Consider the following 57671-nt stretch of genomic DNA (forward strand, 5'->3'; position numbering starts at 1 on the left):
TTATTATTCATTTTGGCAGTTCTTTTAGTGATTTTTCGACGGCAAATCGTATTTCACTATAGAAACTGCCTTTTTTTCAACTAATTAGAAATTTCGTTCACGGAGCCTAGGAATTGCTGCAGAAATGTTCAAAAATGTTTTGTCAATAAAAACTTAGGGCCAATTGGAAGCATAAAGCGCGGGAAGTGGGCAGTTTAAGTTGAAATGTCAACAGACTCTAGTATCTCGTCAAGATTGAATTTTCGGGTTGGCGTCTGGGTTACGTTCAGATTTATGTGATTTTTTCCGAAAAAAGCACAGGACTAGCAGGGCTAATTCGAGCATTTTTTCGGAAAAAATCACGTAAAGATGAATGCAAGACAGGCGATCATACCCGAAAATTCAATCTTGACGAGATACTAGAGTCTATGAACCAACGATAAGCGGAGTGTAAAATGAAGATCAGTTTTATTGGCTTTGGCAATATGGCTAAAGCCATTGCCCAAAGTTTGATTAATCAGAAAGAGTATCAGCTTTTTGCATCATTCCCGTCAGCAATCCAGGGGATTAATGGCGAAGGGATAACCACCAGTCCTGATAACAGGGAAGTGATTAAGGATGCAGATATTGTCATTTTGGCCATAAAGCCTGCGCAAATGCCTGAAGTCTTAGGGGAAATCGCTTTGTTTTTACCGATGAAGTCGCTGGTTATTTCGATAGCAGCAGGTATCAGCGTCTCCTGGTTGCAAAGCCAGTGCCGAAAAGAACAAGCCATCATTCGCAGTATGCCAAATACCCCCATTGCTGTTGGTAAAGGAGCCACACCGCTGATTGCCAATGATCAAGTGACGATCGAGCAAAAGCAATGGGTTGAGAAATTATTCCAAAATACGGGAATTATTAGCTGGGTTACAGAAGAGAGCCAAATGGATCCTTTTACCGCCTTATCAGGCAGCGGCCCTGCTTATGTTTTTCTTTTCATGGAAGCAATGATAAAAGCCGCACAAAAACTCGGCCTTGATGAAAATATCGCCAAACAATTTACAATGCAGACCATAGCAGGGGCAGTAGAACTGGCTGAACAAAGTGAGTTTGACATCAGCGAATTAAGAAAAAAGGTAACCTCTCCTGCAGGGACCACCGCAGCAGCCCTGACTGTACTGCAGCAACAAGACTTTGAAACACTGGTGTTCAACGCGATGAAAGCAGCATGTGGGCGAGCCCGTGAGCTAAGCTTATAGAGGCCGTTGAGGCCAATCTATAGATGTGTTAAATAACAAACCCTTAAAAGTTTTTTGAATTCTTGAGCTTTTGTGGTTAATTATCCTTATAATGGTCAATCAATCTAAACTAACGTCCATGTGAGAGGAACTATGTCAGGTTTTGTAAGTGTAGGTTATTTCCTTATTGGTTTATTCTTTAATATACTAATATTCGCACTTTGGATAAGACTTGCTTTGCGTTATTTTCATGTCAGCGCTCTGCATCCAGTAGGACAATTAATTTATAACCTGACAAATCCTGTCGTTAAACCAGCGGAGCGTCTGTTCTTTTCTGGAAAAACTGCTGCAAAACGTTATGACTGGGCTGGCTTCAGCGTGCTGGTGGCAGTGGAATTGCTTAAATTTATTATCCTTGGACTTCTTCTTTATGGTGCCCTGCTGCCCTTATCTTATTTAGTATTGTTTACCCTTGCTGATCTGATTGTCCAACCATGTAATCTGCTTTTTTACATTATCCTCATCCGCGTGATAATGAGTTGGGTGAATCCTGGCTGGCAACATCCGGTAGCAGATATCATGCGATTAATAACCGAACCTTTCCTGGAGATGGGACGCCGTCTCGTACCTAACATTTCCGGGTTTGATTTTTCCCCTTTTATTATATTAATAATCCTGAAGATCATTACCTTGTTTATAGGTGGTTCGATGCCCTTACGCCTTCTTTAGACCGGAAAAAATAAATCAGGAGAGCTATACTTGAAGCAAATTGGCCACCTGGAACGTACCATGATTAGTCGATTAGCAACTATCGTAGTAGCTACTCTTGGTTTTTCTTTCAATGCCTTTGCTACTCAATCCATTTATTGTCCGCAAAATCACGGCTATATCAACATTGGCATGACCCCAAATCAGGTACTTGCCTCTTGCGGCGAACCACTCAGCAAACAGCAATCCAACCGTCCTGTTATGCAAAAAGTACCGGTTGTGCAGTTAATCTATAATAACATGGGATCTCAATCCGCTTTTTATGGCGTATGGTCCCTGCCCGTAGGAACCAACAGCGGAGCGCAGTTGGAAGTTGATATCATTAATAACCAAGTCAAAGCGGTGCGGGTAAATGGCTCAGACAGCAATGCATTTAGCATCTGCGGTGGTAGAATGATTCAGGTAGGTGATCCGGTAGGCGCTGTTTATGGGGCCTGCGGCAACCCTTCGCTGGTGAATAATACATTTATTAATCAGCCGCTCCAGAGTAATCAGCGGCCTGAGGTATGGATCTATCAAACCGACCAATACCAAACACCATTTAGCTTGACATTTGTTAACGGGAAATTACAATCCATCGACTAACCAAGAGCATGGAACAGGTTCATGAGTGAAACAATTGATGATTTAACGATTGCCTACAGTGAAAACGGGCAGGAAACCACTAAAGAATTAGGGAAATGTGTCCTATCCAAAGGCGCATGGACTACGATTATGTTTCGCTATCAGGATTGGGATAATGCAAAACAGGATTTTGGTCCTGTAAAATATTCAATCAGACGTTATCAAAAAAGAAATAATCAATACTGGATGAAATCAAAATTCAACATTTCCAGCGAGGATCAGGCACGTAAAATTATAGAAGTGTTATCTGGCTGGCTGGAAGTGAACAAATAAAAAATTAGCTTACCTTCTCTACACCTATTTAACGAGTAGTGAACGGGGGCAAAACAGCGGGAGATAGTGACGATCACTATCTCATGATACTCAGTATGCAAAAACTGTTTCAAAATATCCTCAGTTACTTCCAGCTAACGTCACCCTGAATCTAACACGGAGGGTAAACCAAAATCACTCTCCTGAATACACTTGCCGCTTTTATAAAGCGGACAAATAAAAATAAATGCTTCAGAAATAAAAAATATTGCGTGCGGCTAATATTTGAACATTTTTTGAATCTTGCTCATAACTACTTTATAATCTAGCGTCTCGCTAGATAAAGGGTGCCATTGCATGAAAAATTACTTATCTGCCCTGCTTTTGACACTCATCGTCATGACTTGCCTGGGTTATTTTGTATTTCAACCTAAAAAAGGACAGGTAAGGGCTACAGAGCCTCAAGCCATTACGGTGGAGACTGCTCCGGTAGTTGAAAAAGTGCTGGCGGATCAATTTGAAACAATCGGCAGTCTTGCCAGTACAGATAACATTGACATTAGTTCCGAACTTGCCGGCCAAATAGCAACAATCCACTTTAAGCCTGGCGCAACTGTTAAAAAAGGTACGCTACTTATCCAGCTAGACGCCACCGTCTTAAAAAGTGAATTAGCCAGTGCCAAGGCTGTCTTGACTTTAAGTGAAAGCAGTTACCAACGAACCAAAGAATTAGCCAAAAGAAAACTGGCCTCGGAGCAAGCCCTGGATCAAACATTAGCTGATCTTCGTGAAAAAGAAAATAATGTAAAAGCCAAGGAAGCACAGCTGGAGAAACTAAGTCTTCGTGCACCTTTCTCAGGTACTCTCGGCTCAAGGCAAGTTAGCGTGGGACAATACGTAAAAGTGGGACAACCGCTTGTAAGGTTGGTCGCCAATCAGAAATTACGTGTAGAGTATAACTTACCGGAACGTTACCTGGCGCGATTAAAAGAGGGCCAACAGGTGACCGTCATCTCTGATGCCTTCCCTGATAAAATTTACAAAGGGATGGTGAATTATGTTGATCCCGCCATTAATAAAGAAACCAGAACAATCGCTGTTGAAGCATTGATTGATAATCCTGATAATTTACTATCAGCCGGTTTATTTGTTCGCGTCAACCATGAGTTTGGCGAGAAAAAAAAACGCCTGCTTGTTCCCGAGGAGAGCCTGATTCCTACCATTAACGGGCAAAAAATATTTATTTTGCGCCATGACAAGGCTATTGCAGTCAAAGTGAAGACCGGTAACCATCATGCCGCAATGACTGAGATATGCGGGGGATTAAAAGCCGACGATATCGTCATTGTACGAGGCCAACACAAGTTGCGTGAAGGTAGCCGCGTTATTGATATTCACCGAGGATAGGAAACAACTGTGACTTTTTCAGAACGCTGCATCAAACGCCCTGTCTTTACGATTGTTTTTTCTCTAATCCTCATCATTACCGGCTTGCTGCATTATAATAAGCTAGCCGTTCGACATTTGCCTAATATTGACAGACCGACGGTTAATATTACCACGGACTTTGAAGGTGCCAGTCCGGATCTGGTAGAGAAAGAAATTACCATTCCAATAGAAAATACCCTCTCCGGAATTCCAGGGATTGATTCCATCCGTTCAACAAGCTTACTTGGAAGAAGCAGGGTTAATGTCGATTTTCAACTGGGTGTGGATATCAATGAAGCAATCAGTGATATCCGGAATAAAATGTCTGCCTTACAAGCCAAACTACCAACAGACAGCCACCCGCCCACTGTCAGTAAAAATGATGCCGATGCAAACCCTGTATTGATGCTGGGATTCCATGACCAATCCAAAGACCCCCTTGAAATCACCGATTTTGTAACCCGCAATATCAAACCTGTATTGCAGGAAGTCAAAGGCGTTGGCGAAGTGCTTTATCACGGCGGGCGTGATTATGCAGTTAAGATAGCCTTAAATCCTGTTAAAATGGCCGCCTACGCGGTCACTGTGGCTGATGTTAAAAAGACATTGATTCAACAAAATATCGATGTGCCTAGCGGCCAGATTAAAAGCACCAACCGTTATTATACAATAGTCACTCATGCCTCGTTACAGGATGCCAGGCATTTCACCGATCTGGTCATTGCCCAACGTAATAATCAACTCATTCACCTAAACGAAGTTGCCTCTGTCACTGTAGGCAGTGAAAATGAAGACAATATGCTACGCATTAATGGCAAACCAGCTGTTGGGCTATCAATACTTGCCCAGTCAACAGCGAATCCTGTTGAAGTTGCTTCAGAAGTCAAAAAAACCCTGCATTCCTTGCGGCAAACGCTGCCACCTGGTTTTACAATTCAATCTGTCTTCGATTCCACGCAGTTTATTAAACAATCAGTTCATGAGGTGTATAAAGCATTTCTGGAAGCTATTTTTTTTGTCGCAGTGGTTGTTTTTTTATTCCTGGGAAATTTGCGTGCGGCAATCATCCCCATTATCACTATTCCTATTTGCCTGGTCAGTACTTTTTGGCCAATGTATTTATTAGGGTTTGAGATCAACACGATTACTTTGCTAGCGCTGGTATTGGCTATCGGTCTGGTAGTGGATGATGCGATCGTTGTACTGGAAAATTGTCACCGCCACATGCAGGAAGGCCTTAATGCAATGCAGGCAGCCATTAAAGGAAGTAATGAAATTGTTTTTGTAATATTGGCAATGACCATTACCCTGGCTGCAGTTTATGCACCGATGGGCTTTGTTTCAGGTTTTACAGGTAAATTATTTCTACAATTTGGCGCCACATTGGCACTTAGTGTCATAATCTCAGGTTTAATTGCTTTAACTTTGTCTCCCATGATGTGCTCCAGGTTATTAAAAAAAGAGGAAGGACGATATAGTCTCTGGTTAAGCAAACAATTTGCACGCTTGAGTGTACGCTATTCTCAAAGTCTCCATGGCAGTCTCAACCGTCCCCTTCTGCTAACCGGCACATTAGCTGCTTTATGTATACTTGGATTTTTTTGCTATCAGCAGCTGGGTGCTGAGTTAGCACCGGTTGAAGATCAGTCTTACATCATAGGATCCCTTTCCTCCCCTACCAATTCAAGTACCCATTATACCGATCATTACACCCGACAACTTGAAGCCATTTATGAAACCATCCCTGAAAAGGCAACCTACCTTGCCTCTGTAAAACCGGCCTCTGCCTTCACCCTGCTAAAGCTGGTTCCCTGGAAAGAACGCCATCGGACGCAGAAAGAAATCAGCAATGAATTGAGTGAGAGAATGCAGAAGATAACCGGGGTAAATATTTTTCCCGTCAGCCCAAACCCTCTCGGGAATCGCGTAGGCAATAGCCAGTTCAGCCTGGCTTTATTGGCGAACACTTCTTACCTGAGGCTGAATGAAATCTCTAATGAAATTACTAAAATCCTGACAGACGATCCGGGCTTAAGACATGTAAAAAACAATCTGGCTCTGGATAGTGAACAGATTAATATCGAAATCGACAGACAATTAGCAGCTGATCTTGACGTTAATCTTGCGGATGTCGCCGAATTGCTATCCACCATGCTAGGGGGCAACAATCCAGTTAATTTTAATTACGAAGGTCAGGCTTATAAAGTCATTTTGCAATTGCAGCAAGCCGACCGGCGTGATATTTCAGTGTTGAACAAACTCTATGTGCAAAGTGGTCGCGGGCGAATGATCCCTCTATCTACGCTTGTCAAAATCAATCGTACAATAGGACCAGACAGCTTGCCTCATTTAAACCGTTTACGCAGCGCCAGTATCAGCGCAGAACTTGCCTCTGATGTATCAATTGATAAAGTCATAAACCATGTAGAAGCGCTGTTGCAAAAAAATCTGCCAGAGGATATTCAATACCGATTTACAGGCGCAGCAAAAGATTACCTTGAAGCCTCTGGCAGTAGCCTCTATGCGTTTTTGCTTGCCTTGTTATTTATCTACCTGGTACTGGCCGCACAGTTTGAAAGCTTTATCGATCCCCTTATCGTGCTACTTAGCGTCCCCTTAAGTCTGGTTGGTGCAGTACTGACTCTTTACCTTTTTGGCCAGAATTTATCAATTTATAGCAATATTGGTATTGTTACCCTCATCGGCCTTGTCAGCAAGCATGGGATTATGATTACCGAATTTGCTAACCAACAACTTAATCTTGGCAAAGACAAGCTCACGGCCGTCATAGAAAGCGCCCGTATTCGCCTTAGACCTATCTTGATGACTACCCTGGCGATGATCCTGGGAGCCCTTCCCCTTGCACTGGCTTCAGGCGCCGGCAGTGAAAGCAGAAAGCAACTGGGGCTTGTAATTATTGGAGGAATGTCGGTAGGAACCCTGTTTTCTTTATATATTGTACCCTTTGCCTATTTAATCATTTCCCGACGAAAAGTTGCAAAAATCATCACCTTAGACAATGAACTTGAACCCAAAAATATTGAAGTGAGCAAACTAACCCTTAAAAATGGCTAGTGCCTCGTTTTGCGCATGGGTTAGTGAAAAATGCTCATTTTTATCCACTGCGAATTAGAAACTTCATCAAATGAAACCTTCTTTCTCCAACTGCCGGATCATGTATAACAGTAAAACGGTTTTCCTTTTAACAGAGTAACTGAATAATGTTCAGATTTCTTTTTATATGTTTGAATAAAATAGGCTGCCGCAGCTTCACTACTCGTCCCTGAAGGTCCTAATGTGCCTATTGTTATTATTTTTTTCAGTTCGTTCATGTCTAAATTTCTTATTAATGTTCAACATAATGCTTGGCAATGCACTGCATCACATGCATCGTTTGTGCATAATTCAGACGGGGATCGACTAGACTTTTGTAGTTTTTCTTAAAGTCGCTTACTGAATCGCAATGATATGATGATTCGTAGTCCACGCATTCAGTTACATCCTGGTGGGTTGCTTCAAGGTGGATGGCATTAAGTTTGCTGCCCATTTTTCTGTGGATCAAAAAAGAACTCTTGATTTCATCGACAATATTGCTCAATTTTCTAATCTTTATTCCCGAATTGATAATTTCGGTATTTCCATGCATGGGATCACAACTCCATAAAACGGTGCGTTGCGTTTTTTTCACTGCATCAATTAATTGTGGCAAAAGGCTACCGACATATTGCGCCCCCAATCTGGGAATAAGTGTTATGCGCCCCGGAACATAATCTGGGTCTAATTCATTAATTGCCTTGACAAGATCCTTGATAGAGGCATCCGGGCCTATTTTCACTGCAATTGGGTTTGCAATTTTTTTTAAATAGTTTATATGTTGAATGCTGTTGACTGTGCGTTTACCAAGCCATGGGAAATGGGTTGAAAGGTTGTAATATAATCCAGTTTGCTTATCGAGCCGAGTTAATGCTTGTTCATAATAAAGTAATAATGCTTCATGACTTGTATATATTTTTTGTTTTGGCTCTATTTTCTGATTCCATTGATTAATTTCTTGATAAATAGATGCTGCGCAATTATAACTCAGCAGCATTCTCCAGGGATCAGGAGTTCGATGTTTTTTATGAAATTGATTCACCATATCGCCAAAATAGGAATAAATCCTTTCATTTTGAGAAATCTCATAAGGATTGCTTCTGGGCTTTGCATATTGTCCTGCTATTCGACCAACCTGGATTACACTACCCCCAGTTTTTCTTTGAAAAAAATCTGCTAACAGCTGAATAAATTCTAATTTTGCATGGGTTGTATATTTGTCGCACTCATGAAAACTTTCAGCACAATCACCTGATTGTATTAAAAAATATTCCCCTAATGATACTCTTGCTAACAACTGGCGGAAATCATTAACCTCTTTGAAAGAAACCAAAGGAGCTTGAGACTGTAGAATACTTTGGATATGTATCAGTTCATTAGTGGAGTGATGGAATGGAAAAAATGGATCATCCTGAGTTTTAAGTTGCTGGGCAGATTCAAACATATTTACAACTCCTTGTAACTGGGCTTTTTGAAGTGGTAATAAGCAATTTTTTATTATTATTCATGTCAAACTCTATAATTTGATTCTTCTTTTTAAGCTTTCACTAGTCAGCTTCCGATTTTCATTCATGGTTAACAATAGAATAAAATGTTATTTTAAGTTAAATTAAAATTCAACTTAAAGTTTAAAAAAACAAACTAAAAGTAAATTTTTATTTTTTATTTTATAAATATGGAACTTATTGAACAAAATAAACAATAAAGATATACTGTTTTCCTTCATTGGGTAGGAGATACTCTTGGAAAGAGAACATTTTGTTCGTGGTTTTGCCAGAAGGCTTACCGTTCTTATGCAGCAGGCAAACCTGGGATCATCGAAATCCAAAGCAGGCGTCCAAATTAATAAACTGGCTGAAGTGAGTGGTTGCTCACACCAAATGGCAAGACGCTATGCGCTAGGCGAAGCACTGCCCGATGTTGACGTCACCTATAAAATTGCAAAATGGCTAAAAGTCTCTCCTGGCTGGCTTTTATATGGTGAGGAAGGAGATATTCCCAATAACATTGGCCAAACAAACCTAATCCAGATAGAACCTGATTTTCTTGAATATATCCTCTCCAAATGCGCTCCCCTTTTTGATATTACAAAAAACAAGCAAGAGCTTATCAGCTATATCATGGATATCATTCATGATGCAACGCACATTGAGGCTAACCCAAAGGAAATTTTAAAGGTCATTGATATGTCTATAAACTCCATTACACGCTTTCATGGAATTAATGATGATGCACGAGTTAAAACAGGTTGAATACCTACCTAATCAAAAGCACAAGATTAAGTTGCATCCAGAAGTCATTGAAATTTTATTTGAGAATCGCCGTTATATAAAAAATGTATTCTTAAATCTTCAAGGATTATATGGAATTACGCATATGGGGATGGCTTGTATAGATCCTTCTCACGAGTTAATTGCATTTTCGACAACCCCAAATATTGAATGTAATCTTATCAATCAAAATCTATGGATCAACGATCACTGCTTCATCCCTGACGTTGCCCATAAAAACTTGCTGTTATGGTGGGATTATCAAAACGAAAAAATTGAAAAAATAAAACTAAATAATAATCACTTTACATTAGGAATGACGATTCGCAGGCCAATCAGTAATTTTATCTTGGTGTATTCTTTCGCAACTAAAGAGAAAGGGGAAGGTTTGCAACAATTCTATAGTGAAAATCTGTATAGCTTGATTGACATGGGAGATTATTTCTATAAGTCGCTCAGAGGCTTATATAGTTCCTATGCTCTAAAGCATACCCCGCCTAAATTGAGTGAATTCAATTCCAAAGCGCCAGATCTCCATATTAAACCGTTTTTGCGCTTGGTAAAGACAAAATAAGAGATGAAGTATGGAAAAAAACAAAATTATCCTTCTAGGAAACCCATTTTTACGACAAAGATCTCAACCTATTTTAGAAGAAGAATTTGGTACGCCTGAGCTTAAGCAATTAGAGCAAGAATTGTTTGAAATGATGCAAGCGGAAAATGGCCTGGGTTTAGCTGCTCCTCAAATAGGGATTAGCAAGCGAGCCATCGTGTTTGGCATGGAAAAGCACCCAGTGCATACCTTTTTACCAGCGATTCCATTTACAGTTCTATTTAATCCATCGTATGAGCCAATCTCGGCTGAATGCGTTGAAGATTATGAAGGGTGCTTAAGTGTTGGTGCGCTTCGAGGCAAGGTATCGCGATATAAACACATTCGTTATCGAGGTTACAATGTGAATGGCCAATTGATAGAGCGAGAAGTATCTGATCTGCATGCCCGTGTTCTACAACACGAGTACGATCATTTAGAAGGTGTAATTTTTCTGGATAAAGTTACAGATGTAAACTCACTAGGTTTTCATGATGAGCTGGTTCGCTCAGGTAAACTCAAAGCCAGAAAAGACGCATAAAATTACATGTTTAAAACTTCAAAAAAAATCATCATTAGCGGCGCTGTTGGAAACGCACTTGAGATGTATGATTACGTGATATGGGGATTATTCTCCGTTTTTTTATCAAAAGAGTTTTTACCTCCGCAATCCAATCTGTCCGATATTTTCTTTTTATTCTTAATTACTTACATTCTAAGGCCACTAGGTAGTCTGCTTGGCGGAATGCTGGCGGATCAAACCGGTAGAAAAAAAATTTTAACATTGAGTATTTTGCTAATGGGCATTTGCACGGCCTTGGTTGGTATTCTGCCATCGTATGAGCAAATCGGCGTTGTTTCAGTATTTCTCCTACTATTCATTCGACTAATACAGGTGTTTTCTGTTGGAAGTGAGTACATTAGCTCAGTGTCTTTACTGATTGAGAGCTGCGAAAAAAATAAGAAAGGGTATTTTGGCTCATGGGCTGCGTTTGGCGTTAATGCCGGAATGCTCATTTCTTCCCTTACTGGTGCGCTGGTCTTATATTTAATTGATATTCATTTACTTCCACCATGGGGTTGGCGGATAGCTTTTATTTTCGCTTTTATAACTATGATGTTTGGACTGTGGATACGCCATTCAATTCCAGAAAGTCAAGAGTTTATCTCAAATCATGCGAGAAGCGAAAAGAGAACATTAAGTAATATTTTTATTGATACCATCAGCTTGTTAAAGCAGCAATTCTTAGAGTCATTCATTGTTTTTTCGCTTGTATTATTTGGTGTTTCCACAACCATGCTGATGTTTGTTTATGTCCCCATTCACCTGGTAACAGTTAACACTATTTCAAATACACAAGCATTTTTAATCAACGCCTCCGGCCTGACGATTGTTACCTTGTTAATTCCATTAATGGGAAGCATGTCAGATTTATATGGGCGTATCCGTATCATTTTAATAGGCATCATTACATTATTACTGCTCATCATGCCTTATTTTTCCTGTTTAACATCAGGCACACTCTCCCAAATACTCTTATTTCATTGTTTGATGGCTGTTCCTTGTGCCAGTATTTTTGCAGTTATTCCTGTATTTATTACGGATATTTTCCCACACTCAGTTAGATGCTCAATCGCTAATCTGCTCTACTCAATAGCGGCTTGCCTAGGCGGGGGGATCACGCCATTGATAGCTTTGAAACTAAGCGAACTTCATAATCATTCACCTAGTTATATTTTAATTACTTTTGGGATAATCAGTTTGATTACATTATTCATATATCTAAACGTAAACAAACAAAAAAACACCCAGCTAGTACTTGTAGAAAAAACTTAAACGCGAATTCTATTGAAAATCCTCTAAAGCGCCCTATAAACAGTAAATACTTTGGTTATATGACCGCTACAACTGTTCAAATTCCTTGCGAGAGAGAGGGGAAAATCGAAGGGAGCGTCAAGATCGGCGCATGAACCAATTCTATGGCGCTCCAGGCAGGGTTAATTAAGCATTTACTCTACCGATGTTAATTAGAAATAACAACCTATACCGTCATAGCCAATCAATTCACAGGATTTAAACCCGGTACTATCCAAACGATAGGCTATAGCCCCATAATACGCTATTATTTGGTTTTTTTCGTTATACTTGAGCTCCGGGTGACTAAAGGCTGTTTCATCCTCACAACTATCATTAACCTTCACCCAGCGGGTTTTATTTATTGCTAATGTCCCTGCAGCAGGTCGGTAGCCATTCTTGCATGGATGAAGTGCCAACTGTTTCGCTGTTGGTGCAGTCAGGACAAGATCGTAATTGGCCATAGCCGCTTTCACTGCGTTATTAGCATTTAGAATCCCATGACCGCAAGGTTTCTTGCCAATGCACGATTTATCATCATCCCTGCTTTGCCCAAAACCATGAGTGGTTGCATAAAGGATCTGTTCTACCCGCTCCGGCGTAATACGGTTATCACTGGCTGCAAATACCAAGCCGGCGACCCCTGCAACATGAGGTGTCGCCATGCTGGTTCCCTGGTAAAAATTAAACCCTGAACCTTGATAGCCGCCTCCCGGATTGACTGTCGAAAGAATGCCGCCTTGTCGACCATAACGCAAGTCGCCGCCTGGTGCTGCAAAACTGACACTGGGACCATAATTGGAATAATAAGATCTAAGTCCTTCAGGGCCTGTAGCCGCCACCTTAATCGTGCCATTGCATACCGCAGGGGCATTATAATGCTCCCAGTGGTTATCGTTGCCTGCAGCCACAGCAATTACTGCCCCTTGTTTACGAGCATAAAAAAGGGCTTCTTGCAGCGCTTCGTCACAGTGATCAATCTCTTTGCCAGGCCGCTTATCGACACCAAAACTCATATTCAAAACCTTGGCTGGGTAGGGATTAGCAGGAGTACCTGGAACTTCCCCTCCAACTGACCAATAGATAGCATTAATCACCTGACTTTCGTAAAACATGCCAGAGCTATCAGGAATTTTTAAGGGCAATATTTTCAAATCTTCGCCCATACCGATCATGACATTGCCATACCCGGCGATGGTGCCAGCCACATGGGTTCCATGCCAGGAGCCTGTTTCATCGCGCACATCATTATTATTCGCTGCAAAATTCCAACCCCAGATATTTCCTTTTTGGTCTTTTAGCAAGTTACTCATCAGGCTATCATTTAACGCAACACCCGTATCCAGTACAGCAATCACAACAGGTTTCGATGCTTTACCCGTTGTATAGAACCAGGCGCCATCACGATAGCCTGGTGCTGATTCCAGCATGACGCCGGCTGGTGGTAAAAACTCATCCCATTGGGATTCATGGGAAAGGAGGGTTAATGGCGTCTGGCTCTCATCAAAAGAAGGAGAGGGCAAGGGCTTAAAATGACCAATCCGGTCTTCAACGGCATAGGCTATTTTGGGATTTTTACGAAGACTAGCCAATACGGTAGCTGCACTACTTTGGGGATGCTGCAAATCCTGCTTATCAAAGGTGAGCACATAAGCACCGCCAGCCATTGCTGTTAATGAACTCACAGGCAAGTTAGCTGCTTTACTTAATTCCGTTTTTAACGTTGCTAGGGTAACTGAAGATTGTTTGTATTTTACAATTAACCGCAGAGCAGCTTCATCAGCTACGCTGGCTTGAGACATTGCCAAGGTGATCAGTCCTAGCAATCCTGATTGGTAGCGCATATTCTCTCCTTTGCTTAAGTTAACACCAGGAGCTAGTACAACGTTTCACTGACTCTGTCTTACACTGCCATTCCCGCGCAGGCGGAAATCTATAGCCCAATTTAGCCCCTCACTTCACCTGAGAGATAGATTCCCGCCTGCGCGGGAATGACAAACTGGACAGATTCAGTGAAACGTTGTACTAGGTTCTGTGAAGCAATTTTTTCGCAAAGCGAAAATGTGGGTAATTGAGTACCATGGTTTCTTTGAATAAGGCGAATAGCTGGCTCTATTTAACGAATTCAAAGATATCATGGTGTCAATTAGCCGCATTTGCAGCTGTGAAAATTTTTGTTCACAGAACCTAGCATCGGGGGCGATTAAAACTGGGTGGTAATTAATGGTAGCCCGGATGGAGCGCAGCGAAATCCGGGGACATGAGTTCACTATCAAGTTCCAATCCCGGATTTCGCTGCGCTCCATCCGGGCTACAACTTTAGTTTTAATCGCACCCGCTAGCATCTGCTAGCCCCTAAGACATCCTAGTATGCAAGAGAAAGTAAATCGCTGGAAGACATAAGGTGATTTTATCTGAATTTAATAACGATAATGATCTGGTTTAAAAGGACCTTTGATTGATACACCAATATAATCAGCTTGTTCCTGGGTCAATTTTGTTAATTTTGCCCCTATTCTTTCCAAGTGGAGCCTGGCCACTTTTTCATCCAGACTTTTGGGCAATACATAAACCTGGTTATCATAGTGCTTACTATTCTGAAAAAGTTCGATCTGTGCCAATACCTGGTTCGTGAATGAAGCAGACATGACAAAACTTGGATGACCAGTTGCACAACCTAAATTAACCAAACGTCCTTCAGCAAGAAGAATAAGGCGTTTATCGCTTGGGAATATTACATGATCAACCTGTGGTTTGATATTTTCCCATCGGTATTGACGCAAACTTTGCACATCAATTTCCGAATCAAAATGGCCGATGTTACATAAAATCGCCTGGTTTTTCATCCGTAACATATGATCATGGCTGACAACATGATAATTCCCTGTTGCAGTAACAATGATATCCACTTGTTCAGCCACATCATCAAGGGTCACGACACGATAACCTTCCATCGCAGCTTGCAGAGCACAGATAGGATCGATTTCGCTAATCCAGACTGTAGCGCCCTGTCCACGCAATGCCTGTGCACAACCCTTGCCAACATCGCCATAACCCAGGATCAAGGCGACTTTCCCTGCTATCATGACATCTGTTGCACGCTTAATGCCATCGAGTAAAGACTCACGGCAACCATATAAATTATCAAATTTGGACTTGGTTACCGAATCATTGACATTAATGGCAGGCATTTTCAACTGACCTTTTTTTGCCATTTCGTAAAGTCTGGCCACACCTGTGGTCGTTTCCTCTGAAACCCCTTTAATGTCGGCAAATAATTGAGGATACTTTTCATGAATCAGCTGGGTAAGATCGCCTCCATCATCCAACAGCAAATTAGGTGTCCAATCATCAGGCCCCTGCAAGGTTTGTTCGACACACCACCAATATTCTTCCTCGGTTTCGCCCTTCCAGGCAAATACCGGCACCCCGGCAGCAGCCATTGCCGCGGCAGCATGATCCTGAGTAGAAAATATGTTACAGGAGGACCATCTTACCTCTGCTCCAAGTGCTTGCAGTGTTTCTATCAAAACAGCTGTCTGGATGGTCATATGCAGACAACCTGCAATACGGGCACCCTTTAGCGGTTTTTGATGGCCAAATTCTTCCCGAAGTGCCATTAAACCTGGCATCTCCGTTTCTGCAATCGCAATTTCTTTTCGCCCCCAGTCAGCAAGCGTTATATCGGCTACTTTATAATCCTGTGTTGACTGACCTTGTTTGGCTATATTCATTTGATTCATCCAATTATCCTTTTAAAACGGCTACCTTATCCAGACGCTCCCAAGGGAAATTTTCACGCCCATAATGGCCATAAACCGCAGTTTGTCTATAAATTGGCCTTAATAAATCAAGTTCATCAATAATACCTTGTGGGGTAAGATCAAAATGGGTATTGATAAGTTCAATAATTTCCGCATCAGGCAGACGACCCGTGTTGAAGGTATTGATGCTGATTGATGTTGGCTCTGCTACACCAATCGCATAGGAAACCTGTATCTCACATTTTTCCGCCAGCCCTGCAGCGACAATATTCTTGGCAACATATCTGGCGGCATAGGCAGCTGAGCGATCAACCTTGGATGGATCCTTCCCGGAAAAACAACCACCACCGTGACGCGCCATACCGCCATAGGTATCAACAATAATCTTTCTTCCTGTCAAACCACAATCACCGAGGGGGCCTCCAATCACAAAACGTCCTGTTGGATTGATATAGTAACGTGTATGCGGCAACAACCATCCAGCGGGTAAAACAGGCTTAATAATTTCCTCGCGCACCGCTTCGACCAAGTCTTTATGACTGATGTCGGGCGAATGTTGGGTAGAAAAAACGACAGTATCTACAGCAACTGGCTGACCGCCTTCATATTTTAATGTTAACTGGCATTTAGCATCTGGACGAAGCCAGGTCAGTTGATTGGTTTTTCTTAGCTGAGCCTGTCTCTCCATCAGTCGGTGGGCATAAGCAATAGGCGCAGGCATATACACATCCGTTTCCTGACTGGCATAGCCAAACATTAACCCTTGATCACCTGCCCCGAGAATGTTGGTTTGCTGGTTATCAACCCCTTGAGCAATATCGGGGGATTGTTTTCCTATAGCACTTAATACTGCACATGATGCCCAGTCAAATCCCATCTCAGAACTGTTATAACCAATATCCTTAACCACCTCACGGCTAATGTCTTCAACATCAACCCAGGCACTGGTGGTGATCTCACCACCCACCAAAACCATTCCCGTTTTAACAAACGTTTCACAGGCTACACGCGCTTTGGGATCCTTAGCCAGGATGGCATCCAAAATGGCATCGGAAATCTGATCTGCTATTTTGTCAGGGTGTCCTTCGGAAACAGATTCAGATGTAAAAACATGAAAATCACTCACAATTTGTCCTCTTTATATTATTGCTTTGGCTTCATCATGGAAATAAATTGATCAAAGATTACTTCAATATCATGGGGGCCAGGACTCGCCTCGGGATGTCCTTGAAAGCCAAATGCAGGCTTATGTCTATGCTGAATTCCCTGCAAACTATGATCAAACAATGAACGATGGGTTACTTCCAGACAATCAGGTAATGATGCTTCTTCAATGGCAAAACCATGGTTTTGACTGGTAATAAATACTCGCTTTGAAGCATTTTTTGTTTCAACGACAGGATGATTGGCACCATGATGGCCAAATTTCATTTTGACCGATTTGGCACCACAGGCCAAAGCCAGAATCTGAAACCCCAGGCAGATGCCAAACACAGGAATATCTTGTTCAAGAAATTCGCCAGCAGCAGCAATAGCATAATCACAGGCAAAGGGGTCACCTGGGCCATTGGACAGGAAGATACCATCAGGGTTTAGTGACACTGCCTCTGCTGCAGATGTTTTTGCGGGCACTATTGTAATATAACAACCCTTGTCCTGTAATATTCTCAAGATAGTATGCTTAACACCAAAGTCATAGGCAACGACATGAAACTGACTCGGTTTTGAACCACTACCCCAATTCCCTCGACCTTCATGCCATCGCTCAATAGTTTGCCTTGAGACTTCAAAAGCCAAATCCATACCTTCCAAACCACCAAACTCCCTGGCTTTGGTTATAGCAAGCGCCGGGTTATGGGTATTGGTACTGATACAAGCCCCCACAGCCCCCTGCTCACGCAATTTAATGGTAAGCTGGCGAGTATCTATTCCTGCAATTGCCACTACCCCATGCTTTTTTAACCAGTCCGGCAATGATTGCTCAGCACGGTAATTACTTGGCTGTAAAACACATTCCCGCATAACCAGACCTGAAGCCCAGACCCGGGAAGACTCCATGTCCTCAAGATTACAGCCAGTATTTCCAACATGGGCGGTTGTTAAAGTGATAATTTGTTTGGCATAGGAAGGGTCGGTTAGCATTTCCTGATAACCGGTCATTGCCGTATTAAAAACCAGCTCCCCCACACTATCCCCATCGGCGCCGACAGCGATTCCTTCAAAAACAGTTCCATCAGAAAGAGCTAAGATTGCTGGTTTATTGAACATAAAAACTCAGAAGGCCAGTAAAAACCATTTTGTAAAATGGCTTATTGTACCCCAGGTTACTCAAAATTTCATGTCTTCAAAGAATTTTTTTACTCCATCAAACCAGGAGCTTGAACGTGGCGAATGCGTGTTCTTACTGCTGTCTAACGACTCTTGCAATTTCACCAGTAAATCTTTTTGCTCACGGGATAAATTGACTGGCGTTTCTACTATCACTCTACAGAGCAAATCCCCCGTACCATGCCCCCGAACTGACTTCATTCCCTTACCACGTAAGCGGAATGTTTTTCCCGTTTGGGTTTCCCCCGGAATTTTTAAAGTCACAGGGCCTTCCAGGGTAGGTACTTCTATCGTTCCGCCAACAGCAGCAGTGACAAAACTTATCGGCACTTCGCAATAAAGATCATTTTCCTGACGTTCAAAGATAGTATGCTTCTTGATGTTGACCTGGACATAGAGATCACCAGAAGGGCCACCATAGATACCAGCTTCTCCTTCACCGCTTAAACGAACCCTGTCACCATTGTCTACGCCCGCAGGAATTTTAACGGTTAATTTCTTACTCTCTCTGACTCTTCCCTGTCCATGACAACTATTACAGGGATCGGTGATTACCTTCCCTTCACCGTGGCAGCTTGGACACGTTTGCTGAATAGAGAAAAAACCTTGTTGAATGCGGACCTGACCAATACCATTGCAGGTTTCGCAATTTTTAGGTGTCGACCCTTTTTTAGCACCTGAGCCATTACAAGTCTCACAAGCAACATGCCTTGGTACTGTAATTTCAATTTGTTTGCCAAGTGCGGCTTCTTCCAAAGTAAGCTGGACATTAAATTGAAGATCCGAACCACGCTGGGCACGTGATTGTCTTCCCTGCCGACCACCAGAAAAGATGTTTTCAAATATATCTTCAAAAACATCGCCAAAACCACTAAAACCGCCCCCCTGGCCGCCGCCCATCGAAGGATCAATACCGGCATGGCCAAAGCGATCATAGGCTGCCCGTTTCTGGGGATCAGAAAGAACAGCATAAGCTTTCTGAATTTCTTTAAATTTTTCTTCTGCAGCTTTATCGTTAGAGTTACGATCGGGATGATATTTCATCGCCAATTTTCGATAGGCTCTCTTTATTTCGGCCTCTTCAGCATTGCGGTTTATACCGAGAAGCTCATAGTAATCCTGCTGTTCCATAACTCTAATACCAATAAAAATTAACTGTTTTGTATAAACTTAGTCCCCGATACCCATGGCGCTGTAGTCAGTACGACAGAAGCATAGAGCAGGAGAAAACGTTTTACCAAATTGACCTGACAAATGGTTAAGTAAATTATAACTCCCCAAGTGCTAAATAACCAAGGTTATTTGCTTCTTTTTTGCGCAAATAATTTTTAGCTTTCGCAAATTGAGAGCCATTTCACTAAATTCAGGAAGAATGCATACGATTAATTTTACCGTTTTCCTGGTACTGGATCCCGCAGTCTAGCCGCGGGATGCCAAGAATTATTGGGAATAAAACCCCAAATTAGAAAACCTGCTTTAATCGTACCTCTAACAAATTCTCCCTGAAAAGTTACTAACCATTTACCTAACCTGCATGTTGCAGATCACTTCTTGTCCTCGTCGCGAACTTCTTCAAATTCAGCATCAACAACACTTTCATCAGCCTTTGCTGTTTCTTCAGAGTTCTCTTCATGAGGTTTTTGCGTTTGACTTTCAGCAGTTTTCTTTGCATAGATGCGTTCTGCCATCTTACCAGATACATTACTTAAGACCTTGATTTTATCTTCAATAAGCGCCTTATCACTTCCCTTAATGGCTTCTTTTAATTCTGCAATTGCTGATTCTATGCTGTCTTTTTCTTCACTGGAAAGTTCACCTTCCAAATCTTTTATTGATTTTTCACTGCTATGGATAAGGCTATCTGCCTGATTACGAATATCAGCCATTTCTTTGAATTTCTTATCCTCTTCCGCATGGGACTTGGCATCCTGAACCATTGCTTCCACTTCTTCATCGCTCAAACCGCTGGATGCTTTAATTACAATGGATTGAGCCTTGCCCGTTGCCTTGTCTTTAGCAGACACATTAAGGATACCATTGGCATCAATATCAAAAGTAACTTCAATTTGCGGCACGCCGCGTGGGGCTGGAGGTATATCAGTCAAATCAAAACGTCCCAGGGATTTGTTAGCGGAAGCCTGCTCACGCTCACCTTGCAGGACATGGACAGTAACGGCAGTCTGACTATCATCTGCGGTAGAAAATACCTGGTTTGCTTTCGTTGGAATCGTGGTGTTTTTCTCAATCAGCTTGGTCATCACACCGCCGAGGGTTTCGATACCCAAAGACAATGGCGTAACATCCAGCAGTAAAATATCTTTCACTTCGCCAGACAATACGGCCGCCTGGATAGCAGCACCTACGGCAACTGCCTCATCAGGGTTTACATCCTTACGAGGTTCTTTACCAAAGAATTCCTGTACTGTCTTTTGCACCATGGGCATACGGGTTTGTCCACCCACCAGAATCACTTCATTAATTTGCGAAACATTTAAACCTGCATCTTTCAAGGCAATTTTGCAGGGTTCGATAGATCGCTGAACCAGGCTTTCAACCAAAGATTCCAGCTTCGCCCTGGTTAATTTTATATTTAGATGTTTTGGCCCTGAAGCATCAGCGGTAATATAAGGCAGATTAACGTCGGTTTGCTGAGCGGAGGACAGTTCAATTTTGGCTTTTTCAGCGGCCTCTTTCAAACGCTGTAACGCCAATGGATCATTATGTAAATCAATACCGCTATCTTTTTTAAATTCAGCAGCAAGGTATTCAATTAATGCAAGATCAAAATCTTCACCGCCAAGGAACGTATCGCCATTGGTAGCCAATACTTCAAACTGATGTTCACCATCTACTACTGCTATTTCAATAATTGAAATGTCGAAAGTACCGCCGCCAAGGTCATAGACAGCAATGATCGAATCACCACGCTTTTTATCCATACCATAGGCCAGCGCCGCAGCAGTAGGTTCATTAATGATACGTTTGACTTCAAGACCAGCAATACGGCCGGCATCCTTTGTAGCCTGACGTTGCGAATCGTTGAAATAGGCAGGAACAGTAATCACTGCTTCCTTAACTTCCTCTCCCAGGTAGTCTTCAGCTGTTTTTTTCATTTTACGCAAGACTTCAGCTGAAATTTGCGGCGGCGCTTTATCCTGACCTTTCACGCTTACCCAGGCGTCACCATTCGTTGCCTTAATAATCTTATAAGGCACCATTTTAATATCTTTTTGCACTACAGGGTCATCATAACGACGGCCGATTAACCGTTTGACTGCAAAAAGCGTGTTATCAGGATTGGTAACTGCCTGACGCTTGGCAGATTGTCCCACTAAAATTTCATTATCATCGGTAAAGGCGACAATTGAAGGGGTAGTACGATGGCCTTCACTGTTTTCTATTACCCGAGGCTTATCGCCTTCCATTACCGCAACACAGGAATTCGTTGTACCTAAATCGATTCCGATTATTTTTGCCATTTGTTTTTGCTCCAATAATTAGTTTTCAGTATGCAATGTCACTCATATGGGGATGAAGCTTGAAAATTTCAAGCTTCATCCCCGATTAATATAATCAGGACTTTTCATTAACAGGTTTTGCCTTTGCTACTACGACACGGGCAGGCCGTATTATTCTGTCATGCAATTTATAGCCTTTCTGAAAGACTGCCAGAACCGTGTTGGCTGCTTCCTGCGTAGACTCTTGCATTGACATTGCCTCATGCTCCTGAGGGTTAAACACCTCACCTTGAGGATTTAACTGTTTCACGCCATGTTTTTCCAGGGCATCAAGGAACAATTTCATTGTTAATTGCAATCCCTCATGCATACCGCTTTGGCAATCTTTTTCAGAGAGTTGTAGAGCCTGTTCCAGGCTATCAATCACTGGTAAGAAAGAATCAAGTACTTTCTCTGTGCCGTAACGATGGGCGTTAGTCACTTCCCGCTCTGCGCGACGTCGGACATTATCCAGTTCTGCCGTGGCTCGAACTGCCTTCTCCCAGTTTTCATGGGCTTTCTGTTCTGCCTGGGTAAGCTGTTCTTCAAGGGCAGCATAGCTTGGATGCTCCAAAGCGCCCTCGACAAACTTTTCTTCTTGGCTGAAGGCTTCGGTTTTTTCATAGCCCTCATCAAAAGATTCATCCTCTATTTCGCTCTCTTCCTTGATTTTTTTCCAGTTTCTTTTGTTATCGTCGCTCATGTACCTACTCCCAAACAAGTTAGTCGCATTAAATTGGGGGCTATTCGTGAAATTTCAAGCCCGATTATTATGATGACAGCCAAAGGTTAGTTTATGAATAGAAACTATGACTTGCTAGAACTGTCCATTCATCGCATACTCGGTATTATAGATAATCAAAAAGGTTTTTTTATGCGTGAGTGGTCGCCGATTTCCTGGCAACAATATACCTACGAACAAGCAGCAAGTTATCCTGATGAAGCTCAATTGACCAAAGTTGTTGAACAATTAAGTCACTTGCCCCCTCTTGTCACCAGTGGAGAAATAAAAAATTTAAAGCAGGCTATTGCAAAAGCAGGCCGACGGGAAGCGTTTATCCTGCAGGGAGGCGACTGCGCCGAATCATTTAATGACTGCCGTTCGGATATAATCAGCAATAAACTCAAAATTCTGCTACAAATGAGTCTTATCTTGCTACACGGCATGCACAAACCGATTATACGTGTGGGCCGCATCGCCGGGCAATACGCTAAACCCCGCTCATCGGATTATGAAACAATTAATGGTATCACTCTGCCGAGTTATCGAGGCGATTTAGTCAATTCACAGCAATTTGAAGCCTCTTCCCGCATTCCTAATCCCAAGCTAATGCTGCAAGGCTACAGTTGTGCTGCAATGACACTCAATTTTATCCGTGCCCTGCTGGATGGCGGCTTCGCTGACTTAAATCATCCTCACCGCTGGGATTTACGTTTCGTTGAACATTCTCCGCAGGCTGATGAATATAATGCCATTGTGCATTCACTTTCTGACTCACTGGCTTTTATTGAAGCAATTGATGGTCTTCGTGAGAGCAATATTAACAAGATTGATTTTTATACCTCTCATGAAGCACTCCACCTTCACTATGAGCAAGCCTTGACCCGACGACTGCATAATGGCCAATGGTATAATCTTTCGACCCACTTACCCTGGATTGGCATGCGGACTGCAAAACCCGATAGCGCACATCTTGAGTTTTTACGCGGCGTGCAAAATCCGATAGGCATCAAAATAGGTCCCGGGGCGACAAGTGAATGGCTGACTGAAGTTATAAAAATAGTTAACCCTCAAAAGGAAGAAGGACGATTACTTTTAATTACCCGCCTGGGCGCAAAAGGTATCGACAAGTTGTTACCGCCACTTATTGAAACAGTGAAAGCGAGTAATTACCCGGTAACCTGGTCTTGTGATCCAATGCATGGCAATACAGAGACAACGGCCGATGGAATTAAAACAAGGCACTTTGACAACATTCTCTCTGAATTACAGCAGGCCGTGAAAATTCATCATGAAATGGGCAGCTATCTAGGCGGTGTACATTTTGAGCTGACCGGTGATAATGTAACTGAATGTATCGGCGGAGCTCGTGGTTTGAATCAAGAAGATCTTAAGCGTGCTTATCGTAGCCTGGTTGATCCTCGCTTAAATTATGAGCAATCGCTGGAAATGGCGATTCAACTGAGCAGGCAGTTTAAGTCTGGTCATTATTGATACGCTGCCACCTCTTTATCTTCCGGTTTTTCCGGAAGTTACGGAGTAAATCATTAAACAGTCAAAACACCTGCTCTAAAAACTCAGGTATACGTTGCTCCAGCCAATAAACGGGTTTTCCAGGAAAGTTTCCGCTAATAAATCCAACATGCCCTCCTGCCTTACTCAGCTCCAGGGTAATACTGTCCGACAGCTCTTCTGCCTCAGGGATGATCTCAGGGGTCATAAAAGGGTCGTCAAGAGCATGAATAATTAAAGTCCGTGTCGTAATATCACGCAAATAATAGCGAGAACTTGATTCACGATAATAGGCATGGACATTAGAGAAACCGTTTAAGGGAGCAGTAACAAATTCATCAAACGTCCAAAAGCACTGACACTTGTCAATCGCTTTTAACGCCTGGGGTAATTGATCAGGAAATTTCTGTTGCTTTCGTGCAAATACCGTCTTCAATTTACGCAACAAATAGCTTTGGTAAACACGGGAAAAACCCTGGCTAATTCGATCAGCCACCACATTTAATTGAAAAGGCACACAAACAGCAACCGCAGCATCCATTAATGTCTGCCCTCCCTGCTCACCTAGCCATTTGAGCAGAACATTACCCCCCATCGAAACCCCAACTGCTGCTTTTTTAGTATAGGGTTCCCGTTGAGAAAGCAAGTGCAGGAAAGAATTAAGATCTGCCGTATCGCCAGAGTGGTAGGCGCGTATTAAACGGTTTGGCTCTTGACTTGCCCCTCTGAAATGCATCAAAACAGCGCGCCAGCCTAAATGATTAAAGGCATGCATTAACCCTGCGACATAGGCAGATTCCACACTTCCTCCTAAGCCATGGAGTAGTATGACCAGTGGGGTATCATTTTCCTGGCCATTGATGGCCCAGGCCAAATCGATAAAATCGCCGTCCGCCAATTCAATCCGCTCCGTTACATCAACAGGGGCTTTAATGCGACGGGTTAATGTGGGGTAAATTGTTTGAATATGGGAATTTGGCAGCCACCAGGCTGGCCTGAAATCACTGCCCACTATCATAATGAACCCTGATGGTAAGCAGGGCTAAACTCATGGACTGCATCAATCATCACAGTAACATGCTCAGGCGGGACATCAGGAGTAATGCCGTGGCCAAGATTAAACACATGGCCTGTCCCTTGCCCAAAAGAAGCCAGAACCTCTTTAACCTGATGACGAATACAATCAGGATTTGCAAGCAAAACAGAAGGGTCAAGATTGCCTTGCAGAGCGACTCTGTCCCCCACTTGCTGGCGAGCGCTGCCAAGATCAGTTGTCCAATCCAGACCAAGAGCCTCACAACCTGCATCAGCCATGAACTGCAGCCATTGCCCCCCTCCCTTGGTAAAAAGGATAATGGGAATGTGGGGATGTTTACGCTTCAGTTGCGCGATGATTTCTGACATATAACGAAGCGAAAATGCTTGATAATTTGCTGAAGTCAAAACCCCTCCCCAAGTATCAAATAACATCAATGCATTAACACCTGCCCGCACTTGTTCATCAAGATAGGCACTGACTGCCTGGGTCAATTTCGCTAATAATAAATGAACCGCGGCAGGCTCATTATAAAGTAGACGCAACATCGTTTTAAAATCACGGCTGCTTTTACCTTCCACCATATAACAAGCCAATGTCCACGGACTTCCAGAAAAACCAATCAACGGCAGGTCTGCAGGCATCTCCCGACGAATCAGACTTGCCGCCTCCATAACATAAGCCAGTTGCTCTGCTGGTTCAGGAACCCTTAATGCCTCAATCGCAGCAAGTGTTTGCACAGGCTGGTGAAAAGCAGGACCCTCTCCCTCTGTGAAATATAACCCAAGCCCCATCGCATCCGGAATAGTCAGGATATCAGAGAACAGGATAGCAGCATCCAATGAAAAACGAGTCAGTGGTTGCAGGGTTACCTCACAAGCTAATTCAGGGTTCTTACATAAGTTTAGAAAATCTCCAGCCTTTTTTCGAACGGCTTGATACTCAGGCAAATAACGCCCTGCCTGACGCATAATCCATACAGGAGTCCGCGGTATGGGTTTTCGCATTAGGGCACGAATAAACAGCGACTGGGTAAAATCGTTCATAATTATCCTAAAATTTCAGACAAAATTAAATTTTAACCCACATTCACCAGCAGAACATCTTAAATAGATGGAATCAGGGTAAAATCATACTTTGATGTGCAGCAATCGGTTAACGTAAATTCAGTATAACTGAAAATGTTGGAATGGAAGCACATGAGATAATTGAGTCCTTGGTAATCTCTTTTTGATAAATTTAAATATAAATTGTCTTTACCAGACCAGCAAGGCATGTAAAACTCACGCCACAAATCAATCTGAATGAATAAAAATAAGGCGCAAGCATGCAGCCGACGTTCGAGCGTTTTAATGAATTACCCAAAGAACTTAAAATTGAAACCGCCCACAATTTATCAGTGCCTGATTTAGTTAGCCTTTCCCTGACCTCAAAATCTCATTTGACTTTGTTTAAACCTATAGCTGATGTTCTGATTGTTGTTCGTAAATTATTGCCTCATGTGGTACAGGGGAAACATGAGGCGGTTCAAGCGATATTAAAAAAGGATATCAGTTTAATTTTTAAAAGGGGCGTTGTTACCGATTGCTCTGGACGGACATTTGAGAGCATCAGTGCGTTTGAATACGCACTCTGGGCTATTGATAAACATATGTGGGCAGCAATGATTGCGTGCATCCCTGAGAATGAAGAAGGGAGAGAGATAGTCGCACAATTGATGGCTCAATATAACAAGCTCAATAAAGATGGAGTGACCTATAGGATTCATGGGAAAGCAATTACTGAAAAGCATTTTGATTTCGAAAATACCATTATCAAAGAGCTACAAACGCAAGTAGACTCCATAAGAGCGACAGAAGATAAGAATTGGGATGCCATTCATAAGCAGTGGCGAGAAGGTGTTGGTGGCGCACAAAAAAAGCTGCCTATGCATGTTGTTGATGAGTACTGCTCTGAGGAACCTTTTTATCCTGTGCCTCAATTTACCTCACAACCAACGTCGTTGAAACAATTCTATAACTGGACTACTGAGAAGGACGAAGCCTGGTTTGACGTTGATTCTAAGTTAGGTTCTGAGTTTGCTATCTATAAAGGGCGAGGGCTGGTGACTCCCCGTCCCAATGGGCTGGGGCTTTGCGTGGCCGATTTAGATGCCATGAAAGCATTATATGAAGTAAGAACAAAGGATTTTATCGATCTCGAATCGCAACTTGAAAAAGGGGCTAGTTTGGACAACTATCCCCAAGTTGTTATGATAACGAGTTAAAGGCATATTAATACTCACAGACTTCCCCAATTTGCAGTCAAAATGTGTCACATAATAGGAAAAGCCAGCGACCAACAGTGCCGTTACTGCCACAACTATGGTTGAAAGCGCAATTCCTTCTTTTACTATAGGCTTAATGGTTCAGGTTTTAAATATAGGATTATGAAATCATAAACAATTATAAATAACAATGAGAGCTTCACCTTGATACGGGAACACCAAGCAGAGCATTTAAGTCCTGACCTTATCGCCAATAGCTATTGCCCTTAAAAGAATCGATTGCTATCCTAGCCGCATTTTGCCATTGAGAGAATAATGGATACGCTTCAGATAACAGGTCTAAGCATACAGACGCATATTGGAGTTCATGCTTGGGAACAAAAAATTTTGCAGCCACTATTAATTGACATTACCATTCCTGGTGACTTTAGCGCCTGTCAGGATGACATCGCCAACACCATTGACTATGACAAGCTGTGTCAGCAGGTAACTGCTTATGTGGAAGTAAATTCTTTCCGCCTGATTGAAACAGTAGCAGAACAATTGGCTCAGTTAATCAAAAGTGCTTTCAATGTACAGCAAATAACCATTTCAGTCAGTAAGCCCCATGCGATAAAAAATGCAGCTAACATCCGTGTTACCATAACACGCTGACGATTAAAGGCATTATGCTTATCGGTATCAATGCCTGGTCTCTGTGAAAAAATTGGTTCCCAGAGCCTAGGCATCCAGCTTCCGTACCATCCCCTTAAGATGCTCACTGCGAGCCACTTCAACCTGTATTTTTTCTGCCTCCAACCGTGAAGTATAAGGGCCAAGGATTACCCTGAACCAACCGCCTTGTTGTGGAGGAGCAACCGCGATACGCACATCAAAACCTTTTAAAATGAGTGCCGCTTTCAACCGCTCTGCATCATGATTGCTTTTAAAAGAAGCCAGCTGTACCAAATAGGATTCTTTTTGCTTGCCGGGGGAAAGTAAGGGTTTGCTTATCGGCGGCGCTGTCGAAACAGTCGCTACAGGATTGGCCGTAACCACTGCTGCAGGAGTACCATTTTGCGGCTTCTCCACAAGCTGGGCAGGCGTTGTTAACACTGGTTTTGGCAATGGAACCGATGCTCGATGATCTTTAGTCAGTAAGGTATAAAACTCAAATTTAGGTTTGGGTAGCTCTTTTTGTCTGGCAATCTCTTTTGCTTTCGGTTGAGGCTCCTCTTTTGCCAAAATATTTTGGTGAACCCAATGATTAACACTATTGAAATCAAATATACTGGCGGTCAGGTAGCCACACAAAAAAGAAGCCAGCACCCAGAAAAATTGCCTGGGTGTACTATTTTTCTGCCTTGTCGGCTTTCGTCTTTCATAATCTTTTGCCATTACATACTCTCAGGAGCCGATACACCCAATAGTTGCAAACCATTTTTTAAAACCTGACGCACTGCTGCCAACAAGCATAAGCGAGCGCTTCTTAATGCTTCTTTTTCACATAATAGTTGAACGGCATTGTAATAGCTATGTAACCCAGTAGCCAGTTCGCGCAAATAATAAGCCAATTGATGGGGCTCACAGGCTTTAGCCGATGCTTCAATAATTTCAGGATACCGGCCTGCCAGGGAAATTAAAGCGGTTTCCTGTGGTTCAGTCAATAAATGAAGATGAGCAAGTCCAGTTGTTTCATCCCAGCTTAAACCACGTTCCTTTAACTGCCTTAATACGGAGCTTATTCTTGCATGCGCATATTGAATATAATAAACAGGATTGTCACTTGATTCTGATTTTGCAAGATCCAGGTCGAAATCCATATGTTGTTCAGGCTTGCGCATTACATAAAAGAAACGGGCAGCATCATTACCTACTTCCTCGCGCAATTCTCTCAAGGTTACAAAGGAACCACTACGAGTCGACATTTGCACCCGCTCACCACCCCGATAAAGAATAGCAAACTGCACCAGCAATACATCAAGCGCATTCTCGTCATGGCCCAAAGCCTTTACTGCTGCTTTTACCCGCGTAACATACCCATGATGGTCGGCACCAAAAATGTCAATAACCCGTGCAAAACCACGATCGTATTTATTCCAATGGTAAGCTACATCGGAAGCAAAATAAGTGGTTTGGCCATTCGCACGAATAAGCACCCTATCTTTCTCATCATCAAAATCCGTTGCCCTAAACCATAAAGCGTCTGCCTTTTCATAAGTATGGCCAGCCTCTTTTAATGCCTCAATCCCCTTACTGATTGCACTGTCATCAAACAAGGATTGCTCTGAAAACCAACAGTCAAACTCCACACCAAACTCGGCCAAATCGAGTTTGATGTCAGCCAATACAGAATCCAGCGCGTATTTATGAAATAACTTAAACCCCCGTTCAGTAAGCAACACTTGCGCCCGGGAAATAATCGCATCAATATAGACTTCCTTATCACCTCCTTCTGGTTCATCGACTGGCAACCCCTCCCTTATTATGGACCAGGGATGCACGAATTCAGTCCCATATTGATCCATCACCTCCTGGGCGATATCCATCACATAGTCCCCACGATAGCCATTGGCCGGGAAAATAATATCTTCTCCAGACAAAATCAGATAGCGCAGCCAGACGCTCGCGGCAAGAATATTCATCTGCCGACCGGCATCATTAACATAGTATTCCCGGCTAACATCATACCCTGCCGCCATGAGAATATTCGCTAACGTTGCGCCAAAAGCTGCCCCGCGACCATGCCCCACATGCAGAGGGCCGGTTGGATTAGCCGAAACAAATTCTAAAATAACTTTTTGCCCTTTGCCTAAATTGCTACGGCCAAATGCTTCAGCCTGGTTAAGTACTTCTGCAATTACCTGAGAACGCGCCTCATCACGGATAAAAAAATTAATAAATCCAGGGCCGGCTATTTCAAGCCGCTCAACCATAGGGTGGGAAGGCAAAGCCCCTATAATTAATTCAGCAAGCTTACGGGGGGGCTGGCGGCAAGGTTTGGCAAGCGTCATTGCCAGGTTGGTAGCGAAATCACCATGATTATTATCCTTGGCACGCTCCACTTTAATTTCGGCCACTGTATCCGCTGGAATAGCAGCAGTATGCTTAAGAGCGTTCAGGGCTTGTGCGAGTAATTGTTCAACAGTTTGTTTCATAGCGCTTTGTTCACTCGTCAAAAAGCAGCTATTATGCGCTTTTTCACATCAGATGCAAAGTAGTCAGCCTCTCCAAAAATCGTTGTCCGGAGCAGGAAAATCATTAATAGTAGCGATAAAAGCCAGCATCAAATGGATAGAATGGAAGGTTAACGGTTATTAATCTTTAATAATACAAATTTATAGCCAAGTGAAAATACCTGTTTTTGTTAACATCGATTTTAATCTACCACCAATTACTCAATTGGACTTTCCTTAAATTTTCTTACAATTTCCTTTGTTTCATTATCAATAATTTCCCCTTGAATTCGACAACTAAAGCCATTAGCAAAAGTGAGCATCCATAGATAAAGATGCTCGATGTCATCGCCCGATTTCTGCGCGACAACTTCATCCTGTGAATAAATTTTTGCAGTGTAAGGATACTTCATAAATTTGTCCTGATTCATGGACTCATTAAAGATATAGTACCTTATACTTATTCTATCAACTAAAAAATTATAAATATTATCACGCCAATTTAAAAATGATTAATTGTGTTATAATTTAATAAATTCGCTCTAAAAATAGATGTTTATATACACGCATAATCAATTGAATTATCATTCAATAAAAGTTAGTATAACCTGAATTAATTGAAGTATTTCAAGAGCAAATAAAAATGAAATATTCCCGCATTTTTTTTGCAATAGAACCTCAAGAATCATTATTGGAAATATTAAATGATATTTTAAACCATTTAAATAAAAATCCGCTTATAGAACAAGAAATAAAATGGGTTCCATTAAATAACTTACATGTGACGCTGGCCTTTATCGGCACCATTCAGCGCGAACATATTCCAACTTTAATTAAAAATGTGAAACACCATATCAAGTGTGTTGAGCCATTTTATTTGGAATTGGGAAATCTGATGTTGTTTCCGGCAGGAAATTGCCCAAAAGTTATTTCCCTGCAGGCAGGACCAAATTCTACCCTGGTACAGGTTACCGACCATATTAACCAAGGCATTCTGGCGACTCATTATCCAATTGAAACCCGCCCTTTTCGTGGCCACATGACACTTGCACGGCTCAATAATTATAAACCCGACGTTTCTTCTCTGGCACAAATCGAAATAGCCAAAATTCCCAGGTTTTTGATTAACGAGATCACGCTATTTGAAAGCAAATCGGCTGCGGGAACATCCCACTATCAACCGTTGACGAGGTTTATTTTAACCTAGTACAACGTTTCACTGAATCTGTCCAGTTTGTCATTCCCGCGCAGGCGGGAATCTATCTCTCAGGTGAAGTGAGGAGCTAAATTGGGCTATGGATTCCCGCCTGCGCGGGAATGACAGTGTAAAACAGAATCAGTGAAACGTTGTACTAGTGTCTGGCAAGGTTTTCATAGGCTTTTTTAATATAACCATCCTGGGACAAGAGAACAGCAATGGGACGGGTTAAATCAAAATGGGCAAAAATAATCATCATCATTACCGTAATAGGCACAGAAAGAAACATGCCTAAAACTCCCCAGATAGTTCCCCAAAACGCCAAAGCAATTAAAATAACCAGGGGGCTTAGGTTGAGCGATTTTCCCAGGAAACGAGGCTCAATCAGGTTGCCAACAATAAATTGTATAGCAATGATTCCTGACGCAATCACGATAAAAGGAAACCAGCTTTGGAATTGAATCAGCGCCAATAACATAGGGAATGCCGTGGCGACAATAGCACCAATATTAGGAATAAAGTTCAGGAAAAAAATCAATAAAGCCCAGAATTCAGCAAAATCAAGCCCTACCGACTTCATAATAATCCAACTGGCTGTAGCAGTAACAAGGCTCAATAAGGTCTTTAATCCCAGGTAAGTTTGGGTATCTTTAACAATGTGGGTCAGAATGTTATTAACCAACAGTCTATGATTGGTCTGGGGGAAAAGGGCGTCCAGTTTTTGAGTAAAGAAATGTTGCTCTACAAACAGGAACACAACATAGAGTGCGATTAACACCGCAGAACCAGTAACGGCTGTAAATACCCCGTAAATATTCACCAGAATACCTTGTACACTAATACTCTGAAAAAAATTATCCATATTCGTCAGTGACTTTAAGTGGAAACGCTCATCCATTCGATTAAAAATATGGGTTAAGTTTTCTTGATAACGTGGTGAGGCAGCAATAACATCATTAACATTATTGGTAATAATATCAATTAAAATCTTTACCAAAAACGTAACAACCGACAAAGCTAATACCATGCTTAACCAACTCGGCAGCCGCGAACCGACCAACGGTATTCGCTGGACTGCATTATGAATAGTATTTAACAAATGCCAAATAAAAACCGAGATGATTAAGGGGATCAGTAAACTGCGGCCAGCAATGAGCAAATAACCAACAAGCGACACCAGGATCAGTGCTGCAGTACAAATGAGAATGCGATTTCCATCCCTAAGATTCAAATTTTTGTTCATGGCAAGTCAACATTAAACTATTTTCCTGTTATTATCAGGTTTTTTTGATATAAATCATACTGTGTTGCAACAACCTTGTGAAATTTTAGCCGGAATAGGCTCAACACTCGCAGCCAAACTCGGTAAATGTGGCATTAGCACTGTAGCTGATTTACTGCTCCATCTACCTTACCGCTATCAGGATAGAACCCGCATCACCACCATCCGTGATTTGCAGGTTGATAACTGGTGTGTAATTGTGGGAAAAGTCTGCAAAACAGAAATCAAATATGGCAAGCGCATGATGCTCTATTGCTATGTGGAAGACAAAACCGGCATCCTGAAAATTCGCTTCTTCCACTTTAACAAGCAACAGGTGAAAACACTGAATGAAAGCAAGCTGATAAGGGCATTTGGCGAGGTCCGTGAATTTTCCAACACCCTGGAAATGATCCATCCTGAATATCAATTACTAAACAGCGAGGACGATTGTATCGTTGATGAAACACTGACCCCCATCTATCACACGACACAGGGGCTCAGCCAAACCCGTTTACGCCAACTCATTAAGACCGCATTAAACACTTGCCGTGAGCAATTAGCCGATTTGGAATGGATGGACGTTGAAGAATTGGAAAAACATCATTTTCCTTCATTAACCGAAGCCATGGAGTTATTGCATAATCCCCCTCCGGACATTCCCTTATCCGCATTGGAGGAAGGCACTCATCCGGCGCTGAAACGACTTGCTTTTGATGAATTGCTTGCACAGCAACTCAGCATGCAATTTGCAAGACAGCACCGTGGCAACCTCAATGCGCCTACCATGTCTTCGCAACCCGACTTGGAAAAACGTTTTATCAATCAATTACCTTTCTCGCTGACAAACGCCCAGCAACGCGTCAGTAAAGAGATCACTGCTGATTTGCTACAATCAAAACCTATGTTAAGGCTGGTACAAGGCGATGTTGGTTCGGGAAAAACCGTTGTTGCCGCGCTTGCCGCTTTACAAGCCATTGGTAATGGTTATCAGGTTGCATTCATGGCGCCTACAGAATTATTAAGCGAACAACATACCATGAATTTTCAAGCCTGGTTTTCGTCGCTGGGGATAAACTGCCGCCGATTGAGCGGCAAACTAAAGACCAACGAACGTAAGGAAACATTAGCCCTTCTAGCTAATAATGATTGCCAAATCCTTATCGGCACGCATGCCCTATTCCAGGAAAATGTGCACTTTGCCAATCTTGGTTTGGTTATTATCGATGAGCAACATCGTTTCGGGGTAGAACAACGGCTGCTATTGCAGCAGAAAGGGCAGCAGGCTGAACTAATCCCCCATCAACTATTAATGACCGCAACGCCTATCCCAAGGACACTGGCAATGACGCAGTTAGCACACCTTGATTTATCCGTTATTGATGAATTACCACCGGGACGAACCCCAATTTCCACCGCCGTCATTAACCAGGAAAAAAGAGCCCCGATTATCAGCCGATTGCAAGAAGCAATTGCCAGTGGCCGTCAAGCCTACTGGGTTTGCACCCTAATAGAAGAGTCAGAAAAATTACAATGCATTGCAGCGACAGCAACTGCTGAGCAACTTCAACAGCAACTACCTGAGGTCCGGGTCGGACTCATTCATGGACGGATGAAATCGACAGAAAAGGAAGCGACCATGCATGCATTTAAGAGTGGTGAAATCAACCTTCTGGTTGCCACAACCGTCATTGAAGTCGGAGTGGATGTACCAAATGCCAGTTTGATGATTATTGAAAATGCAGAGCGTTTGGGTCTATCACAATTGCATCAATTGCGTGGCCGTGTAGGACGAGGTAGCCAGCAATCGCACTGTTTATTGCTTTATCAAGCACCGTTGTCATTCTCGGGTGCTGAACGATTAAAAGTCATGCGCGCCACCTCTGATGGCTTTGTCATTGCTGAAAAAGATCTCGCCTTACGAGGCGCAGGCGAAATATTAGGAGTCAAACAAACAGGCTATCGGCAATTCAAGGTAGCCGACCTTCACCGCGACCAATTACTTTTGCCCTTGGCGGCAAAAATGGCCAGGCACTTAATAAATAATAAATCAAATATAGCAGAGGCCATCACCAGGCGCTGGCTGGGGCAGTTTGAACAATTTTTACAAGGTTAACCCTCGCTTCTACAGTCAATTATAAAAATAATCGAAATAAATTGAAGTCAAGACTGTTTTTTCATTTTTTCTTTGCTAAGATAGCTAGGCTAATTTCTTTCCTTCATCCACAAAAGATGTGGATAACTTTTTAATCCCTTCTCTGAAAAACTGACTCAATTATTCCATCCATTCTCTAAACCGCTTATAAATACTGGCTCTCTATTGAAATTTACCATACTTTTCCTCCTGATGTTTATCCACAAATTCTGTGGGTAACTCTGTGCATAGGATGTAAAATACCTTTAAAATAAGGCATGGCTTTCAATGCGCGATAATTCATCGTCCCCTTTATATATTTTTTCTATACCCACAGATGAGAATGATTTAAAATCGCACAATTTAATGCAAGGTAAACCGTATGAAAAAAAATACCAGCAATGCAGCCGATAGCACTGGAATAGAAAAACCCGCAGTTCTTACCAACGTGATAACTCCCGATGACAAATCAGAAACCGTTCAGGTTCAGCAATTAGAGCAGATTGGCAAGGGGGCATTTGGTGTTATCTACAAAGGATTGTTAAAAGATCAGGCAATCGCTATCAAGGAAACAGGTAATAGAAACCTAAATGAAATAAAAATCATGTGCCTACTGGCAAAGCTCCATGCCCCTTATGTTGTTCATTTGATAGCCTATTCGTATTCGCTGGAAGACCGCTCCAACCGTCTTTACCTGCAATACATGAAAAATAATTCAATAAAAAAATACATCAAAGCCAATCCACAACCGGAAGACTGGTCTTTACGTTACCTTTGGATACAGGAAATTGCCAGAGGTCTTGCATACCTGCATCAGTTGAAAATTGTACATAAGGACATTAAAGCAGATAACATCCTGCTTGACGACGACCTTCATGCCAAAATAAGTGACTTCGGTTTTGCAGAGATCATGGAAAACGACAGACTGACCTCAGCAACAGGTTCCCTCTTGTGGGTGGCTCCAGAAGTTTTCCAGAGAATGTCCCATAATGAAAAAGCGGATATTTTTAGCCTTGCTGTTACCATATGGGAAATTGCCAACTGGAAAGAACCCCAGCCTTATAAACCCGAAGAAGAATTTTTAGTTACTGATCTTGCAATCCAAGTCCTGGAAAAAAGACAAAGCACAGATGAGATCGGCAAGCCCAAGTTAGCTAAACTGATCACCTGGGGATGGCAAGGAAACCCGGAAAACCGTCCGTCAGCAAAAGAGGTGGTCGAGGAATTAGAGTCAGGAATTGACACACTGTCAGAAAATCTTTTAAGCAGACAATAATAAAATATCTGAACTTATAAATTAATAAACCGTTTATCGGCAATTCAAATGGCTAACCTCCACTATAATCCATTACTTTTGCCGTTGGCGGCCACAATTGACAGACGCTTGATAAAAATAATCGAAATAAATTGAAGTCAAGACTGTTTTTTCATTTTTTCTTTGCTAAGATAGCAAAGCTGATTTCTCTTTCTTCACCCACAAAATCTGTGGATAACTTTTTACTCCCTTCTGTAAAAAACTGGTTCATTTATTCCACTCATCCTCCAAGCCCCTTATAAATAATGGCTTTCTATTGGTTTTTACCGCCCTTTTTCTCCTGGCGTTTATCCACAATTTCTGTGGGTAACTCTGTGCATAGGATGTAAAATACCTTTAAAATAAGGCCTGTCTTCCAATGATTGATATTTTATCTTTCCTACAGTCCTGTATTCTTTTCTATACCCACAGGTAGAAATGATTTAAAATAGCACAAAATATGTTTAATAAAGGCTAACCGCATGAAAAATGCCAGCAATACATCAGATACACCCGGAATAGAAGAACCTGGACCTATGAACGTTATAACTCCGGAAGGGGAATTATTAGAAAACGCTCAGGTTCAGCAATTAGAGCAGATTGGCAAAGGCACCTATGGCAAAATATACAAAGGATTATTAAATGGACAAGGAGTTGCAATCAAGGAAACAGGAGAGAGTGATGAAAACGAAATAGAGATCATGTGTATGCTGGCAAAGGCTCACGCCCCTCATGTCGTTCACCTGATAGCCTATTCCCTGGAAGACAGTTGCAACCGACTGTACATACAATACATGGAAAATAACTCACTGGCGAAATATATAGAAGATAGACAAGAACCGGTAAACTGGTCTTTACGCTACCGCTGGATCCGCGAAATTACCAGGGGCCTGGCCTTTCTACATCAATTGAATATTGTCCATTTGGACATTAAATCAGATAACGTTCTTCTGGATGAGAGCCTGCACGCCAAGATAGGCGATTTCGGTCATGCAGAAACCATGAAAGGAAACAAACTAATCTCCATAAAAGGTACCCCCTTATGGGTCGCCCCAGAAGTTATCCTAGGGAAGCCCTATGATGAAAAAGCGGATATTTTTAGCCTTGCTGTTACCCTCTGGGAAATTGCCAGTTGGAAACTTCCCGAAGAGCCGGAAAATTTTAAATCCGGAACAGAGGATTGCCATACAACCGATGAATATAATAGAAAATTATGGGAATATTTTAGCGAACTTAAATTAAAAATACCCAACCACAGGCAAAAAATAAAGGAGGTTTGCAAGCCCAAGTTAGCTAAACTGATTACCTGGGGATGGCAAGGAGAACCAGAAAACCGCCCTTCGGCAGAAGAGTTAGTCAAGGAACTGGAAACAGGAATTGATACATTGTCAGATAACCTTTCGCATAGGCCTCCTGTTAATCATTAACTTGACCATTAGCCAGGAAAGGTTACAATATTTGGTCATTTTATTATCAGGTTTTCTCATGTCATTAAAGCGTAAAGCCGTTGCCCTCATCTCAGGAGGGCTTGACTCCATGCTTGCTGTCAAGGTGATTCAAGAGCAAGGGGTACATGTCGAGGGTATTAATTTTTATACTGGCTTCTGCCATTCAGGACATACTTCAGCCATCCGTAACCGTAAAAATAGCAAACCCTTAAGAAATGATGCCTTATGGGTAGCAGAACAATTAGGAATCCAACTCCATATTGTGGATATCGTGGAGCCCTATAAAGAAATATTACTGCATCCTAAACACGGCTATGGGAAAAATATTAATCCCTGCCTGGATTGCAAAATATTTATGGTGCAGGAAGCGTATCAATGGATGCTGGAACATCAATTTGATTTTATTATTACCGGTGAAGTGGTTGGCCAACGACCTAAATCACAACGCAGTTCGACGATGCCGTTGATTGCCAGGCAATCAGGCGCTGAAGATCGTCTGCTGCGCCCCTTATGCGCCAAACTCCTCCCTCCAACCTTACCTGAACGCGAGGGATGGGTTAATCGGGAAGCTCTCTATGATTTTCATGGACGAAACCGTAAACCCCAATTAAATTTGGCAGCCTCGATGGCAATTGAGGAGTTCGCCCAACCTGCGGGTGGTTGCTGTGTACTGACCGATGAAAACTATACCCGCCGTTTGCAAGACATGTGGAGCCATCGAGGTACACGTGATTATGATATGGAAGACATTATTCTGTTAAAAGCCGGCCGACATATCAGACCAGCGCCTCATTATAAGTTGATTATTGCCCGGGATGAGGCTGAAAGTAACTTTTTAACCGGTTATCGCAAGCAATATATCCACATGCAGGTTCGAGAACACCGTGGGCCAATTATCTTAATTGAAGGAAAGCCAACCATTAATGATTTAATTACTTGTGCTCAAATTGCAGGACGCTATTGTTCAGGCCGGGAAGAGGAGTCTGTAGAAGTTGATCTCTACCATCTGGACGGGCAAACGGAAGTACTAAAGGCACACCCCATGCCGGCTGAAGAAATCCCCCAAAATTGGTATTTGTGAGAATAACATGGCTCATTATGAATTGGATGCTCGTCGGCTTTTATGTCCCATGCCGGTGATTAAAACTCAAAATAGGGCGAAAAAACTTATGCATGGAGATACACTAACGGTTATTGCCACTGACCCAGGTGCTCAACATGACCTGCCCTGCTGGTGCCGTATTAATGGTCATAAACTTATTGAATGCACCAGCCTGGATGGTGAAATTCATCTTACTTTGGAACTGGTAAAGGATAAGGAATGATGGATAAGGAGCGCTATCAGCAAGCAAAGCAGGTTACTCTTCTTGGTGCGATTGTCAATGCAATGCTTGGCTGTATCAAGTTAGCGGGTGGGTGGCTCTTTCACTCCCATGCCTTGGTGGCTGACGGTATCCATTCCTTTTCTGATCTTATCACCGATTTAATGGTTGTCTTTGCCTCAAAATACGGCAGTCAGGACGCTGATGATTCTCATCCTTACGGCCATCAACGGATTGAAACAGCAGCCACACTAATGCTTGCCCTGCTTTTGATTTTAGCAGGAACAGGCATCGCCTGGGATGCCCTGGATGAAGCGATCCGGGCAACGCCTGACACACCAGGCTGGATTGCCCTTCCCATTGCCCTATGCTCTATCCTTGCGAACGAAGCCCTGTTTCATTATACCTATCATGTTGGCAAGCGCATTCAATCGACATTGGTTATCGCCAATGCCTGGCATCATCGTTCTGATGCGGCATCATCTATCGTGGTCGCTTTAGGTTTGGCAGGCAGCCTGCTTGGCTTTTCTTATCTTGATGCCATTGCAGCAATCATAGTAGGTTTTATGATTGTCAAAATGGGTATTGATTATGGTTGGAGCAGTGTAAAAGAGTTAATTGATACAGCCGTAGAACCAGAAATGCTTGGAAGAATAGAGAACATTATTCAAACTGTTGATGGGGTAGAGAAAATTCATCAATTACGCAGCCGCCTGATGGGAGGAGATGTATTAGTGGATGTCCATATTTTGGTTTCCCCCTATATCTCGGTTTCTGAAGGGCATTATATTGCCCAACAGGTTCATCAAGCCCTGGTTAATCAACTGGAACGTGTAAAAGACGTTATTGTGCACGTCGATCCTGAGGATGATGAAGTTAGCTGTCCTTCCTTGCATTTACCAAACCGCAACCATTTATATGAACAATTAATCTCAGCATGGCAGAAAAATTATCCATCACTGCAAAACTGGGATATCCATTACCTTGATGGAAAAATAACCCTTGATCTGATCTGCAACCAGGATACGCCCTGGCAAGCCTTATCTGAGCAGATTGCCAAGGATTTAAAAGCCAACAATAAGGAGCTGAAAGTGCGTCTTTTCAGTACGCATGGAGTAATTCATTGATGAAAACCTGCTCCCATATTGCCTGAGCTTCAATCGCGGCAAGAAAACGCTTGCCAAATACAGTATGTGAAAATATTATTCATCTTTAATCGTCAACCATTAATGTTGTCCGTCTTTAGAGAGAAAGAATTATGGCTACGGCCACCTTAAAAATAATTTTTGCCATTTCTACTTTCGTAGTAATCCTGCTGGCCGGATGGTATCCATTTAAAAAGCGGATAAAAAGTGATGGGCATATAGACTTCCCAATTGGTGAAACGCTGGCAACCGGCGTATTTCTTGGCGCAGCCTTATTACATATGTTACCAGACTCCAATATGCTATTTAATCAGATGGGGTATCATTATCCCTTGGCATTTATCATTACGGGCGCTGTTTTTCTGATGTTTTTATGGTTTGAACATTTGGGCAAGGAACTGTACCACCATCATGATGCCTCCCACCCTGCATTTGCTATCCTTGCTTGCTGTATGCTTTCAATCCATTCATTGATGCTCGGGGCAGCCCTCGGCTTTAATCATAGTAATTCAATGATTATTATGTTGTTCCTTGCCATCATTGCCCATAAATGGGCTGAAAGCTTTGCCGTGGCAGTACAACTCAATAAAAGCTCTCTGAGCAGAGCTCAAAGTCTGGGATTATTCTTTATTTTTAGTTTAATGACTCCCCTTGGTATCTTCCTTGGCTGGTACTTTGGCCATGGAATAGAAACTGATTCTTTATTTGATCCCATTCTGATTGCCGCATCTGCAGGCACTTTTCTATACCTGGGAACGCTTCATGGGCTTGAACGTTGCGTAATGGTAGAACGATGCTGTAACTTACGTGACTTTAGTTTTGTTATTATTGGTTTTCTGTTAATGGCGTCGGTAGCAATTTATGTCTGATTTTATTGAACAGCAACCGCTTATTTTAGCTTCTGCCTCACAAAGCCGGATCAGTTTACTGCGCTCTTTAGGCTTACAATTTGATATTATTCCTGCTGCCTGTGACGAAGATAAAATCAAGCAGCATTTCAAGGCAGCCTCCATGTTACAACTGGCAAGTACCCTTGCTCGTTGTAAAGCGCTTGATGTCAGCAACCGCTATCCACAACATTTTGTCATAGCAGCCGATCAACTTTGCGTAATAGAAGATAAATATCTGGATAAACCACTTATTCATGCTACAGCAACCATGCACCTGCGACTTCTCAGCGGAAAAACGCATCAACAAATTTCAGCTTATTGTATTGCCAGGGAAGGCCATATCCTGTGGCAGGATCATGACATTGCAATCCTGACGATGAAACACCTCAGTGATGAGACTATCGAGTCTTATTTAAGGCTGGAACAGCCTTATCAAAGTTGCGGCGCCTATCATTACGAAAAACAAGCCAAATGGTTATTTAAAGAAGTACAGGGAAGTGATAGCACAATCCTTGGCCTGCCTCTTGTACCATTGACAGAAGCCTTAATCGCTATTAAGGCGGTTAACTTCAAAGCCTTTCCCTACTTTCTATAACCCAGGTTGCCTTGAAGACGAGATAATACAGAGGCCATTAAATCAACCCCCTTGTTTCTCCCCTCTTTTTTACTTGGGTGCGATTAAAACTACGGTTGGTTTTAATACGCAGGAATTAGGAGCCATAACTTGAGCCGATATAGCTTCACCTGGATAACATCTATCAGTTGAAATTAATTATAATTTAATGCTCCATCCCTTATATTTAATATTTTGTTAACCTTTTATGAATAAAATTGGTCAATTGATATCTTTTATGAGCAACCATGGAAACTAACGAGCATAAGCAGGCTGGCGATGAAATTCGTATCTATACATTGAAAGAGGGGCAATACGAAAATCCTTATCTTAAAGGAAGTCAGCATTTGTCTCCACTTGATGAGAACAAACAGCCTAACCAAGAAGATATCCTAAAGATAAACCTGATGCGTCTTGATAACAACGTTCCTGTTCCCATAGAAAATGCCGAATTAACAGCCGGTGATATCGTTGCCTTGGCAGGCGACTATTATACGAAGGCTGGCTGGGGATTGGAATTAAATATTTCTGAGAACCTTAGCGGGAATGAAGTAGCAAATAGTCAAAAAACCGATGAATTGCATGTCTGCCGTCAGGAGCGAAGTATTAAAACGCTTCTTAATCAAAAAATTAGCTCAGAAGAAACAGCGGTCTTTCATCAAGCCTATGGTGATTTAGCCTCTGAGAACGTCAAAAAAGCAGATATCGATAAAATTTACCGCATAGAAAACACCCGCTACATTCCCTTTTTTAAATCACTTAACAGTATTTTTCAACAGCTGGTTTATGCCTTTACAGTAAAAGGCTATGGTGAAAAATTAACGAAAAACGAAGCCCATTTTGCCCCATGGTCTGTAAGGGCCTATATCGTAGGCCATCACACAGCGCTCCATACCGCTGAACTTGCCTATTGTTTTAGGGAATTAGCAACTGATGATAATTTCAAACCAGATTCTCCTCAATTGAGCAATGAGCTTAAAAGTGTTTTAGACAAGATAAAATCAGATAATTCCCCCGATCCTGGGTTAAAAAATAAAACTGATCCGGAAATTTATAAGGAGCTAGCCTATCGATACCATGCCCTGGCCATCAGTCAGGAACTTTTTGCCATGCATTTTTATTCTGACCATTTTGCCGGAGGGCATCTAAGCCGTATAGGCATTCTTCGCAAAACAATGCCGGAAAAATTTGGTACTTTCGGCAGTATCCTTATTAATAACATGCATGATGAAGACAATAAACGCAGTGTGGAAGTTATCAACCCGCACCAACCGAATTCAAATGAATATCTGAGAATGCACCCTGAAGATGATGAAGCCTTTGGCGATGGCACTTACTTTAATAAGAATAATGATAAAAACAGCGATATGCTGGTTAATGGGATGACTAACTCGCTTGGCGATATTGCCCGACTTATGCAAACAGGCAAAAAGCCGGAGGTTCAAAACTACGGTGGCTTTTGTTTTCTGCCAGAAGTTGACTCCAATAAGCCACAGACACAACCCTTGCTGCTCCTGGGAACCAATGGCGAAGTCTATTTTCGTTCTAACCTTAAATCAATTAAGACATTAGCGGCAAGCGAATATCGGGAAACAATACAACATCCTGAGAAAAACGGTTATGAAAAACTAACCCGCTGGAAAGCATTTGTCCTGACATTCAAACTGAGGGTATTAGGGTTTTATTACTCGCCAACCTATGAGCCTGCAGAGTCTCAAAAAGAGAAAGAAATGACAAAGAAAACATCCTCAGAAGGATTAATTCAAGCCCCTATCCCGACGAGTCCTGTTCAAAATCCAACTGCAGAAGTAACAGGAGCATGGAGGACACCAGCCTCATCCTCCCCAACAAGCCCTTACCGTTTTATTGGTAATCGACCCTCTGACACACCGAACGATAGTACTCAAAATCTGTCGGCATCCAGTTTGGATTTGAGTTAGATATGAAGGATTGACCGTACTCCTTTATATCCCTCAATAGTCCTGCTCTGAATGCCAAACAGATCAGCTATACTTAAAACGAGGTACCGTATCAGCAATCAAAGGATGGATGCACCATGACCTTGCAGATAACAGCAGACAAAATTGTCGATACTGCCCTTCATCTTGCTGAAGCAAGCTCATGGGAACGCTTAAGGTTATTTGAGATTGCTGAACAATTAGACATCCCTATTACCAAGATCCATACCTATTTTCGGGAAAAAGATGAGTTGATTGATGCCTTTTTTGATCGCGCAGATAAGGCCATGCTGAAAATGAGCACGCAACCTGAGCTTTTGCAACTCTCTGGTCAAGAGCGTCTACACCAACTGCTGATGCGTTGGTTTTCACTACTGCAAAATCACCGCAAGGTTACCCGGGAAATGATCTGGGCAAAGCTTGAACCCGGACACCTGCACATCCAGTTTCCGGCATTAATGCGAATTAGCAGAACGGTACAATGGTGGCGTGAAGCCGCCCAGCTCTCAGCAAGCCATTTCAGGCGAGCCCTTGAGGAGACTTTTTTGACAGCAGTTTATCTCATGACCTTTATCCATTGGCTATATGATGATTCAAAAGAAGCAATAGCCACCAGCCATTTTCTTAAAAAACGACTGGCGCAATGTTGTTTATGCTCGTAGTGTTACTTTCGCACGATCAAATTATTTTCTACTGACTTAACACCAGGCACTTTGGCAGCAACATCTCCAGCGGTATCGCTTTGACGAATAGTTTTCACATAACCACTTAACAAAACATTACCCTGATGCGTTTCTACTCGAATGGGTATTTGAGAAAGGTCTCTGTGGTTTACCATTGCCTGATTCACCGCGGCAGTAATTGCATCATCAGAATGATAAAGCCCCAGGAAACCACCTCCCGTATACATTTGGCAACTTGCCATAAGAAGAATCCCGATCCCCATATAGATACTTTGATAGAATTTTCGCATTATTTCTCCCCTGTTGGGCTGTAATTAAACGTGCGGTTTTCTAATTTAGGATTTTACTCTCAATAATACTCAATGTCCTGCGAGCATAGCGCCGCTCTAAAAAACACACGTTTAATCGCAGCCTGACATTCAAATCATTCACCACCATTTTCCAATTATTTCTGTTCAAGGAGCGTTTGTAAACGTTCAACTTCCTTCAGTAACTCAAGCGCAAGCCCAGCCCCTGCCCAGTTAACGCCTAAGTCACGATTTAACCGTAACACAGTACGTATGCAGCGAATAGCCTCACCATCAAACAACCATTCATCATTTTTATCTTTTTGAGCAACAATTATCCCCTCATCAATAATTTCAAGGATTGTTTCCCCAGAAATCCCAAACGAATAACTTACCTCGGTTAGAGAGAGGCAAAACTTCTCTTCACATTTTAATTCTGTGGGTTTTTCGTTGCCCTTAGCCATTACTCACCCCCATATTTTCTCGAGGATTAAACTTGATGGTATTAGCGAGCTGCTCATACAATCGGTTTGCCTGCTCATTTTCAACTTGAGGAATCACTATCTGCAAAACAATATATTGATCGCCTGGTGGATTACCAGGTAAACCTCTTCCTTTCAGGCGCATTTTCTTACCCGACTGCGATAATCTAGGAATTTTTAACTGAACTTCCCCCCCTAACGTAGGCACTTTGATGTTAGCACCAAGCACTGCCTCCCAAGGAGTGATTGGCACTTGTAAATGAATGTCCTTTTTATGCAAATGAAATAAAGGATGATGATTAATAGTTATCTCTATGTATAAATCACCTTGATGACGAACCCCTTTCCCCCCCTGTCCCTTAAGCCGGATCTGTTGCTTGTTAGTAATGCCTTTAGGGATTTTCACCCTTACTGCTCGAGGTTGATACTCAACATTCCCCCGTTGATCAATTGCAGGAATTTGTAACTGCAACGTTTTTTCGGCACCCTGATAGCTGTCCTCAAGATTAATACCAAGCTTGGCGTGAATGTCTTCCCCCTGATCATAAAACGAAGTGTTGCGCTGTTGGTGAGCGCGCTCCCTGAAAATACTGTTGATAAAATCCTCAAAGCCTGTCATTTCTTCCTGATCAAAATGAGGGGAATATTGGTCAGCCTGGGGTCTATACCCTTGCTCCTGCTCTTTCCAATATTGCCCGTATTTATCATATTTCGCTCTTTTTTCAGGATTTTTTAGTACTTCATAGGCTTCACCCAACTCCTTGAATTTCACCTCGGCATCAGGTTCCTTGCTTACATCAGGATGATACTTACGAGCAAGTTTGCGATAGGCGCGTTTAATGTCCTGATGACTTGCACTACGTTCAAGCCCCATGATTTTATAATAGTCTTTATATTCCATAATCATTTTATAAGGGAAAAATATACTTCATTTGTAGCGGTTGCCAGGGTACTTGTCAATTAAGCATACAGAACAGGGGGCGATTAAAACGGTGGTTTTTCAGATAAGGTTGTAGCCCGGATCTGGGGGATCGGTGCAAATTTAAAGCCAATTTAGCTTCTGGCATAGTTTTGGTAAAGATTTTAAAGCGCTAACAAGCGTATTTTTACTAAAAGCAACTTCTTTCCTGATAAGTTGGCAAGCTAAATACACAGGGGATAATACATCCCTGTTTTTAATGGAATTTGCCTGGTAGTCCCATTTTCTTTTTTTCGCCGATTCTTCTGAGCCAGGCTACATCTTTCAAGGAAAAACTGCCGTTTTCGCATGTGCGTAATATGAGTAAGTAATTAATCATCGCTCCAGAAAATAACACAACTTTAGTCAGAGCATTTTTTTAATAAAACATTACAAATCCGGCAACCTAGGCTATTATCGGGTTGGCTAAAAAATTAGAGGCATCACATAATGAATGCATCACTAAATACAAATTTTCGTAAATTACGAATCTATAAACATCGCCACCTTAGATTTGATTTCATTGCTGCCATCGTAGTCTTTCTTGTCGCCATTCCCTTATGTCTTGGAATAGCCCTGGCCTCTGGCGCCCCATTATTTTCAGGTATTTTAAGCGGTATCATTGGCGGCATCATAGTCGGTACCCTTAGTGGCTCCCATGTCAGTGTAAGCGGTCCAGCGGCCGGTATGGCAGCCGTAGTGCTCGCAGCTATTAGCCAGTTAGGTGATTTTAATACCTTTCTTCTTGCATTAGGACTTGCTGGCGTTATCCAGATTATCGTTGGTGCTTTGCGTGCAGGTTTTGTTGCTGATTATGTCCCATCAAATGTAGTTCAGGGTTTACTATGCGCCATAGGGATTTTACTTATTGTCAAGCAGCTCCCTTTAGCTTTTACATTGTCATCTGAGCTGACAGAACTGCAAGCGCACTTATTGGAATCCACTGAAAGCCTTAGCTTCAATCCTTTTTATGATTTAACTTACCATTTAAATAGCGGTGCCATGATTATTTCCCTGGTATCCCTGGCCATTTTAATCTATGGAGACAAGGCAAAAAACAAATGGGCTAAAACTATTCCTGCCCCGATTGTCGTTGTCATTGTAGGTATTTTACTCAATGAATTGTTTATTCTGATTAACTCAACCTTTGCCCAGAATAATCCTCATTTGGTCAATATCCCTCAACAAAATGGCTTTTCCGATTTCCTGGGAGAATTAAAGTACCCTGCCTGGTCAGCCTGGACTAACCCAAAAGTTTATTTATATGCATTTATCATGGCCATTGTGGCTTCATTAGAGAGCTTATTAAACGTAAAAGCAGCGGAAAAACTGGATAAAAAGCGTCGATATTGCTCCAAAGACCAGGAATTAATTGCTCAGGGATTTGGAAATCTTGCCGCCGGCTTAATTGGCGGCATCCCTGTTACTTCAGTAATTGTACGTACTTCCGTGAATATTCAGGCAGGAGCGAAAACCAAAGCTTCAGCTATTTTACATGGTGTTTTTATTCTTCTTGCCGTATTACTGATCTCCGAGGGATTAAATAAAATTCCTCTATCCTCTTTAGCCGCCATTCTAATCTTTACTGGTTACAAATTAACAAAGCCCTCCATATATCAAGCTATCTACCAGCAGGGCGCCGATCGATTTATCCCCTTTATCGCAACGGTAATCAGTATCGTGATGTTGAATCTGCTGGCCGGAATATTAATCGGCCTGGCTATCAGCCTTTTTTATATCTTAAAATCCAACAGCCAGGCTCGTCTGGATATCATTAAAGAAATATATCCCACTGGTATTACCAATCGCTTAATATTACCTCAACAAATTACCTTCCTGAATAAAGCTTCTCTGGTAGCAGAACTTGCCTCTATCCCGCGCAATTCCCAGCTCATTATTGACGCCCGCTACTCCAACTACATTGATAAAGAAATTATTGAACTACTGAAAGAGTTTAAAGAAGAACAAGCCCCCCTTAAGCAGATTGCCCTTAATCTCATCGGATTTAAAGACCATTACGATATTCACAATTACATTGATTTTATTAACGTCACAACCTATGACGTGCAAGCGACGCTTGAACCATACCAGGTTTTAAGTTTATTAAGCGAAGGGAATCAGCGCTTTTTAACGGACACGAGAATTCATCGAAGCTCCCAACATGATATTCAAAACACAGCAGAGACTCAGCATCCTATTGCTGTGGTTTTGGGATGTATTGATTCACGTGTACCAGTAGAAACTATATTTGATATGAGCTTCGGCGATTTATTCTGTATTCGTGTTGCAGGGAATGTGGTCAATGAAGACGTGTTGGCAAGTATTGAATACGCCTGCAACGTGGTTGGGGCAAAGTTAATTGTAGTGCTTGGGCATACTCATTGTGGTGCTATTCAGGCTGCTTGCGATGGCGTGGAAAAAGGTCATATTACCCAGCTACTGAGCAAAATAAAACCTGCTTTAACTGCTGAAACGAAAACCACTTCTAACCGAACCAGTAAAAACAGTGAATTTGTCGAACATGTTACGGCACTCAATATCGTCAATACATTAAAACAGATTTATACGGAAAGTGAGATCATAAAACTTATGATTGAACAAGAAAGCGTAGGAATGATTGGTGCTGTTTATGACGTTAACACAGGAGGGGTTCATTTTAACGATTATTCCGAAACCCTGGCACAGCAAAACAGCCAGACACTCAGTGAAAAGACGAAAAAAATTCTCGACCATGCGCGGAAAGCCCCTGTAATCGCTAAGAAAAACGAAAAGGTCTTGCCAAATGAAAGCTCTTCAATGAGTCAGTTGAGTTCTGCAGGAGAAAGAAACTGAGTACCTTACATAAAAGGACTTAAATTAGCAGACATCACTTCAATCCACACCCGAACTTTGGGTTGAATAAATCGGGCAGGATGGTAAAAAAGATAAACCGGTATAACAGGCATGGCTAAACCGGAGAATAACTCGATCAATTCACCACGAGCCAATACCTCTGCTACCTGATAATGGTGCAATGCCACAATACCCAACCCTCGGCAGGCACTATCAGACAGGGCTGCCGCATCATTCACATAAAGAACAGGCTCCAGATAAACGGTTTCGCCTGAAGCAAATGTCCAGCGATTATCAGGCTGTCGCATGCTGTGCGTTAAATACCGATGCTTATTTAAATCAGCCGGATGTGCAGGATGACCAAAACGGCTTAGGTATTCAGGTGAAGCACAAAATACATAACGTGTAGTGGTAATTTTCTTTTGAATTGAATTCGAGGCCACCTGCATTGACATGCCAAATACCACATCAAGCCCCTCATCCAGTAAATGAGGAACCTGCTCAGCAATTTGTAAATCCAGAATAACCTCAGGATACCTGGCATAAAATTCCGGCATACGAGGAAGAATAATTTTTTCAGCAAAAAAACGAGCGCTTTTCACACGCAATACCCCTTGAGGCTTGGCCTGAGAAGCCATAACCACACTGTTAGCCTGCTCCAGAGCCTGCAAAACACTTTGAACCTCTTGGTAATAGGCTTCACCAACCGATGTCAAAACCACTTTACGGGTCGTTCGCTCAAATAAACTCGCTCCCAGTTCAGCCTCCAGTAGGCTGATTTGCTTACTGACTGCAGCAGCAGAAACAGAAAGTTGTCTGGCAGCTGCGGTAAAACTACGATATTGGGCCACCTTGCAAAAGGTCTGGATTAAAGCAATGGTATTCATTGACTCTTTCCTTAATCGATTTGAGTTACTCAATTACTGGTGAATACGATTAAAAATAATAAGAGTTTAATTATAACCTGTCATGTACAGAGCCTCTCTTTAAAAATCCATCTTGTCTACTGACCATTGAAGTATATAATAGACTTTTTTAAAACTTGCCCGCCTGTCTTGGAGTAAATGCGGGTTTTACAAGCTGTTTATGTAACTTATCAGGAGCAAGTATGCGCGCCTCTCAATGGTTATTGGCCACCCTTAAAGAAACACCTAATGATGCAGAAATTGTTTCCCATCAACTTATGTTAAGAGCAGGCATGATCCGCAAACTTGGTTCAGGTCTTTACACCTGGCTACCGCTGGGCCTTAAGGTCTTACGCAAAGTTGAACAAATTGTGCGTGAAGAAATGAATCTTACACAGGCGATGGAAGTGCTGATGCCTGCCGTTCAACCTGCCGAATTATGGCAGGAAACCGGTCGCTGGGAAACCTTTGGCGGTCAATTACTCAAAATGCGTGACAGCAATCATCGTGATTATTGCTTTGGTCCCACCCATGAGGAAGTGATTACCGATCTGATGCGCCATGAATTACAATCTTATAAGCAGTTGCCTGCCAATTTCTACCAGATACAAACCAAGTTCCGTGATGAAATCAGGCCACGTTTCGGGGTGATGAGGGCACGCGAATTTATTATGAAAGATGCTTATTCTTTCCACCTTAGCCAGGAATCCTTACAGGAAACCTATGACAGCATGTATCAAGCCTATTGCCGTATTTTCGACCGCCTAGGCTTACGTTATCGGGCAGTGGAAGCAGATACCGGTGCAATTGGCGGTTCAGCCTCCCATGAGTTTCAAGTCCTGGCTGATTCGGGTGAAGATTTAATTTTTTATAGCGACAGCAGCAGTTATGCGGCCAACATTGAACAGGCCACCAGCCTGTTGCCTGCCAGGGCAGATAACCTACCTCAGGAAACAATGACCCTGATCCATACGCCTGGGCAAAAAACCATTACTGATGTGGCTAATTTTCTTAAAGTTGATAGCAAGCAGACTGTAAAAACATTGATCGTAGAAGGTATCGAACATCCCCTGATTGCTTTGGTACTACGTGGCGATGATGAGTTAAATACCGTGAAGGCCGAAAAAAATCCTCTGGTAAAATCGCCTTTATGCTTTGCCAATGAAGAAATTATCTTGCAAACTTTAAAAGCACCTGTGGGTTCTTTAGGGCCTGTTGAGCTTGGCATACCCGTTATTGCGGACCATCAGGCACTGGCAATGCCCAGTTTTATTTGCGGTGCCAATCAGGCCGATAAGCATTATATGCATGCAGCCTGGGACAGGGATGCCACATACCAGGATGCCTGGGATCTGCGTAATGTTAAAGAAGGCGACCCAAGTCCGGATGGAAAAGGCAAATTACAGTCCTGCCGCGGTATTGAGGTTGGCCATGTCTTTCAGCTGGGCGATAAATATGCTCATGCCATGAATGCAGCAGTCATTAATGAGCAAGGACAGCTGCAAACAATGCTCATGGGTTGTTATGGATTGGGTATTAGCCGCGTTGTTGCAGCAGCTATTGAACAACACCATGATGAACAGGGCATTATATGGCCCCTGAGTATTGCGCCATTCCAACTGGTCATTATTCCGATTAACAGCCATCGTTCTCAACTGGTCAAAGAAACTGCTGAAACACTTTACCAGCAATTCATTACCCAAGGGATTGATGTCCTTCTTGACGATCGCAATGAACGCCCGGGAGTTTTATTTGCTGACAGTGATCTCATTGGCATACCGCATCGCCTGGTTATCAGCGAACGAAACCTTGAGCAGAATGCAGTTGAATACAAGGCAAGAAATAAAAAAGAAAACAGCACCATCCCCTTAGCCGATCTGGACAATTTTGTTTATAATTTATTTATCTGACTCCAGAATCAATTGAGCGCCAGAAGCTATTAGGCATTATCTTAATCATGGTGGTCCTGTGGTTACTATGATTAAGACGTCTTAAACAGCGCCATACGAGCTGTCATTAGACTATTGCAAATAAAAAATAATTGATAGCAAGTTAACCTGTTAATGTTTAGTTAATCTGCAAAGATTATACTAAATAATCAATATTTGTTGATAATTGCTGTCTATCCAGCAGTCAATATTAGCAAGAGGGTAAAAAATGGGATTATTTGCAGAGGCCTTGGAAAAGTTAAAAACGGATATTGAAAAAGTTCAAGGCCGTTCCATGGAATACAATGACGCAGGCTTCAATCCCGATGAGGCAAAGAAAACCTTTGCTAATCCTGAAATATTAGAAGGTTATATCGAGAAACCTGCACCCAATACCTATGTTAACCCTGCTGACTCCGACTATCCGCAAAAAGTGCTTCAGGCAGTATGGAACATTGCTGATCTTAGCCTTAAGCTTGAAAAAAATTACCCTAAGGAAACTAATAGCAAATTTGCACGAGGTAGTTTCGCTTTGACAAATGGGGGTTCATTACTTAGCCTTAGAAGAAATTTCAACTATTTGGAAGAAGCAACCTGGGTGCCTAAAATAGTAGACCAAAGAACTTATGAGGTAGGTCAGGCTCTTGGGATTTTTTTGGATACAGTAATAGAGCAATCAGAGGGGTGTGACCTCCATTTGGTGTCCGAATTACCTAATACTCCCGCAGAATATAAAAACAGCTATATATTTATCACAAAAGACGATACTAGGAAACTCTATTATATTAAGTCTGATGAGGTATGTGAAACTGTAGAAATTAATAATTTCGATCTATTTGAAGAAAAAATAAGCAATATTGAGCGTAAGGATAAGACCACTTTGCATCTCAATAAGGAGCAAATTAAAGAAGTAATAACATTAAACGGAGGTCACACCCCAGAGAATATCTTTGATTTCCTTAGTGAAGGAGAGAGAGCGGGCGTTGTAAACACTCTTATGCTCATGAAAAATCTCCTGGACTTTCGCATGGAAGTCTATGCAACCCATACACCTGAGAATATCAAGCATTATCAAACTACATTAGCGAGAAAAAAAATATGGAATGAAGAAATTGCTCCTTTAGCTAAACAAATAAATGAAGCATCTTTCACTTTACCGAAAGTATCTCATGAAGTTAATCGGCAACTTGAAGAAGAGTTGGCCAGCGGTAAAGAAGAATTGATGCGGCAAGTAAGAAAACTCGGTGAGCACATAGAAATACTGCAAAGGATGATAAATGACGTTCAAAAGACTCTAAAGCCGTTTGAAGAATTTGCAGAGCAGTGGCACAAAGATAATATAACACTGAACTTGCCAGAAACTATTCAAATCTCATCTTTCATGTCTCGTCTGATTTTAAAGCCAAATACTAAGGTATTAGAAGAGTGGCTAACTCTTTATAATAATAGTGAACAACCGTGCATATTGGAAGAAGCTGCTAAGGCACTCCGTACCTTGTCTAGGAAAGGACATAGGGATATCGACGATGCTAAAAATATAGTCGCTATGATTCAAGAACTGAAAGAGCGACTTTCAGCACACATTGAGAAAGCAATTGCTGATGACATACATAAGTATGTTAGCTCTTTGGAAGACACCGGTACCATCCAAGCTCAAATTAAAGATTCCTCTTTCATCACAGGCAACTATCCTGAGTGGGAATTAAACCTTGACTTGCAGGCTGTTCTAGATAATGAAAATAAACAAAGAACGTTGAATCAAAATATTAGTACTTGCGAGCAGGCAAAAAAAGCTTTACAAGAATACCAGCAAGGACTGGAAGATGATAAAAAGAAATTAGACTCCTCTTACAAAGATTTTGAGCAACTATACCCCATCCCTGATGCAGTCCCCTTCAAGCCTCCTTTTCAGAAAGCCCAGCAAGACGCTAAAGAAAAATTATTTTCTAAAATCAAGGAAGCGGAAGAAAAACACGAGGCTATAGAAAAATTAATCAAAACTGTCGATGTTAAAATACGCCTTTATAAAGAAGAACTATCAAGTTTGGATGATGCTTCCCGGCAAAATATGCTCCGAAATACTGGACAAGAAGTAACTGATGCATTTAAAAGAACACAGAAAACCTCTGCTAACCTGATAGGAGCAAAATTTCAGGCACAACTATTTAACGAGGAATATACCGCGGCAAAGAAAGCAATTACCGAAAGTACTAAAACTGCACTTTCAGCAACGGCCAATAAAATTTCAGAAACTCAAAAAGCCATTGATCGACATTCAAAAACTATTAACAGCGCAGAACTCCGTAAACTTTTTTTAGCTACAGCCCAGAACCAATTGGCAACATTTAAACAGATCCTGGAAGAAGAAAATCAGCAAAGAAAACTAGATGTCCCTGATTCCCTATCGAAAGAACAGCTGGAGAAATACCTCGAACCTTCAGAAGAAGGCAAATCCCTTATCGATGAAGCATTTATAACCACGCAAAATGCCAAATCCCTGGGTGGGTTCAATTTTACTAATATAGTCAGACTTAGCCGGTCTTCTTTCGGGTATGAGAAGGTATCCTCTTTACCAGGCCTCATCAATATGATTGAACAAAAACTTAAGCTGATTGAGTTAGAGTTAGAACCAGAAGCTAATATAAGATCGATAAAAAAATATAAAGGTTTGGAAGTAAATGAAGATTCCCTTTTCTTTCTGAATGGCTTCAGTGAACATGCCAAAGATGAAAAAAATCGCCTGGAAAGCGAATTAGAGGAGCTAAACAAGAAGCAGGTTCTCCTGGAACAACGAAAGCAAAAAGAGCTGGAAGGATGGGATTCCCGCGCCCAAGCCTTGAGCCAAAGATTGAATGAGGCCGAAACGGCTCACCATCGCCATGAAATAGAACTCCTTCAAGCGAGGTTAACCCTTGATAATCTTCAACTTAAATATGTTCTGGATAACTTGCAAAAAAGCGCTAGCCTCTTCGAGAAAAATTTTAGCGAACTATCTGAGATAGGAAATCAGAGACTATTAGAAACTATAGGTAACTATCAAACAGAGTTGGAAAATCTGAATCATTTGTTAACCGCCAAGGTAGGCAGATTCGCTACAATTGCGTCCTTACTCGATGATTGCAAAGGCCATATTCGCAGGCTGGAGGAAAAATTTGCTTCAGTGAAACAACAACCCTCTGCGGAATTTTCACAGCTAAAGGATAAAACCTCGGAACTCGATAAGCACTACCAAGAACTGCAGGAAGTAATTGCTGATAAACAAACCGCATTACCTCAAATTAAGGCGCTTTCTGGAATACAGGCAGAAGCGGCTGCATTATTAGAAGACACAAAAGGATTTGAAAACAAGGAGCCTCAAACCAGAACAGCCTTGATCCAAACAATTGCAACCCTTGAGAAAAAAGCAGCCCCCATACTTGAGGAGACTGTCTCCAGTGAAAATGCCCAGGTCAAGTTAAAACATGATGAGCTGGATTCGACAATAAGCGCTCTTGTCACAGTAAAAACGGCAATAAGGGATTACGATAATCTACTTGAATTAAAGAAAAAATATGCTGCATTTGCTGATAGAATTCAGGGACTTCATCCTCATATGGTGTTGGCAAGAAGGCAATTACAGCAAGAGATTAATGAGTTCTCACAAAGCGAGTTGGCAGGCTCCCTGAAGAAAATTCGTTCTAATCAGCATCCTGCAGTACAAACACTCCTCTTTGAAAATCAGGAAGAACTTCAATCCATATCAGACTATGAAAAAAGAGTTCACTCATTTCAGACAAGGCATACTCCCGAAGATGAAAACGGAGAACAATTCTTTGCTCAGCTTGATAAAAAAGATCTATTAGAAGAATTAGCTCTGATTCTGGAGGGTCATAAACGACTGATTAAGAAATATCATGATTCGCGCGACCCTAAACACCCTCACTCACTTAAAACAATAAGAGAACGTTACGCTGAAATCAGAGAATTTGAAGACAGTCCAGTAATAGCTTCGCTTAATGAACTGATTCGACCTTGCGAATATAAAGAGGTTGAAATAAAAAAATTGCTGGATGAAATTTCCAAAGCCCAAGTCAAACTTTCTATAATTGAAGAGATATATTCTCCTGACGAAGAGTCAAAAAAACATCCAGAAGAAATGTACCATCAGCAAGCCTTCGCACAAGCCGCCAACAAGGCAGGTGAAACTTATTTTGGCAACACCAATGAACTGGGCGGCCTCTTTTATAACTATCTGCAGGAGCGTCAAAAAACCTTTTGGTTTAAGGATCTGGTTCGTTCAATTGCCGCATTGACTTTTCGTTGTTTTGATCCTGAATATCAACCAGACCACGACGCACGGGAGACATATTTAAGGGAGCTGAAACAAGCCTTCACAACTTATCAACAGGCTCCAATGGAAAACAAGCAAGGACAATATGACGATTTAACCAAACTGATTCAGAAAGGTAAGGAGCGGTTTACTCCAAGGAGTAAGCCAGAACAGGAAGCAACTTATCGCAACTCGCTGCAAGCCAAACTTAAGCAATTTGAAACAGAGGTTGAAGAGATCCATAAGCATATTAAAGATATCAAGGAAGAGCATCAGTCGATTGCAGCAACTATGTGAACAGGCAGGTTGGTCTGCAAAGCCCAACAAAATAACCGGGAAATGCTAGACTTCCAGGACACTGGCTAATAATTGACGTGTATAAGCCTGCACAGGAGAGTGCATAATTTGTTCGCAGCTGCCTGCTTCCACTATCTTTCCTTCACGCATGACAAGCACCTCGTCAGCGATATAAGAGACAACAGCCATATTATGGGTAATAAATAAATAGGATAAACCGGACTCTTGTTGAAGGTCTTTAAGCAAATTAAGGATCTGTGCCTGCACCGAGATATCCAATGCGCTGGTAGGCTCATCACAAATCAGCAACTCTGGCTCAGTAGCAAGCGCTCGGGCAATGCAGATCCGCTGCCGTTGTCCTCCTGAAAACTGGTGTGGATAACGAGAGAGGCTATTGCGGGGTAAACTCACCTGCTCCAGGAGTCGGTGCTGCTTCTGCCTGATAAGGTTTGAACTGAATCCCTGAGCCCGCATGCCTTCAGCTAAAATTTCAGCGACAGTCATCCTTGGGTTCATTGAAGAAAATGGATCCTGAAAGATAATTTGCACCTTCTTGCGGTAATTTCGCAAAGCTACTCCTCTCAGTGTCCTAACGTTTTTCCCCCGATAGATTATCTCACCTGCGGTGATGGGTTGTAAGCGCAACAATGCCCTGCTTGCCGTAGTTTTACCGCATCCAGATTCTCCCACCAATGCCAGAGTTTTACCTTTATAAAGGGTGAGCGATAAATCATCAACTGCCTTGATTACCTCATTAGACTTAAATAATCCTCTTTTAGTCGTAAAATAAACAGCGAGATTTTTTACACTGAGTAAAGGTTCCAGGGATATTTCCTCTGCCACCTGCCAACTTTCTTCCTCAATAGATAATGGCGGCGGTTCACTAAGCTCTGGATAGAGATGACAACGTACTGTACGGGTCTGGATTGTTTGTAGCTGAGGCTCAACCTTATCACAAACAGAAAAGGCATGCGCACAACGTGGATGGAAACGGCAACCGGATGGTAAAGCATCTAAAGTTGGGACAGTGCCCCCAATAGTTTGTAACTTTTGATGCCGTTTCTCAAAGCCGGGTAAGGAAGCCAACAATTGTTGCGAATAAGGATGCTTTACTTTTGAGAAAAATTCGCCTACAGAAGCCTGTTCCACCACCTGTCCAGCATACATCACACAAACCTGATCAGCTGCTTCTTTGACTACCCCCAAATCATGGGTAATTAACAACATGCTCATTTGGTGTTGCAGTTGTAATTTTCCAAGCAAGGTTAAAATCTGTGCCTGAATGGTGACATCCAGGGCAGTGGTCGGTTCATCGGCAATCAATATTTCTGGTTTTCCAGCTAAGGCCATCGCAATGACTATTCGCT

At 42.1% G+C, this 57671-nt stretch carries 46 protein-coding genes (1 of these 46 running past the window's edge); 27 read left to right on the forward strand and 19 right to left on the reverse strand.

Translation table 11 applies throughout. The annotated features are described in order from the left end of the window. The first annotated feature begins 434 nt into the window (after positions 1–434). The 6 genes from proC to E1O65_RS01010 all read left to right on the forward strand — a co-directional run bounded on the left by proC (position 435) and on the right by E1O65_RS01010 (position 7346). The gene (gene proC / locus E1O65_RS00985; RefSeq protein ID WP_133131735.1) at positions 435–1220 is read left to right on the forward strand and encodes a pyrroline-5-carboxylate reductase; all 786 of its coding nucleotides are present in this window, start codon (positions 435–437) and stop codon (positions 1218–1220) included. A 132-nt stretch (positions 1221–1352) separates the two neighbouring features. Then, complete coding sequence (locus E1O65_RS00990; protein WP_133131736.1) at positions 1353–1928, forward strand: YggT family protein; 576 nt, start codon at positions 1353–1355, stop codon at positions 1926–1928. A gap of 60 nt (positions 1929–1988) precedes the next feature. Then, positions 1989–2552 (forward strand): DUF2845 domain-containing protein, encoded by a 564-nt coding sequence (locus E1O65_RS00995; RefSeq protein ID WP_133131881.1) that lies wholly within the window; start codon positions 1989–1991, stop codon positions 2550–2552. A 21-nt stretch (positions 2553–2573) separates the two neighbouring features. Next, positions 2574–2864: a hypothetical protein gene (locus E1O65_RS01000; protein ID WP_133131737.1), complete on the forward strand. Its 291-nt coding sequence runs from the start codon at positions 2574–2576 to the stop codon at positions 2862–2864. A 336-nt stretch (positions 2865–3200) separates the two neighbouring features. Further along, positions 3201–4250 carry an efflux RND transporter periplasmic adaptor subunit gene (locus E1O65_RS01005; RefSeq protein ID WP_133131738.1) on the forward strand — a complete coding sequence of 350 codons (1050 nt, stop codon included), beginning with the start codon at positions 3201–3203 and terminating at the stop codon, positions 4248–4250. A gap of 9 nt (positions 4251–4259) precedes the next feature. After that, a complete protein-coding gene (locus E1O65_RS01010) occupies positions 4260–7346 on the forward strand; it encodes an efflux RND transporter permease subunit (RefSeq protein ID WP_133131739.1) in 3087 nt (1028 codons plus the stop codon). 271 nt (positions 7347–7617) lie between these two features. On the opposite strand, the gene E1O65_RS01015 is transcribed toward E1O65_RS01010, so the two are convergent. Continuing rightward, entirely contained in the window at positions 7618–8808 is a 1191-nt protein-coding gene (locus tag E1O65_RS01015) for a 3-deoxy-7-phosphoheptulonate synthase (RefSeq protein WP_133131740.1), read from the reverse strand. A gap of 298 nt (positions 8809–9106) precedes the next feature. On the opposite strand from E1O65_RS01015, the gene E1O65_RS01020 reads away from it, so the two are divergent. From E1O65_RS01020 to E1O65_RS01035, 4 genes are read left to right on the forward strand one after another with little or no spacing between them, the layout of a single operon-like run. Further along, entirely contained in the window at positions 9107–9616 is a 510-nt protein-coding gene (locus E1O65_RS01020; RefSeq protein WP_133131741.1) for a transcriptional regulator, read from the forward strand. Further along, entirely contained in the window at positions 9579–10208 is a 630-nt protein-coding gene (locus E1O65_RS01025; protein ID WP_133131742.1) for a hypothetical protein, read from the forward strand. The genes E1O65_RS01020 and E1O65_RS01025 overlap by 38 nt, the downstream gene beginning before the upstream one ends. A 10-nt stretch (positions 10209–10218) precedes the next feature. Then, a complete protein-coding gene (gene def / locus E1O65_RS01030; RefSeq protein WP_133131743.1) occupies positions 10219–10767 on the forward strand; it encodes a peptide deformylase in 549 nt (182 codons plus the stop codon). A 6-nt stretch (positions 10768–10773) separates the two neighbouring features. Then, the gene (locus tag E1O65_RS01035) at positions 10774–12063 is read left to right on the forward strand and encodes an MFS transporter (protein ID WP_133131744.1); all 1290 of its coding nucleotides are present in this window, start codon (positions 10774–10776) and stop codon (positions 12061–12063) included. A 191-nt stretch (positions 12064–12254) separates the two neighbouring features. On the opposite strand, the gene E1O65_RS01040 is transcribed toward E1O65_RS01035, so the two are convergent. From E1O65_RS01040 to grpE, 7 genes are all read right to left on the reverse strand, one after another. Then, positions 12255–13925 carry a S8 family serine peptidase gene (locus tag E1O65_RS01040; protein WP_133131745.1) on the reverse strand — a complete coding sequence of 557 codons (1671 nt, stop codon included), beginning with the start codon at positions 13923–13925 and terminating at the stop codon, positions 12255–12257. A 576-nt stretch (positions 13926–14501) separates the two neighbouring features. Then, positions 14502–15815 (reverse strand): adenosylhomocysteinase, encoded by a 1314-nt coding sequence (gene ahcY, locus E1O65_RS01045; protein ID WP_165474873.1) that lies wholly within the window; start codon positions 15813–15815, stop codon positions 14502–14504. A 13-nt stretch (positions 15816–15828) separates the two neighbouring features. Beyond that, on the reverse strand, positions 15829–16971 hold the full coding sequence (gene metK / locus E1O65_RS01050; RefSeq protein WP_133131747.1) for a methionine adenosyltransferase: 1143 nt from the start codon (positions 16969–16971) through the stop codon (positions 15829–15831). A gap of 17 nt (positions 16972–16988) precedes the next feature. Then, entirely contained in the window at positions 16989–18113 is a 1125-nt protein-coding gene (gene carA / locus E1O65_RS01055; protein ID WP_133131748.1) for a glutamine-hydrolyzing carbamoyl-phosphate synthase small subunit, read from the reverse strand. Between the two features lie 60 nt (positions 18114–18173). Continuing rightward, positions 18174–19304 carry a molecular chaperone DnaJ gene (gene dnaJ / locus E1O65_RS01060; RefSeq protein WP_133131749.1) on the reverse strand — a complete coding sequence of 377 codons (1131 nt, stop codon included), beginning with the start codon at positions 19302–19304 and terminating at the stop codon, positions 18174–18176. A 413-nt stretch (positions 19305–19717) separates the two neighbouring features. Continuing rightward, positions 19718–21652 (reverse strand): molecular chaperone DnaK, encoded by a 1935-nt coding sequence (gene dnaK / locus E1O65_RS01065; protein WP_133131750.1) that lies wholly within the window; start codon positions 21650–21652, stop codon positions 19718–19720. Between the two features lie 94 nt (positions 21653–21746). Further along, positions 21747–22373 carry a nucleotide exchange factor GrpE gene (gene grpE, locus E1O65_RS01070; protein ID WP_133131751.1) on the reverse strand — a complete coding sequence of 209 codons (627 nt, stop codon included), beginning with the start codon at positions 22371–22373 and terminating at the stop codon, positions 21747–21749. 171 nt (positions 22374–22544) lie between these two features. On the opposite strand from grpE, the gene E1O65_RS01075 reads away from it, so the two are divergent. Beyond that, positions 22545–23885, forward strand: a complete 1341-nt coding sequence (locus E1O65_RS01075) for a 3-deoxy-7-phosphoheptulonate synthase class II (RefSeq protein ID WP_133131882.1) — start codon at positions 22545–22547, stop codon at positions 23883–23885. A gap of 61 nt (positions 23886–23946) precedes the next feature. Here E1O65_RS01075 and E1O65_RS01080 read toward each other — a convergent pair whose 3' ends face one another. Together E1O65_RS01080 and hemE are read right to left on the reverse strand one after the other, a co-directional pair. Next, the gene (locus E1O65_RS01080; RefSeq protein WP_133131752.1) at positions 23947–24921 is read right to left on the reverse strand and encodes a hydrolase; all 975 of its coding nucleotides are present in this window, start codon (positions 24919–24921) and stop codon (positions 23947–23949) included. Continuing rightward, positions 24918–25985, reverse strand: a complete 1068-nt coding sequence (gene hemE, locus E1O65_RS01085; protein WP_133131753.1) for a uroporphyrinogen decarboxylase — start codon at positions 25983–25985, stop codon at positions 24918–24920. Before hemE ends, E1O65_RS01080 begins: the two co-directional genes overlap by 4 nt. Before the next feature lie 281 nt (positions 25986–26266). Between hemE and E1O65_RS01090 the strand changes: the two genes are divergently transcribed. After that, on the forward strand, positions 26267–27205 hold the full coding sequence (locus tag E1O65_RS01090) for an F-box protein (protein WP_133131754.1): 939 nt from the start codon (positions 26267–26269) through the stop codon (positions 27203–27205). 315 nt (positions 27206–27520) lie between these two features. Further along, positions 27521–27859, forward strand: a complete 339-nt coding sequence (folB, locus tag E1O65_RS01095) for a dihydroneopterin aldolase (protein WP_133131755.1) — start codon at positions 27521–27523, stop codon at positions 27857–27859. Between the two features lie 66 nt (positions 27860–27925). Here folB and E1O65_RS01100 read toward each other — a convergent pair whose 3' ends face one another. The 3 genes from E1O65_RS01100 to E1O65_RS01110 form a co-directional block, all read right to left on the reverse strand. Continuing rightward, the gene (locus tag E1O65_RS01100; protein ID WP_133131756.1) at positions 27926–28582 is read right to left on the reverse strand and encodes an SPOR domain-containing protein; all 657 of its coding nucleotides are present in this window, start codon (positions 28580–28582) and stop codon (positions 27926–27928) included. Beyond that, entirely contained in the window at positions 28582–30342 is a 1761-nt protein-coding gene (gene argS / locus E1O65_RS01105) for an arginine--tRNA ligase (protein ID WP_133131757.1), read from the reverse strand. The genes E1O65_RS01100 and argS overlap by 1 nt, the downstream gene beginning before the upstream one ends. Before the next feature lie 236 nt (positions 30343–30578). Next, complete coding sequence (locus E1O65_RS01110) at positions 30579–30773, reverse strand: hypothetical protein (RefSeq protein ID WP_133131758.1); 195 nt, start codon at positions 30771–30773, stop codon at positions 30579–30581. A gap of 230 nt (positions 30774–31003) precedes the next feature. Between E1O65_RS01110 and thpR the strand changes: the two genes are divergently transcribed. Next, on the forward strand, positions 31004–31567 hold the full coding sequence (gene thpR, locus E1O65_RS01115) for an RNA 2',3'-cyclic phosphodiesterase (protein WP_133131759.1): 564 nt from the start codon (positions 31004–31006) through the stop codon (positions 31565–31567). Between the two features lie 145 nt (positions 31568–31712). On the opposite strand, the gene E1O65_RS01120 is transcribed toward thpR, so the two are convergent. Continuing rightward, positions 31713–32801, reverse strand: coding sequence for an AI-2E family transporter (locus E1O65_RS01120; protein WP_133131760.1), 1089 nt, complete (start codon positions 32799–32801; stop codon positions 31713–31715). A gap of 61 nt (positions 32802–32862) precedes the next feature. Between E1O65_RS01120 and recG the strand changes: the two genes are divergently transcribed. From recG to E1O65_RS01170, 10 genes are all read left to right on the forward strand, one after another. After that, the gene (gene recG, locus E1O65_RS01125; protein ID WP_133131761.1) at positions 32863–34935 is read left to right on the forward strand and encodes an ATP-dependent DNA helicase RecG; all 2073 of its coding nucleotides are present in this window, start codon (positions 32863–32865) and stop codon (positions 34933–34935) included. 400 nt (positions 34936–35335) lie between these two features. Continuing rightward, entirely contained in the window at positions 35336–36229 is an 894-nt protein-coding gene (locus E1O65_RS01130; RefSeq protein WP_133131762.1) for a protein kinase, read from the forward strand. 500 nt (positions 36230–36729) lie between these two features. Next, positions 36730–37674, forward strand: coding sequence for a protein kinase (locus tag E1O65_RS01135; protein WP_133131763.1), 945 nt, complete (start codon positions 36730–36732; stop codon positions 37672–37674). A 58-nt stretch (positions 37675–37732) separates the two neighbouring features. Continuing rightward, on the forward strand, positions 37733–38776 hold the full coding sequence (locus E1O65_RS01140; protein ID WP_133131764.1) for a tRNA (5-methylaminomethyl-2-thiouridylate)-methyltransferase: 1044 nt from the start codon (positions 37733–37735) through the stop codon (positions 38774–38776). A gap of 7 nt (positions 38777–38783) precedes the next feature. Then, the gene (locus tag E1O65_RS01145) at positions 38784–39020 is read left to right on the forward strand and encodes a sulfurtransferase TusA family protein (protein ID WP_133131765.1); all 237 of its coding nucleotides are present in this window, start codon (positions 38784–38786) and stop codon (positions 39018–39020) included. Beyond that, positions 39017–40144 carry a cation diffusion facilitator family transporter gene (locus E1O65_RS01150; protein WP_133131766.1) on the forward strand — a complete coding sequence of 376 codons (1128 nt, stop codon included), beginning with the start codon at positions 39017–39019 and terminating at the stop codon, positions 40142–40144. Before E1O65_RS01145 ends, E1O65_RS01150 begins: the two co-directional genes overlap by 4 nt. Positions 40145–40272: 128 nt before the next feature. After that, positions 40273–41031, forward strand: a complete 759-nt coding sequence (locus E1O65_RS01155) for a ZIP family metal transporter (protein WP_133131767.1) — start codon at positions 40273–40275, stop codon at positions 41029–41031. Next, positions 41024–41647, forward strand: coding sequence for a Maf family protein (locus tag E1O65_RS01160; RefSeq protein ID WP_133131768.1), 624 nt, complete (start codon positions 41024–41026; stop codon positions 41645–41647). Before E1O65_RS01155 ends, E1O65_RS01160 begins: the two co-directional genes overlap by 8 nt. A 266-nt stretch (positions 41648–41913) precedes the next feature. Continuing rightward, positions 41914–43605, forward strand: a complete 1692-nt coding sequence (locus E1O65_RS01165) for a hypothetical protein (protein ID WP_133131769.1) — start codon at positions 41914–41916, stop codon at positions 43603–43605. Between the two features lie 116 nt (positions 43606–43721). Then, a complete protein-coding gene (locus E1O65_RS01170) occupies positions 43722–44285 on the forward strand; it encodes a TetR/AcrR family transcriptional regulator (RefSeq protein WP_133131770.1) in 564 nt (187 codons plus the stop codon). 2 nt (positions 44286–44287) lie between these two features. Here the strand turns inward: E1O65_RS01170 and E1O65_RS01175 are convergent, their stop codons facing one another. From E1O65_RS01175 to E1O65_RS01185, 3 genes are all read right to left on the reverse strand, one after another. Next, positions 44288–44596, reverse strand: a complete 309-nt coding sequence (locus E1O65_RS01175; RefSeq protein ID WP_133131771.1) for a BON domain-containing protein — start codon at positions 44594–44596, stop codon at positions 44288–44290. 155 nt (positions 44597–44751) lie between these two features. Then, positions 44752–45057, reverse strand: coding sequence for a chaperone modulator CbpM (locus tag E1O65_RS01180; protein ID WP_133131772.1), 306 nt, complete (start codon positions 45055–45057; stop codon positions 44752–44754). Beyond that, positions 45050–45976, reverse strand: coding sequence for a DnaJ C-terminal domain-containing protein (locus tag E1O65_RS01185; protein WP_133131773.1), 927 nt, complete (start codon positions 45974–45976; stop codon positions 45050–45052). Before E1O65_RS01185 ends, E1O65_RS01180 begins: the two co-directional genes overlap by 8 nt. A 507-nt stretch (positions 45977–46483) precedes the next feature. Between E1O65_RS01185 and E1O65_RS01190 the strand changes: the two genes are divergently transcribed. Continuing rightward, positions 46484–48865: a SulP family inorganic anion transporter gene (locus E1O65_RS01190; protein WP_133131774.1), complete on the forward strand. Its 2382-nt coding sequence runs from the start codon at positions 46484–46486 to the stop codon at positions 48863–48865. A gap of 5 nt (positions 48866–48870) precedes the next feature. Here the strand turns inward: E1O65_RS01190 and E1O65_RS01195 are convergent, their stop codons facing one another. Then, entirely contained in the window at positions 48871–49752 is an 882-nt protein-coding gene (locus E1O65_RS01195) for a LysR family transcriptional regulator (protein WP_133131775.1), read from the reverse strand. Between the two features lie 221 nt (positions 49753–49973). On the opposite strand from E1O65_RS01195, the gene E1O65_RS01200 reads away from it, so the two are divergent. After that, positions 49974–51680: a proline--tRNA ligase gene (locus E1O65_RS01200; RefSeq protein WP_133131776.1), complete on the forward strand. Its 1707-nt coding sequence runs from the start codon at positions 49974–49976 to the stop codon at positions 51678–51680. Positions 51681–51927: 247 nt separating this feature from the next. Further along, positions 51928–56304: a hypothetical protein gene (locus E1O65_RS01205; protein ID WP_133131777.1), complete on the forward strand. Its 4377-nt coding sequence runs from the start codon at positions 51928–51930 to the stop codon at positions 56302–56304. Between the two features lie 45 nt (positions 56305–56349). Here the strand turns inward: E1O65_RS01205 and E1O65_RS01210 are convergent, their stop codons facing one another. Next, positions 56350–57671, reverse strand: partial view of an ABC transporter ATP-binding protein gene (locus E1O65_RS01210; protein WP_133131778.1) — the 3' portion only. The gene runs 484 nt beyond the window's last position; 1322 of the gene's 1806 nt are visible here — the last part of the coding sequence; its start codon lies off the right edge, out of view; it ends in the stop codon at positions 56350–56352.

The sequence above is a fragment of the Legionella sp. W10-070 genome (assembly GCF_900640175.1).
In the GTDB taxonomy this organism is placed as follows: Bacteria; Pseudomonadota; Gammaproteobacteria; order Legionellales; family Legionellaceae; genus Tatlockia.

Coding starts and splice junctions, on each gene's coding strand:
- proC (WP_133131735.1), top strand. CDS start 435: ATGAAGATCAGTTTTATTGGCTTTGGCAATATGGCTAAAGCCATTGCC.
- E1O65_RS00990 (WP_133131736.1), top strand. CDS start 1,353: ATGTCAGGTTTTGTAAGTGTAGGTTATTTCCTTATTGGTTTATTCTTT.
- E1O65_RS00995 (WP_133131881.1), top strand. CDS start 1,989: ATGATTAGTCGATTAGCAACTATCGTAGTAGCTACTCTTGGTTTTTCT.
- E1O65_RS01000 (WP_133131737.1), top strand. CDS start 2,574: ATGAGTGAAACAATTGATGATTTAACGATTGCCTACAGTGAAAACGGG.
- E1O65_RS01005 (WP_133131738.1), top strand. CDS start 3,201: ATGAAAAATTACTTATCTGCCCTGCTTTTGACACTCATCGTCATGACT.
- E1O65_RS01015 (WP_133131740.1), bottom strand. CDS start 8,808: ATGTTTGAATCTGCCCAGCAACTTAAAACTCAGGATGATCCATTTTTT.
- E1O65_RS01025 (WP_133131742.1), top strand. CDS start 9,579: ATGGAATTAATGATGATGCACGAGTTAAAACAGGTTGAATACCTACCT.
- def (WP_133131743.1), top strand. CDS start 10,219: ATGGAAAAAAACAAAATTATCCTTCTAGGAAACCCATTTTTACGACAA.
- E1O65_RS01035 (WP_133131744.1), top strand. CDS start 10,774: ATGTTTAAAACTTCAAAAAAAATCATCATTAGCGGCGCTGTTGGAAAC.
- E1O65_RS01040 (WP_133131745.1), bottom strand. CDS start 13,925: ATGCGCTACCAATCAGGATTGCTAGGACTGATCACCTTGGCAATGTCT.
- ahcY (WP_165474873.1), bottom strand. CDS start 15,815: ATGAATATAGCCAAACAAGGTCAGTCAACACAGGATTATAAAGTAGCC.
- carA (WP_133131748.1), bottom strand. CDS start 18,113: ATGTTCAATAAACCAGCAATCTTAGCTCTTTCTGATGGAACTGTTTTT.
- dnaJ (WP_133131749.1), bottom strand. CDS start 19,304: ATGGAACAGCAGGATTACTATGAGCTTCTCGGTATAAACCGCAATGCT.
- dnaK (WP_133131750.1), bottom strand. CDS start 21,652: ATGGCAAAAATAATCGGAATCGATTTAGGTACAACGAATTCCTGTGTT.
- grpE (WP_133131751.1), bottom strand. CDS start 22,373: ATGAGCGACGATAACAAAAGAAACTGGAAAAAAATCAAGGAAGAGAGC.
- E1O65_RS01075 (WP_133131882.1), top strand. CDS start 22,545: ATGCGTGAGTGGTCGCCGATTTCCTGGCAACAATATACCTACGAACAA.
- E1O65_RS01080 (WP_133131752.1), bottom strand. CDS start 24,921: ATGATAGTGGGCAGTGATTTCAGGCCAGCCTGGTGGCTGCCAAATTCC.
- hemE (WP_133131753.1), bottom strand. CDS start 25,985: ATGAACGATTTTACCCAGTCGCTGTTTATTCGTGCCCTAATGCGAAAA.
- E1O65_RS01090 (WP_133131754.1), top strand. CDS start 26,267: ATGCAGCCGACGTTCGAGCGTTTTAATGAATTACCCAAAGAACTTAAA.
- folB (WP_133131755.1), top strand. CDS start 27,521: ATGGATACGCTTCAGATAACAGGTCTAAGCATACAGACGCATATTGGA.
- E1O65_RS01100 (WP_133131756.1), bottom strand. CDS start 28,582: ATGGCAAAAGATTATGAAAGACGAAAGCCGACAAGGCAGAAAAATAGT.
- argS (WP_133131757.1), bottom strand. CDS start 30,342: ATGAAACAAACTGTTGAACAATTACTCGCACAAGCCCTGAACGCTCTT.
- E1O65_RS01110 (WP_133131758.1), bottom strand. CDS start 30,773: ATGAAGTATCCTTACACTGCAAAAATTTATTCACAGGATGAAGTTGTC.
- thpR (WP_133131759.1), top strand. CDS start 31,004: ATGAAATATTCCCGCATTTTTTTTGCAATAGAACCTCAAGAATCATTA.
- E1O65_RS01120 (WP_133131760.1), bottom strand. CDS start 32,801: ATGAACAAAAATTTGAATCTTAGGGATGGAAATCGCATTCTCATTTGT.
- E1O65_RS01130 (WP_133131762.1), top strand. CDS start 35,336: ATGAAAAAAAATACCAGCAATGCAGCCGATAGCACTGGAATAGAAAAA.
- E1O65_RS01135 (WP_133131763.1), top strand. CDS start 36,730: ATGAAAAATGCCAGCAATACATCAGATACACCCGGAATAGAAGAACCT.
- E1O65_RS01140 (WP_133131764.1), top strand. CDS start 37,733: ATGTCATTAAAGCGTAAAGCCGTTGCCCTCATCTCAGGAGGGCTTGAC.
- E1O65_RS01145 (WP_133131765.1), top strand. CDS start 38,784: ATGGCTCATTATGAATTGGATGCTCGTCGGCTTTTATGTCCCATGCCG.
- E1O65_RS01150 (WP_133131766.1), top strand. CDS start 39,017: ATGATGGATAAGGAGCGCTATCAGCAAGCAAAGCAGGTTACTCTTCTT.
- E1O65_RS01160 (WP_133131768.1), top strand. CDS start 41,024: ATGTCTGATTTTATTGAACAGCAACCGCTTATTTTAGCTTCTGCCTCA.
- E1O65_RS01165 (WP_133131769.1), top strand. CDS start 41,914: ATGGAAACTAACGAGCATAAGCAGGCTGGCGATGAAATTCGTATCTAT.
- E1O65_RS01170 (WP_133131770.1), top strand. CDS start 43,722: ATGACCTTGCAGATAACAGCAGACAAAATTGTCGATACTGCCCTTCAT.
- E1O65_RS01175 (WP_133131771.1), bottom strand. CDS start 44,596: ATGCGAAAATTCTATCAAAGTATCTATATGGGGATCGGGATTCTTCTT.
- E1O65_RS01180 (WP_133131772.1), bottom strand. CDS start 45,057: ATGGCTAAGGGCAACGAAAAACCCACAGAATTAAAATGTGAAGAGAAG.
- E1O65_RS01185 (WP_133131773.1), bottom strand. CDS start 45,976: ATGGAATATAAAGACTATTATAAAATCATGGGGCTTGAACGTAGTGCA.
- E1O65_RS01190 (WP_133131774.1), top strand. CDS start 46,484: ATGAATGCATCACTAAATACAAATTTTCGTAAATTACGAATCTATAAA.
- E1O65_RS01195 (WP_133131775.1), bottom strand. CDS start 49,752: ATGAATACCATTGCTTTAATCCAGACCTTTTGCAAGGTGGCCCAATAT.
- E1O65_RS01200 (WP_133131776.1), top strand. CDS start 49,974: ATGCGCGCCTCTCAATGGTTATTGGCCACCCTTAAAGAAACACCTAAT.
- E1O65_RS01205 (WP_133131777.1), top strand. CDS start 51,928: ATGGGATTATTTGCAGAGGCCTTGGAAAAGTTAAAAACGGATATTGAA.